The organism is Acidovorax sp. GW101-11A03 (genome assembly GCF_059424825.1).
This window is the reverse complement of sequence record NZ_JBWKZU010000041.1, coordinates 1-49,844: the sequence shown is the minus strand read 5'-3', so window position 1 is coordinate 49,844 and position 49,844 is coordinate 1. Positions and strand designations below refer to the sequence as shown.

Annotated in this window: 47 protein-coding genes and 1 riboswitch; of the genes, 23 read left to right on the top strand and 24 right to left on the bottom strand. The window is 66.8% G+C overall.

Annotated elements, in window-relative coordinates; translation table 11 throughout:
* Window positions 1-108: 108 nt before the first annotated feature.
* Both AC07Z7_RS17060 and pobA read right to left on the bottom strand, forming a co-directional pair.
* On the bottom strand, window positions 109-270 hold the full coding sequence (locus AC07Z7_RS17060; RefSeq protein ID WP_494766999.1) for a hypothetical protein: 162 nt from the start codon (window positions 268-270) through the stop codon (window positions 109-111).
* A gap of 413 nt (window positions 271-683) precedes the next feature.
* Complete coding sequence (gene pobA / locus AC07Z7_RS17055) at window positions 684-1,856, bottom strand: 4-hydroxybenzoate 3-monooxygenase (protein WP_494766998.1); 1,173 nt, start codon at window positions 1,854-1,856, stop codon at window positions 684-686.
* Window positions 1,857-1,959: 103 nt separating this feature from the next.
* On the opposite strand from pobA, the gene AC07Z7_RS17050 reads away from it, so the two are divergent.
* The 3 genes from AC07Z7_RS17050 (at window position 1,960) to AC07Z7_RS17040 (ending at window position 3,791) form a co-directional block, all read left to right on the top strand.
* The gene (locus AC07Z7_RS17050) at window positions 1,960-2,853 is read left to right on the top strand and encodes a helix-turn-helix domain-containing protein (RefSeq protein WP_494766997.1); all 894 of its coding nucleotides are present in this window, start codon (window positions 1,960-1,962) and stop codon (window positions 2,851-2,853) included.
* 93 nt (window positions 2,854-2,946) lie between these two features.
* Window positions 2,947-3,324 (top strand): VOC family protein, encoded by a 378-nt coding sequence (locus tag AC07Z7_RS17045; protein ID WP_494766996.1) that lies wholly within the window; start codon window positions 2,947-2,949, stop codon window positions 3,322-3,324.
* A 38-nt stretch (window positions 3,325-3,362) separates the two neighbouring features.
* Window positions 3,363-3,791 carry a VOC family protein gene (locus AC07Z7_RS17040; RefSeq protein ID WP_494766995.1) on the top strand — a complete coding sequence of 143 codons (429 nt, stop codon included), beginning with the start codon at window positions 3,363-3,365 and terminating at the stop codon, window positions 3,789-3,791.
* Between the two features lie 8 nt (window positions 3,792-3,799).
* Here AC07Z7_RS17040 and AC07Z7_RS17035 read toward each other — a convergent pair whose 3' ends face one another.
* Window positions 3,800-4,249, bottom strand: coding sequence for an Lrp/AsnC family transcriptional regulator (locus tag AC07Z7_RS17035; RefSeq protein WP_094290073.1), 450 nt, complete (start codon window positions 4,247-4,249; stop codon window positions 3,800-3,802).
* A 101-nt stretch (window positions 4,250-4,350) separates the two neighbouring features.
* Between AC07Z7_RS17035 and AC07Z7_RS17030 the strand changes: the two genes are divergently transcribed.
* Together AC07Z7_RS17030 and AC07Z7_RS17025 are read left to right on the top strand one after the other, a co-directional pair.
* Window positions 4,351-4,971: a LysE family translocator gene (locus tag AC07Z7_RS17030; protein WP_494766994.1), complete on the top strand. Its 621-nt coding sequence runs from the start codon at window positions 4,351-4,353 to the stop codon at window positions 4,969-4,971.
* Between the two features lie 102 nt (window positions 4,972-5,073).
* A complete protein-coding gene (locus tag AC07Z7_RS17025) occupies window positions 5,074-5,613 on the top strand; it encodes an EVE domain-containing protein (protein ID WP_494766993.1) in 540 nt (179 codons plus the stop codon).
* A gap of 414 nt (window positions 5,614-6,027) precedes the next feature.
* Here AC07Z7_RS17025 and AC07Z7_RS17020 read toward each other — a convergent pair whose 3' ends face one another.
* From AC07Z7_RS17020 to AC07Z7_RS16965, 12 genes are all read right to left on the bottom strand, one after another.
* Complete coding sequence (locus AC07Z7_RS17020) at window positions 6,028-6,738, bottom strand: hypothetical protein (protein ID WP_494766992.1); 711 nt, start codon at window positions 6,736-6,738, stop codon at window positions 6,028-6,030.
* Between the two features lie 167 nt (window positions 6,739-6,905).
* Window positions 6,906-10,649, bottom strand: a complete 3,744-nt coding sequence (locus AC07Z7_RS17015) for a molybdopterin cofactor-binding domain-containing protein (protein ID WP_494766991.1) — start codon at window positions 10,647-10,649, stop codon at window positions 6,906-6,908.
* Window positions 10,646-11,152, bottom strand: a complete 507-nt coding sequence (locus AC07Z7_RS17010; RefSeq protein WP_494766990.1) for a (2Fe-2S)-binding protein — start codon at window positions 11,150-11,152, stop codon at window positions 10,646-10,648. Before AC07Z7_RS17010 ends, AC07Z7_RS17015 begins: the two co-directional genes overlap by 4 nt.
* A 17-nt stretch (window positions 11,153-11,169) precedes the next feature.
* On the bottom strand, window positions 11,170-12,342 hold the full coding sequence (locus tag AC07Z7_RS17005; protein ID WP_494766989.1) for an ABC transporter substrate-binding protein: 1,173 nt from the start codon (window positions 12,340-12,342) through the stop codon (window positions 11,170-11,172).
* 131 nt (window positions 12,343-12,473) lie between these two features.
* Entirely contained in the window at window positions 12,474-13,217 is a 744-nt protein-coding gene (locus tag AC07Z7_RS17000) for an ABC transporter ATP-binding protein (RefSeq protein ID WP_494767000.1), read from the bottom strand.
* A gap of 2 nt (window positions 13,218-13,219) precedes the next feature.
* Window positions 13,220-14,005, bottom strand: coding sequence for an ABC transporter ATP-binding protein (locus AC07Z7_RS16995; RefSeq protein WP_055398725.1), 786 nt, complete (start codon window positions 14,003-14,005; stop codon window positions 13,220-13,222).
* Entirely contained in the window at window positions 14,002-15,909 is a 1,908-nt protein-coding gene (locus AC07Z7_RS16990; RefSeq protein ID WP_494766988.1) for an ABC transporter permease, read from the bottom strand. Before AC07Z7_RS16990 ends, AC07Z7_RS16995 begins: the two co-directional genes overlap by 4 nt.
* Before the next feature lie 115 nt (window positions 15,910-16,024).
* Window positions 16,025-17,233 carry an ABC transporter substrate-binding protein gene (locus AC07Z7_RS16985; protein ID WP_252661311.1) on the bottom strand — a complete coding sequence of 403 codons (1,209 nt, stop codon included), beginning with the start codon at window positions 17,231-17,233 and terminating at the stop codon, window positions 16,025-16,027.
* 78 nt (window positions 17,234-17,311) lie between these two features.
* Entirely contained in the window at window positions 17,312-17,896 is a 585-nt protein-coding gene (locus AC07Z7_RS16980; protein WP_494766987.1) for an amino acid synthesis family protein, read from the bottom strand.
* Window positions 17,897-17,930: 34 nt separating this feature from the next.
* Complete coding sequence (locus AC07Z7_RS16975; protein ID WP_494766986.1) at window positions 17,931-18,572, bottom strand: amino acid synthesis family protein; 642 nt, start codon at window positions 18,570-18,572, stop codon at window positions 17,931-17,933.
* 21 nt (window positions 18,573-18,593) lie between these two features.
* Window positions 18,594-19,514 (bottom strand): UPF0280 family protein, encoded by a 921-nt coding sequence (locus AC07Z7_RS16970; RefSeq protein WP_494766985.1) that lies wholly within the window; start codon window positions 19,512-19,514, stop codon window positions 18,594-18,596.
* Window positions 19,515-19,526: 12 nt separating this feature from the next.
* A complete protein-coding gene (locus AC07Z7_RS16965) occupies window positions 19,527-21,146 on the bottom strand; it encodes a 6-hydroxynicotinate reductase (protein ID WP_494766984.1) in 1,620 nt (539 codons plus the stop codon).
* Window positions 21,147-21,321: 175 nt separating this feature from the next.
* Here AC07Z7_RS16965 and fdxA point away from each other — a divergent pair, with 175 nt between their 5' ends.
* The 4 genes from fdxA to AC07Z7_RS16945 all read left to right on the top strand — a co-directional run bounded on the left by fdxA (window position 21,322) and on the right by AC07Z7_RS16945 (window position 24,529).
* On the top strand, window positions 21,322-21,651 hold the full coding sequence (fdxA, locus tag AC07Z7_RS16960) for a ferredoxin FdxA (protein ID WP_056057161.1): 330 nt from the start codon (window positions 21,322-21,324) through the stop codon (window positions 21,649-21,651).
* Window positions 21,652-21,727: 76 nt separating this feature from the next.
* The gene (locus tag AC07Z7_RS16955) at window positions 21,728-22,504 is read left to right on the top strand and encodes a ferredoxin--NADP reductase (RefSeq protein WP_094290062.1); all 777 of its coding nucleotides are present in this window, start codon (window positions 21,728-21,730) and stop codon (window positions 22,502-22,504) included.
* Window positions 22,505-22,554: 50 nt separating this feature from the next.
* Window positions 22,555-23,274, top strand: a complete 720-nt coding sequence (locus AC07Z7_RS16950; RefSeq protein WP_494766983.1) for a TetR/AcrR family transcriptional regulator — start codon at window positions 22,555-22,557, stop codon at window positions 23,272-23,274.
* Window positions 23,275-23,341: 67 nt separating this feature from the next.
* Window positions 23,342-24,529 carry an amidohydrolase family protein gene (locus AC07Z7_RS16945; protein WP_252661321.1) on the top strand — a complete coding sequence of 396 codons (1,188 nt, stop codon included), beginning with the start codon at window positions 23,342-23,344 and terminating at the stop codon, window positions 24,527-24,529.
* A 62-nt stretch (window positions 24,530-24,591) separates the two neighbouring features.
* Here the strand turns inward: AC07Z7_RS16945 and AC07Z7_RS16940 are convergent, their stop codons facing one another.
* Window positions 24,592-25,401, bottom strand: coding sequence for an outer membrane lipoprotein (locus AC07Z7_RS16940; RefSeq protein WP_494766982.1), 810 nt, complete (start codon window positions 25,399-25,401; stop codon window positions 24,592-24,594).
* 504 nt (window positions 25,402-25,905) lie between these two features.
* On the opposite strand from AC07Z7_RS16940, the gene AC07Z7_RS16935 reads away from it, so the two are divergent.
* From AC07Z7_RS16935 to AC07Z7_RS16920, 4 genes are all read left to right on the top strand, one after another.
* Window positions 25,906-26,679 carry an SDR family oxidoreductase gene (locus AC07Z7_RS16935; RefSeq protein WP_056057149.1) on the top strand — a complete coding sequence of 258 codons (774 nt, stop codon included), beginning with the start codon at window positions 25,906-25,908 and terminating at the stop codon, window positions 26,677-26,679.
* A gap of 146 nt (window positions 26,680-26,825) precedes the next feature.
* Window positions 26,826-28,526 (top strand): long-chain fatty acid--CoA ligase, encoded by a 1,701-nt coding sequence (locus AC07Z7_RS16930; protein ID WP_494766981.1) that lies wholly within the window; start codon window positions 26,826-26,828, stop codon window positions 28,524-28,526.
* A 107-nt stretch (window positions 28,527-28,633) separates the two neighbouring features.
* Window positions 28,634-29,803, top strand: a complete 1,170-nt coding sequence (locus AC07Z7_RS16925) for a serine hydrolase domain-containing protein (RefSeq protein WP_494766980.1) — start codon at window positions 28,634-28,636, stop codon at window positions 29,801-29,803.
* A gap of 249 nt (window positions 29,804-30,052) precedes the next feature.
* Entirely contained in the window at window positions 30,053-30,595 is a 543-nt protein-coding gene (locus AC07Z7_RS16920) for a shikimate kinase (protein ID WP_494766979.1), read from the top strand.
* 53 nt (window positions 30,596-30,648) lie between these two features.
* Here the strand turns inward: AC07Z7_RS16920 and AC07Z7_RS16915 are convergent, their stop codons facing one another.
* Entirely contained in the window at window positions 30,649-31,077 is a 429-nt protein-coding gene (locus tag AC07Z7_RS16915; protein ID WP_494766978.1) for a hypothetical protein, read from the bottom strand.
* Window positions 31,078-31,266: 189 nt separating this feature from the next.
* Here AC07Z7_RS16915 and AC07Z7_RS16910 point away from each other — a divergent pair, with 189 nt between their 5' ends.
* Window positions 31,267-31,746 carry a VOC family protein gene (locus tag AC07Z7_RS16910; RefSeq protein WP_494766977.1) on the top strand — a complete coding sequence of 160 codons (480 nt, stop codon included), beginning with the start codon at window positions 31,267-31,269 and terminating at the stop codon, window positions 31,744-31,746.
* A gap of 93 nt (window positions 31,747-31,839) precedes the next feature.
* Here the strand turns inward: AC07Z7_RS16910 and AC07Z7_RS16905 are convergent, their stop codons facing one another.
* Window positions 31,840-32,781: a LysR family transcriptional regulator gene (locus tag AC07Z7_RS16905; protein WP_494766976.1), complete on the bottom strand. Its 942-nt coding sequence runs from the start codon at window positions 32,779-32,781 to the stop codon at window positions 31,840-31,842.
* 158 nt (window positions 32,782-32,939) lie between these two features.
* Between AC07Z7_RS16905 and AC07Z7_RS16900 the strand changes: the two genes are divergently transcribed.
* Window positions 32,940-33,341 (top strand): RidA family protein, encoded by a 402-nt coding sequence (locus tag AC07Z7_RS16900; protein WP_494766975.1) that lies wholly within the window; start codon window positions 32,940-32,942, stop codon window positions 33,339-33,341.
* Between the two features lie 81 nt (window positions 33,342-33,422).
* Here the strand turns inward: AC07Z7_RS16900 and metH are convergent, their stop codons facing one another.
* The 3 genes from metH to AC07Z7_RS16885 all read right to left on the bottom strand — a co-directional run bounded on the left by metH (window position 33,423) and on the right by AC07Z7_RS16885 (window position 37,637).
* A complete protein-coding gene (gene metH / locus AC07Z7_RS16895) occupies window positions 33,423-36,173 on the bottom strand; it encodes a methionine synthase (RefSeq protein WP_494766974.1) in 2,751 nt (916 codons plus the stop codon).
* A gap of 20 nt (window positions 36,174-36,193) precedes the next feature.
* A riboswitch (S-adenosyl-L-homocysteine riboswitch) is annotated at window positions 36,194-36,293 on the bottom strand.
* Between the two features lie 41 nt (window positions 36,294-36,334).
* The gene (locus tag AC07Z7_RS16890) at window positions 36,335-37,093 is read right to left on the bottom strand and encodes a hypothetical protein (protein ID WP_494766973.1); all 759 of its coding nucleotides are present in this window, start codon (window positions 37,091-37,093) and stop codon (window positions 36,335-36,337) included.
* Window positions 37,094-37,181: 88 nt separating this feature from the next.
* Entirely contained in the window at window positions 37,182-37,637 is a 456-nt protein-coding gene (locus AC07Z7_RS16885) for a PACE efflux transporter (protein ID WP_494766972.1), read from the bottom strand.
* Between the two features lie 74 nt (window positions 37,638-37,711).
* Here AC07Z7_RS16885 and AC07Z7_RS16880 point away from each other — a divergent pair, with 74 nt between their 5' ends.
* Complete coding sequence (locus AC07Z7_RS16880) at window positions 37,712-38,653, top strand: LysR family transcriptional regulator (RefSeq protein ID WP_494766971.1); 942 nt, start codon at window positions 37,712-37,714, stop codon at window positions 38,651-38,653.
* Window positions 38,654-38,724: 71 nt separating this feature from the next.
* On the opposite strand, the gene AC07Z7_RS16875 is transcribed toward AC07Z7_RS16880, so the two are convergent.
* Window positions 38,725-39,540 carry an MBL fold metallo-hydrolase gene (locus AC07Z7_RS16875; protein WP_494766970.1) on the bottom strand — a complete coding sequence of 272 codons (816 nt, stop codon included), beginning with the start codon at window positions 39,538-39,540 and terminating at the stop codon, window positions 38,725-38,727.
* 118 nt (window positions 39,541-39,658) lie between these two features.
* Between AC07Z7_RS16875 and AC07Z7_RS16870 the strand changes: the two genes are divergently transcribed.
* The 7 genes from AC07Z7_RS16870 (at window position 39,659) to AC07Z7_RS16840 (ending at window position 48,091) form a co-directional block, all read left to right on the top strand.
* The gene (locus AC07Z7_RS16870; RefSeq protein WP_494766969.1) at window positions 39,659-40,639 is read left to right on the top strand and encodes a helix-turn-helix domain-containing protein; all 981 of its coding nucleotides are present in this window, start codon (window positions 39,659-39,661) and stop codon (window positions 40,637-40,639) included.
* A gap of 113 nt (window positions 40,640-40,752) precedes the next feature.
* Entirely contained in the window at window positions 40,753-41,154 is a 402-nt protein-coding gene (locus AC07Z7_RS16865) for a GFA family protein (RefSeq protein ID WP_494766968.1), read from the top strand.
* Window positions 41,155-41,193: 39 nt separating this feature from the next.
* Entirely contained in the window at window positions 41,194-42,039 is an 846-nt protein-coding gene (locus AC07Z7_RS16860) for a PPK2 family polyphosphate kinase (RefSeq protein WP_494766967.1), read from the top strand.
* A gap of 216 nt (window positions 42,040-42,255) precedes the next feature.
* Entirely contained in the window at window positions 42,256-43,560 is a 1,305-nt protein-coding gene (locus AC07Z7_RS16855; protein WP_494766966.1) for a Glu/Leu/Phe/Val family dehydrogenase, read from the top strand.
* Between the two features lie 313 nt (window positions 43,561-43,873).
* Entirely contained in the window at window positions 43,874-45,529 is a 1,656-nt protein-coding gene (locus tag AC07Z7_RS16850) for a class I adenylate-forming enzyme family protein (protein WP_494766965.1), read from the top strand.
* Window positions 45,526-46,890 carry an MFS transporter gene (locus AC07Z7_RS16845; protein ID WP_494766964.1) on the top strand — a complete coding sequence of 455 codons (1,365 nt, stop codon included), beginning with the start codon at window positions 45,526-45,528 and terminating at the stop codon, window positions 46,888-46,890. Before AC07Z7_RS16850 ends, AC07Z7_RS16845 begins: the two co-directional genes overlap by 4 nt.
* Before the next feature lie 112 nt (window positions 46,891-47,002).
* The gene (locus tag AC07Z7_RS16840; protein ID WP_494766963.1) at window positions 47,003-48,091 is read left to right on the top strand and encodes a sensor domain-containing diguanylate cyclase; all 1,089 of its coding nucleotides are present in this window, start codon (window positions 47,003-47,005) and stop codon (window positions 48,089-48,091) included.
* Between the two features lie 20 nt (window positions 48,092-48,111).
* On the opposite strand, the gene AC07Z7_RS16835 is transcribed toward AC07Z7_RS16840, so the two are convergent.
* Together AC07Z7_RS16835 and AC07Z7_RS16830 are read right to left on the bottom strand one after the other, a co-directional pair.
* Window positions 48,112-48,936 carry an EAL domain-containing protein gene (locus AC07Z7_RS16835; protein WP_494766962.1) on the bottom strand — a complete coding sequence of 275 codons (825 nt, stop codon included), beginning with the start codon at window positions 48,934-48,936 and terminating at the stop codon, window positions 48,112-48,114.
* Between the two features lie 137 nt (window positions 48,937-49,073).
* On the bottom strand, window positions 49,074-49,844 hold a 771-nt coding region (locus AC07Z7_RS16830; protein ID WP_494766961.1), incomplete at its 5' end, for a hypothetical protein.

Genomic DNA, 49,844 nt, shown 5'->3' with positions numbered 1-49,844 from the left:
ACGTAAGATACTCATTCACCTTCGCCAAATCGGTGAAGGCTCAGTGAGCCTCACACACGGAAACTCGGACAGGCCCTGCCCTGCAGATCATTGATGGGCATCAGTCGCCTACTCCGACGCCACCTGCGCCTGCTCGGTCAAGCCTTGCCGCTTGCTGGCCTCTTCTTTCGCCTTCTTCCCTTGGTCGTAATGCCACTTGATGGCGAAGAACATGCCGGTGCCGAACACGGCCACCTTGAACACAATGAAGACTATCGGGACCCAATCCATCTTGGAGATTTTCCTGGCTGTTGACTGGCACTGTCGGATGCGAAGTGCACTGCCTCAAAGCGCTGCGTCAGCAGCTTCATCGTGTTCAAGCCATCGTCGAACCTGACGCCGACACCACTGGGCAAATGATCTGAAAACTTGGTGCGATGCTATCGGGCCTGCTGTGCGGGCGTAAGCATCAGTTCTGCTTAAATTTTCCGTAGCAGATGGAGATCGCGGTGCAAGGCAACTGCCTGGAAAGCGGCTTTGCCATTGGGGCCGTATGTGGCCGCAGTGCGCAGGCCATAGGGCGTGCTGAGAGTACGCGGACAGGTCACCGGTTGCACCCAACACCGACGCGGGCACACAAAAAAGTCTTGCATGAGGAAACCCCATGCAAGCCTTTGATTTTGTGGCGTGCTACTGCCGGGTGCTCAGAACGGCAACCCCACATAGTTCTCCGCCAGCGACCCCAGCGCCTTCTCTGACGAGAACAGATACGCCAGGTCCGTGTCCTGCAGCTTCTGGTCGTACGCGATGGAATCCGGGAAGGTGTGCAGCATGGTCGTCATCCACCACGAGAAGCGCTGGGCCTTCCACACGCGGGCCAGGGCCTTTTCGGAGTATTTGTCGAGGCCAGTGCTGTCGCCGTTTTGGTAGTGCGCCACCATGGCGTGGTACAGGTAGTAGATGTCAGACGCGGCACTGTTCAGGCCCCGTGCACCCGTGGGCGGCACGATGTGGGCGGCGTCGCCGGCCAGGAACAGGTTGCCGTAGCGCATGGGCTCGGCCACGAAGGAGCGCAGGGGGGCGATGGACTTTTCGATGGATGCGCCGGTGACGAGCTTTGCGGCCACCTCGGCGGGCAGGCGGCGCTTGAGTTCGGCCCAGAAGGCTTCGTCGGACCAGTCTTCCACCGTGTCGGTCAGCGGCACCTGGATGTAGTAGCGGCTCAGCACCTGCGAGCGCAGTGAGCACAGCGCAAAGCCGCGTTCGTGCTTGGCGTAGATCAGCTCGGGCGAGACGGGCTTGGTGCGCGAGAGCACGCCCAGCCAGCCGAAGGGGTAGACCTTTTCGTATTCCTTGAGCACGTCGCGCGGGATGGACTTGCGGCTCACGCCGTGGAAGCCGTCGGCGCCGATGACGAAGTCGCAGTCGATGCGCACCACCTCATCGCCACTGCGGTAGGTGACATACGGGTTGGCGCTTTTCAGGTCGTGCGGCTGCACGTCTTCGGCGTTGTGGATGACGATGCCCTTCATGCGGTCGCGCGCTTCGTACAGGTCGCGTGTCAGCTCGGTCTGGCCGTAGACCACCACCGAGCTGCCGCCGCTGTACTTGTGCAAATCGACCCGGTCCATCTTGCCGTCGTGGGCAATGATGAAGCCGTCGTGGATCTCGCCTTCCTTGTCCATGCGCTCGCCGCACTGGGCCTCGCGCATGAGCGCGGCAAAGCCGTGCTCCAGCACGCCGGCGCGGATGCGGCCGAGCACGTATTCGCGGCTTTGGCGCTCCAGCACGATGGTGTCGATGCCCTTGAGGTGCAAGAGCTGCGAGAGCATGAGGCCCGAGGGGCCTCCGCCGATGATGCAAACCTGGGTTTTCATGGTGTCTCCTGGTGTGGTTGGTGCGTTCGTGACATGGGTCAAACGGACCACCCAAAGATACGTGGCACAGTCGCCGCGTTGAATGGACGGATGGAGCCAGAACATGCACTTTTCGAACATGGCCGAGAACCACAGCAGCATTCAGTCGTACAGCCTGTTTGGCGAGTCGCAGCACCTGCCCGACGTGCTGCACTGCGAAACGATTGCCGCGCGATCGGTGCTGCACGACTGGGAGCTGGCGCCGCACCGGCACACGCGGCTGCACCAGGTGTTGCTGATCGAATCGGGCGGCGGCGTGGCGCACCTGGATGGCGAGCAGCACGCACTGGCCGCCGGTGCGCTCATCAACGTGCCACCGGGCCATGTGCACGCGTTTCGGTTCACGCAGCACACGCAGGGCTGGGTGGCCACGCTGGCCGATGAATTGATGGACGAAATTTTTGTGCGCGTGGGCGATGTGCGGCGCGACCTGGCGCGGCCCGCCGTGGTCACCGCCAGCCCACCCATCAGCCAGGCCATGGGGCAGATCTGGCAGGAGTTCTCGGGCCGCGCCAAGGCGCGTGCGCTGGTGCTGCGGGGCCTGAGCGCCACGCTGCTGGGCTGGGTGGCACGGGCCATTGAAGACCACAGCCCGAGCGACACCGCTGCACCAGAGTCCAGCCTGGTGCAGCGGCTGGAGGCGCTGATTGAGGCGCATTTTCTGGAGCACTGGCAGGTGGCGGACTATGCGCGCGCGCTGGCCGTGTCGCCCACGCACCTGAGCCGCGTGGCACGGGCCAGCACGGGCGTATCGGCCCAGCGGCTGATTGAGGCGCGCCTGATGCGCGAGGCGCGGCGCAACCTGGCCTACACCCACCTGGGCGTGGCGACCATTGCCTACACGCTGGGTTATGCCGACCCGGCGTACTTCACACGCGCATTCACGCGCGATGCAGGCTTGTCGCCCCGCAGCTTTCGCGCGCAGGTTGCGGCATCGAGCCCGGGCCGTAGCATGTGAGCCCGGTGACACGCTGCTGACACTGCGCTGTCAGCAGGCCGCCGCGACCATCAAGGCTTCTTTTTTGAGTTTGCACACACAAGGAGCCTTTGCATGAAAAACGCCATCACCTGGTTTGAAATCCCCACCACCCAACTCGACCGCGCCCAGATTTTTTATGAAGCAGTGCTGGGCCAGCCCCTGCGCCGCGAGAACATGGGGTCCAGCGAAGGTGCTGTGTTTCCCTACGACGGCGCAGCAGACGGCGTGGGCGGCGCGCTGATGATGGGGCCAACGGCACCTCAGGTATCGGGCAGCGGCACACTGGTGTACCTGGATGCATCGCCATCGCTCGACGCCGCGCTGGACCGCGCGGTGGCCCAGGGCGGCCGCGTGGCCCTGCCGCGCCAGGCGCTGCCACCGGGCATGGGGTTCTTTGCACACATCCACGACCTGGATGGCAACCGCGTGGGTTTGCACGCACTGTCTTGAAGCCAGAACGCACTAACGGTCTACAAAAGGAGCACACCATGGAAGCGCAAGAAATCCACCGGGGCAGGCTGTTTGACCATGTGCAGCTCGTCGTGCGCGACCTGGCGGCCAGCCAGGCCTTCTACACGGCGGTGCTGCAGGCCCTGCAGGTGCCCATGGGCGGGGCGGACGAGGGTTACTTCTGGGCGGACGAGCTGTTTGTGTCGTCGGCCGACAGCCCTGCCGCGCAGGGCCACCTGACAGGCCGCACGCACCTGGCGTTTCAGGCCCGGGACCGGGCGATGGTGGATGCGTTCTACCGTGCCGCACTGGCCCACGGCGGCACCGACAACGGCGCGCCGGGCGAGCGCGCCTACCACCCCGGCTACTACGCGGCCTTTGTGCTGGACCCGGACGGCAACAACATCGAAGCGGTGTTCCATGGCGACGCGCAGCGCAGTGCGGCGTCGGTGAAGATCACGTTCTGAGGGGTGAGTCAGCCCGCCTCCGGCCGGGTCAGGCCGCGCAGCGGGATGGGCGTGGAGAACACGATGGACGTGCGCGTTTCTCCATAGCCGTTGATGTCGCCCAGAAAGCGCTCCAGATCGGGCAGGTCGCGCGCCACGACCTGCATCACGTACGAGTCGTTGCCGCTGACATGGTGGCATTCAAGCACCTGGGGCGACTGGCGCAGCTTGTCGATCAGCGCCTTCTTGCCGGGCTGCGGCACATTGATGCCCACCACGGCGCGCACGCCGTAGCCGACCTTGGCGGGGTCGATGTCGGCATGCACGCCGCGCACCACGCCCGCCTCTTGCAGGCGGCGCAGGCGCTCCAGCGTGGCGGGCACCGACAGGCCCACGGCCTCGGCCAGTTCCTTGAGCGAGGCGCGGCCATCGGCCTGCAACGCGCTGATCAGGCGCCAGGCTTTGTCATCGACTTCCATACAAGCCTTTATCGATTGGCACAGAAAAAAACGAAACCCAATGCGGGATTCGCCGAATTTTCTGCATTCTCCACCGCCAGCCATCGCCCTAGCATCGGTGCATGGACTTGACTTCAATCACCGTGTTTCTGCAAGCCGCCGTCATCGGCGTGCTCATTGCGGCCCCTGTGGGCCCCATTGGCCTGTTGACCATGCAACGCACCCTGGAGCGGGGCCTGGCGGCCGGGCTGGCCACCGGCCTGGGCGCGGCTGCAGCCGATGCGGTGTATGGCGCCGTGGGCGCCTTCAGCGTGCGCTGGCTCATCGATGGGCTGACGCAGGCCAGGACGCCACTGGCACTGGGCGGCGGCGCCCTGCTGCTGGTGATGGCGTGGCGCACCTGGCGCGCGCCGGTGGCCCACACCGCCGCACCAGCCCGCGACGCGCGGGGCCTTCTGGGCCTGGCGGCTGGCACGTTTGCGCTGACGCTGACCAACCCGGCCACCATCGTGTCATTCATTGCGGTGTTTGGCTCGCTGGGGGCAGGTCGGCCCAGCCTGCCGTCGCCGCTGTGGATGGTGGCGGGCGTGCTGGTGGGCTCTGCCGCCTGGTGGCTGCTGCTGACCGGCGCGATTGCCTACCAGCGGCAGCGCTTTACGTCGGCCTGGCGCCAGCGCATCAACCGGGCGTCGGCCCTGCTGCTGGGCGGGTTTGCGTTGTGGCAGTGGGGACAGTTGGTCTGAGAACCCGTGCGCTGCAGACAAGGATGCTGCAAAGGTACTGACACTGCGGTGTCAGCAGCACGCCCGCACCATCGGTGGCTTCTTTGACCCGGAGCTTTTCTCATGACCGACGCCGTGCTGCAACACCCTCTCTGGCCGGATGCCGAGCCTGCGCGCAGCGACATGCCTGTGTCGGCAGCTGCCTCTGCGGCCACCACGCGCCGCAACTGGATTGCCGTGGCCTGCGCCCAGCACGCCCGCCGGGGCTGTGCCACGCCAGGCGCGGGCTACATGCAGGTGTGCCATGGCAAGGTGGCGCCGCTGCAGCGCATACGCCCCGGCGACCGCGTGGCGTATTACGCGCCGACGGTGACCTTGGGGGGCAAGGACCGCCTGCAGGCGTTTGTCTCGATTGGCATCGTGCAGCCGGGCGCGCCGTATGCGTTTGATATGGGCGGTGGGTTTGTGCCGTCGCGGCGGGACGTGGCCTATGTTCCTGCACGCGAGGCGGCGATTGCGCCGCTGCTGGACGCGCTGGAGTTTGTGGACGACCGCCAGCGCTGGGGCAGCAAGTTCCGCTTTGGGTTGTTTGCCGTGAGCGACCGCGACATGCGCCTGATTGCGATGGCGATGCAGGCCGAACTGCAATTACTACATTTTTGATAGCACCTTAGGCAATAGGTATGGGCGCAGGCGGCCAAATTGGCTTCAAAACAGCCCCGTGATGCCCACGAACAACCCGCAGGCGTGCGTCAGCACACCGCCATCAGCGTGTCCACCACCCGGCGTTGGGCGGCGGTCAGGGCGGCATAGCCTTCGCGCAGCAGTCGCAGCACGATCTCGTGGACTTCCAGTTCACTAGCGGGCATGGTCTTCTCCTTGAACGGACAACAGTGGGCGGCCGCCGCAGGGGCAGACCGATGACGTGAGCGCCTGCCACAACAATGCGGACGCCCGGGCCTGCCCCACCATGGACCAAGCCCCGATGCCACTGTGCCGAGGTGGCAGCGCAGGCGGTGGCGCAATAAAAGGGGAAGTTCGCGGCTTTTTTCGCGCGCCGCTCCGCAATCAAAAAGCCTAGGGGGAGGTCGCCCCGGGCACGTAGGCGTCGATGACCGGCGGCTCGCTATCCCCCGCAGCGGTGCGGGCCAGCTTGAACCAGGTCCAGGTCTCCACATCAGGCGCGTCGTAGCTGCCGTAGGACTGCCCACCCCACGAGAAGTACGAGCCCTTGTTGCCCGTGCTGAGGGTGCGCTTGCCCACGGCCAGGCCGCCGTCTTTGAGCAACGCCAGCCTGAACCCCTGCAGCACGCCAGAGGTCCCCGGCTCGTTGCCGGACGGCGCGGTCTGCGGAGCCAGGTCGAGCATGCCGGAGCTGCAGCGGGTCTGCGCGCCGCTGTAGGTGACCAGGCTCCACTGCCGGGTGAGCGAGGTGCGCACGTTGCGCGCGCGGTTGACGGTGCGCGTGCGCAGCGTGGTTTCGCCGCGCTGCTCCTGCACCCAGACCTGCATCTCCGGCGAGCCGGTGAAAAACGGCAGGCTGCCCCGCACACCACCGGGCTCCACCGGCGGCCAGGCGTACACCCCTTGCAGGGACGGGCAGCCGAACCAGCTGCTCTGCACGGGGCCAAACGACTGGGGCGGCTTGGGCGACCCCTGCACATCCGGCCCGCAGGCCGTGAGGGCCAGGCAACACAGGGCCAGCGTTGCGGCGCCGCCGATACGCTGCTCGCGCCGGTGCGGGGTGCGCAGGGCGCTGTGCGATGGCAGGGCAGCGACAGGTGTCATGGTGTCTGGGCGGTGGTGCAGCCTGATTGTCGGGCTGAACACGGGGCCTGCAGTTGCTCCAATTTTGATAGCTGCTTGCGTATATTCCACTAGCGCATCAGCACCAAAAGGCTTCAAAACCGTGTTGACGATCCCCCAGACATGGCCTGGGGGATCGACAGAACCGTCTAAGGATGCGCAGGCCCCGCCCGCACTCGCGCCAACGCCTCGGGCACATCGCGCCACGCCGGGCGGCCGGGGGCGTAGCGCTGGCGCATGTAGCCCGCCAGCTCGGTGATCTGCGCGTCGCTGAGCGCGTGGCCGAAGCCGGGCATGAAGCCGATGTCCCGCGTGGCGGGCTCGCGGATGCCGTGCACGATGACCTGCAGCAGGTTGTCGGGCCGGTCGCTGTGCAGGTTGCTGTTGAGCGCCAGGGGCACGTTCACGCCCAGCAGCTTGGGCCCGTCGCCGTCGTGGTGGCAGGCGGCGCAGGCGCCGTCGAACAAACGCTGGGCCTGGCCGGGCTGCGGGGCCCGCGCGGCGGCCTGGGCCACGGCGGCTTGGGCGCGCTGCTGCGGGTCAGACACAGGCTGTGTGGCTGGCTGGGTAGCAGCGTCTGTCGCGGTGAACGAGGCCAGGTAGCTTGCCATGGCGCGGATGTCTTCGTCAGGCAAATGCGCCAGCTCGCGCACCACGGGCGCCATGGGGCCGGAGGCGCTGCCGTGCTGCGGGCTGTGGCCGTGGCGCAGGTAGCCATACACCGCATCGGCCGTCCAGGGCACGGGCGCCTTCGACAGGCCGGTGAGCGCAGGCGCCTCCCAGCCATCCACCATGGCGCCCGAGAGGAACGCCGCCCCGCCCAGCTCGGCCCCCAGCGCATTGCGCGGCGTGTGGCAGGCGCCGCAGTGGCCCACGCCCTGCACCAGGTAGGCGCCCCGGTTCCATTCGGGGGGGCGGGTCGGGTCGGGCTTGAACGGCTTGGCGTCGTGGAACAGCGCGTTCCAGCCCGCCATGAGGGGGCGCACGCTGAAGGGGAAGGTCAACTCGGTCTTCGGCACCTCGGCCCGGACGGCGGGCTGGGCCATGAGGTAGGCGTACAGCGCGGTCAGGTCGTCGTCGCTCATCTTGGCGAACGATGTGTAGGGGAACGCGGGGTACAGGTGCTTGCCGTCGCGCGAGATGCCTTCGCGCATGGCGCGCTGGAAGGCGCTGAAGGACCACTGGCCGATGCCGGTTTCGGCGTCGGGCGTGAGGTTGGTGGTGTAGACCTTGCCAAAGGGCGTTTCCATGGCGCGGCCGCCCGTGTTGGGCGTGCCGCCGGGGGCGGTGTGGCACACCGCGCAGTCACCCGCAGCGGCCAGCAGGCGGCCGCGCTCGATGGTGGCGGCGTTGTAGACCGACGCACCTGCCGTCTGCACCACGGGCGCGATGGAGGGGCGCCAGCCCAGCAGCGCTGCGCCCATGGCGATACCACCAGCGACAAGAGCGAGCGCGCGGGCCCAGGGGCTGCGTTTGGCGGGCCATGTGGCGCTGGCGGGCACGGTGGGCGCGGGCAGCTCCAGCGTGGGCAATACCTCGGCCTGCTCGGTGGGTGCGGTGCTGCCTGCAGCCGCCTCGCCTGCGCCGCCGGGCAAGGGGTTGAGCCCGGCGCGCACCACCTCGGGCGTGAACGGCGGCGCACGGAAGCGCACGCCGGTCGCATCAAAAATCGCGTTGGCAATGGCGGCTGTGCCCGGCACGGAAGACGACTCGCCCGAGCCCAGCGGCGCCTCGTCCTGCCGGGGCATGTGCATGACCTCGATGACGGGTACCTCGCGGAAGCTCAGGATGGGGTAGCTGCCCCATTCGCGGTTGTCCACGGCCTGCTTGACGGGCTCGAACGTCACCTGCTCCTTGAGCGCGCGGCTGGTGGTCTGCAGCACGTTGCCGTGCACCTGCTGCTCCACACCGGCGGGGTTCACCATCAGGCCCGCATCGTGCCCCACCACCACGCGGCGCACGTGCACCTCGCCGGTCTTTTTATTGACCTCCACATCGGCCACCCAGGCCGCCCAGGCGGCGCCAAAGCCGGGCCATTTGCTGTGGATGTAGCGGGCATAGGCAAAGCCCTGGCCCTGCACCCAGTCACCATCCAGCGGGCGCTGCTGCGGGCCGGTGCGGCGAATCCAGCCCGCCTTCTCGGCCGTGGCCTGCACCAGCTCGGCGGCGCGCGGGTCGTTGAGCAGTTGCAGGCGAAACTGCACCGGGTCCACGCCCGCCGCCGTGGCCAGTTCGTCCACATACGACTCGTGCGCAAACGAATTGGGCAGGGCCGACACGCCGCGCAGCCACGATGCACGCACGATGGGCGGCATGTCGTTGACGGCCACGCGCAGGTTGTCGTACTGGTAGGGCGGGCGCGCGGTGCGGTCGCCCATCTCGTAGGCCTGGGCCACGGGCTCGATGGTGCGGGTGAGCAGCAGGGCGAGCGTGGGCGCGCCGTTGGAGGGGTAGGACGTTTCAAAGTCATACGCCGCCACGGAGCCGTCGGCATTGAGCCCGCCGCGCACCTGCATCAGCTGGGCCGTGCCTTTGGGCTCCCACAAATGTTCTTGCTCGCGCGTGAGCTGCACGCGCACTGGGGCGCCCACGGCGCGCGAGAGCAGAGCGGCGTCTGCGGCCACGTCGTCGGCACCGTTGCGGCCGTAGCAGCCTGCAGCCTCCATGCGGATGAGGTCGATGTCCACATCGGGCAGGCTCATCAGGCGGGCCAGGTCGGCGCGCAGCACATGGGGGTTTTGCGTGCCCGCCCACACGGTCATGCGTGGGCGGCCCGTGCTGTCATCACTGCGCCATTCGGCCACCGCGCAGGACGGGCCGATGGAGCCGTGCATCTGGTAGGGCCACACGTAGGTGCGCGGCATGGGCTGGCCGTCGGCAGACAACGCGGCCAGGGCGCCCTCCACATCGCCCTCGTCCACCAGGCGGCGCTGCGTGGCGGGGTTGGCGCGGATGGCTTTTTCCAGCGCCTCGGTGCTGTCCTGGCGCGGAAAGCCGGGCCAGTCCTTCCAGCGCACCTTCAGATCGCGCAGCGCCTGCTCGGTCTGTTCTTCGCGCTCGGCGACGATGCCCACAAAGTCGCGGATCACCACCACGGCGCGGATGCCGGGGATGTGGGCGATGGACTGCTGGTCCACCGATTCCAGCGTGTTGCCGATGAAGTCGCCGTGGTCGGCCCCCGCATACGGCGGGCGCACCACACGGCCGTGCAGCATGCCGGGCACGCGCATGTCGTGGACAAACACCAGCTCGCCGCTGACCTTGGCGGGGATGTCCACGCGCGGCACGGACTGGCCGACCACGGTGTAATCGGCGGCGGCCTTGGTGGTCGTGGCGTCCACCAGCTCCAGCGTGGTGTGCGCGCCCGCCAGCAGCGCGCCGTAGGCCACTTGGCGCGACGGGTCTGCAGTGACCTGCACCACACCCGCACGCACCTGCAATTGATCCACTGGCACGCCCAGCCGCTCTGCGGCCTGCGCCACCAGCCAGTGGCGCGCCTGCGCGGCAGCGGTGCGCAAGGGCTTGGCGTGGATCTGGATGGATGCACTCGCAATGGTGGCGCCCTGGTTGGGCGCGCGTGTGGTGTCGCCCAGCACCATGTTCACCTGCGCCAGCGGCACATCGAGTTCTTCGGCCACGATCTGCGCGAGTGCGGTGCGGATGCCGGTGCCCAGGTCCACATGGCCGTTGAGTGCGGTCACGCTGCCGTCGTCCCACACGGCGATCAGTATCTCCACGCCCTCGGCCGGGTTGCCCGCCACCAGCGCGGGCTGGCCCTTGACGGGCGGCGGTGCGGGCGGTGGGTTGCGCACCACCAGCAGCACGCCCTGGGCGGCATGGAAGTCGGCGCGGGTGAGCGGGCTGTGGGCGCGCAGGGATGGAGGCGTGTTCATGCCTGCGCCTCGCGCATCAGCCCCGCCGCGCGCAGCACGGCGCGGATGATTTCGACATGTGTGCCGCAGCGGCAAAGGTTGCCCGACAGCTCGCGGCGCACGGCGGCTTCGTCGGGGTCAGGATTGCGCTCCAGCAAGGCCACAGCCATCATCACCATGCCGTTGAGACAGTAGCCGCACTGCGCGGCCTGCTCATCCACAAAGGCCTGCTGCACCGGGTGAAGTCTTTCTGCGCGGCTGCAGCGCCCGGGCAGCCCTTCCAGCGTGGTCACCTCGCGGCCCGCCACGCCCTGCGCCGGGATCACGCAGGCCCGCGCTGCAATGCCATCCACCAGCACCGTGCACGCCCCGCACTGCCCCAGGCCGCAGCCGTATTTGGGGCCGTTGAGCGACAGGTCGTTGCGCAGCACATGCAGCAGCGTGGCGCTGGCCAAGGTGCTCGGCGGCAGGGCAAACGGCTGGCCATTGACAACGACCGGGGAGAGTGAAGCGGGCGCGTGCATGTCTCGGTGGGGTGCTCTCAGCGTCGCAGCGACCCGCTGCGTGTGTACATCTCCAGGTCCACAAAGTTGGAGCCGTTGTGGTTGTTCGGGCCGTACTGCAACGGAAAGTCGCCGATCTTGGTGGTGCCCATGTCTTCCATGGCCTTGATGAAGCCTTCACGCGTGAGCGCCTTGCCTGCGCGTTTGACGCCTTCCACAAACACGCGGGCGGCGATGTAGCCCTCCAGCATGGTGTAGCTGTCGATCTTCTCGCCCGCGTCCGCACGGTCCTTGCGGTAGTCGGCCACGATACCCATGCGGCTGGCCTGCGGCGAGGGCACGATGCTGGCCGTGACCAGCCCTTCGATGCCGCCGTTCAGGCGCTGCGCCGAGCCCGGTGCGTCAGTGATGCCCACCGAGATGGTGTACAGCGGCGATGCCGCGCCCGCCGCCCGGTAGTCGCGCAGGAACACCTCCACCATCTTGCCCGCCATGATCATCACCACCGCGCCCGGCTGGGCTTTGGTGAGCTGCGCCACCTGGGGCTTGGCGTCGGTGGCGGCGATCTCCATGGGCACGGAATCGACCACCTTGACCTTCAGGCCCTGGGCGATCTGCAGGCAGGTGTCGAGGTTGGATTTGCCAAATGCGCTGTTCTGGTAGATGACGGCGATGTTGTTGATGCCCAGTGTGGCGAGGTGGCCCACGATCTTGCGCAGCTCGGCCTCATAGCTGGCGCGCACGTGGAACAGGTAGCGGTTGTGCGTAGTGCGGAATGACGTGGTGCCCACCAGCGGCGCGAACATGGGCACGCCGGCCTTCTCTGCCAGGGGCATGGCGGCGATGAGGTTGCCGGTGGCCACGTAGCCGATCAGGGCGAAGACCTTGTCTTCGTCAATGAGCTTGGCGGTGTTTTCGGCCGTCTTCTTGGGCTCGTAGGCGTCGTCGTGCGACACCAGCTCCAGCGTGCGCCCGTTCACGCCGCCGGTCTTGTTCACCTTGTCGAACGCCAGCGCAATGCCCGCCTTGTAGTCCACCCCGAAATCCTTGGCCGGGCCGGTGAACACGGCCGACTGGCCTACCTTGATGCGGGTGTCCGTCACCCCGGTCTCGGCAGCTGCCAGGCCTGCCCATGCCATCCCTGCCGCCGCCAGGCCCACCATGGCGCTGCGGCGGTCGATGCATCCATCCTCCACTCCTCGACACTTCATGTAGTGCTCCTTACATCAAAAGGCAAAGTTTCCGTGGGAGCACAAACTTCGTGCAAGTGCTTGCAGAGGTGTTTTTTGTAACCAACGGCACACGTGGGCCACACACCACAGGTGCGCGTTGGCAGCGGGGGTCAGACGCTGAGGTAGGCGCGCCGCACCTCGTCGTTGGCGGCCAGCTCGGCCATGCTGGCCTGGTAGCGGATCTGGCCCTTTTCGAGCACATAGGCGCGGTCGGAGACCAGTTCGGCAAAGTGCATGTTCTGCTCGGACAGCAGAATGCTCACGCCCTGCTCCTTCAGCTCCAGGATCATGTGCGCCATCTGCTCCACGATCACAGGGGCCACGCCTTCGGAGGGCTCATCCAGCAGCACCAGATAGGGGTTACCCATGAGCGTGCGCGCCACGGTGAGCATCTGCTGCTCGCCGCCACTCATGCGACCGCCGGGGCGCTGGGGCATCTCGCCCAGGTTGGGGAAGAGCTTGAACAGGCGCTCGGGCGTCCACACCGGGGCGGCCGTGCCGTCGGGCCAGGTGCGGGCGGGTTGGCGGCCTACCTCCAGGTTCTCCATCACCGTGAGGTCGGTGAACACGCGGCGGTCTTCGGGCACAAAGCCCAGGCCCAGGCGCGCGGCATCGTGCGGGTCGCTTTTGGAGATGTCCCGGCCCATGAACTGGATCTGGCCCTTGCGTTTGGCCAGCATACCCATCAGCGTCTTGAGCGTGGTGGATTTGCCTGCGCCGTTGCGGCCCATCAGGGCCACGACTTCGCCCCGATGCACATCCAGGTCCACGTCATACAGGATTTGCGCCGCGCCATACCAGGCCTGCAGCCCTTGGGCCTGCAGCAGCAGCTCTTTGGGTTCGTTGGTCGTCATGCTCATGCGGCCTCTGCAGCAGCGGCTGCCGTTTTTTTCTCGAAGGTCTTGCCGGTGCCGAAGTAGACCTCCTGCACCTTGGGGTGGTCGCGCAGCTCCAGTGGCTTGCCTTCGGCAATCAGGCGCCCGCGCGCCAGCACGATCATGCGGTCGGCATAAGCAAACACCACGTCCATGCTGTGTTCGGTGAACAGCACGGCCATGTTGCGGTCGATCACCAGCTGCTTGGTGAGCGCCATCAGCTCGTTGCGCTCCTTGGGCGCCATGCCAGCGGTGGGCTCGTCCATGAGCAGCAACTTCGGCGCGTTGGCCATGGCGATGGCCAGCTCCACGCGCTTCACATCGCCATAGGCCAGCACGCTGCAGGGGCGGTCGGCCTGCGACTTCATACCCACCTGGTCCAGCAGCGCCAGGGCCTCGTCGCGCTTGTGGTCTGCCGCCTTGCGCCACATCGCAAACAGGCGGTTGTCGTTGGAGATCAGTGCCATTTGCACGTTCTCCACCACCGTGAGCGATGCAAAGGTTTCAGCGATCTGAAAAGTGCGGCCCACGCCCATGCGCCAGATGTCGCGCGGCTTGCGGCCCACCAGCTCCTGGCCATTGAGCTGGATGGAGCCTGCATCGGCAGGCAGCTGACCGTTGACCATGTTGAAGGTGGTGGACTTGCCCGCGCCATTGGGGCCGATCAGCGCCAGCAGCTCGCCGGCAGCCAGCTCGAAGTGGATGCCATCCACCGCCTTCACGCCGCCAAAGGACTTGCCCAGGCCAGAGACTTTGAGCAGGCTCATGCCGTGCCCTCCTTCATGTTCTTGGCTTCGCGCTTGTTGTCGAAGATCTGCTTGATGGCACCCGCAATACCCTGCGGGAACAGCAGCACCAGGATCAGGATGATGGCGCCCAGCATGGCGCGCCAGTAGTCGGTGTTGCGCGCCACGGTGTCGTGCAGCCAGGTGAAAGTGACGGCGCCCACCACGGGGCCCGCCAGCGTCTGGATGCCGCCCAGCAGCACCATCACCAAGCCATCCACCGAACGCCCCACATGCAGCGTCTCGGGCGAGATGCTGCCCTTGGAGAACGCGAACAGTGCGCCGCCCAGACCCGCAAACAGCCCGGCGATCACGAAAGCCGTCCACTGCATGCGCTTGACATCAATGCCAATGGCATCGGCCCGGAGCACGGAATCCCGCCCTGCCCGCAGCGCATAACCAAACGGCGAGAACAAAACGCGGCGCAACAACAGCACACCGCCCACCACCAGGGCCAGCGTGAGGTAGTAGTAGTTGCGCTTGTCCGACAGCCACTCGGCCGGCCACACGCCCGTGAGGCCATTGCTGCCGCCCGTGAAGCCGTCCCACTGGTAGCAGATGGCCCAGGTGATCTGGGCAAACGCCAGCGTCAGCATGGCCAGGTAGACGCCCGACAGGCGCACGCAGAACCAGCCATAGAGCAGCGCGCCCGCCGCCGCCGCCAGCGGCGCCAGCACCAGCGCCAGCTCCATCGGGATGCCCGCCGAGCGCACCAACAGCGCTGCGGCATAGGCGCCCAGGCCAAAGTAGGCTGCGTGGCCGAACGAATGCATGCCTGCCGGGCCCATGATGAAGTGCAGGCTGGCCGCAAACAGCGCGGCAATCAGCAGGTCGATCATCAGCACCGTGAGGTATGGCGAGCCCGTGGTCAGCAGCGGCAGCACCACCAGCACGGCCACCAGGGCTGCGCCACCCAGCTTGAACCAGCGCTCGGGCTGGCGCAGCGGCGCCTCGGGCAGGCCGGTGTTGCGGCTCACGCCCTGCGGCTTGCCCATGAGGCCCCAGGGGCGCCAGACCAGCACCACCGCCATCACCAGAAACTCCACCACCAGCGTGAGCTTGGAGAACGACACGCTGACGCCAAAGATGTCCACCACACCCAGCCAGATGCAGATGGCCTTGATCTCGGCGATCAACAGGGCTGCGACATAGGCGCCCGGAATGGAGCCCATGCCCCCCACCACAACCACCACAAACGCGGCGCCGATGGTGTTGAGGTCCATCTCCAGCGTGGCGGGCTCGCGCGGCAGCTGCAACGCACCGCCCAGGCCCGCCAGCAGCGCGCCCAGGGCAAACACCGCCGTGAACAGCCAGGCCTGGTTCACGCCCAGGGCGCTGACCATTTCGCGGTCTTGCGTAGCAGCGCGCACCAGCGTGCCCCAGCGTGTGCGGGTGAGCAGCAGCCACAACAGGCCCAGCACCACCGGGCCCACGACGATCAGGAACAGGTCATACGAAGGGAACTGCCGCCCCAGGATGTTGACCGAGCCCGACAGCCCCGGCGCACGTGGGCCCAGCAATTCTTCTGGCCCCCAGAACCACAGCGCGGCATCCTTGATGACCAGCACCAGCGCAAACGTGGCCAGCAGCTGGAACAGCTCGGGCGCCTTGTAGATGCGGCGCAGTAGCACTACCTCCACCACCGCACCGAGCACCCCCACGGCCACGGCCGCGAGCAGTAGCGCGGGCCAGAAGCCCAGGCCGGTGCCCAGCTTGGCCACGAGCGAATAGGCCACATAGATGCCGACCATGAAGAACGAGCCATGCGCAAAGTTGACGATGCGCGTGACACCGAAGATCAGCGAGAGCCCGGCCCCCACCAGGAACAGCGAGGACGCACCAGCCAGTCCGTTGAGCAGCTGAACGATAAAACTCGAAAAACTCATTCCACATCCTTCGGGGTCACGGCAAGGTCCATCCCTGCAGGTCGGCGCCTGCGCAATGGTTCAGAGATCAGGGGCAGTGGGCGGGGAGGACACCCTCCCCGGCTTTGCGCGGCCGTCAGTCGGCGGGGCGCATTTTCTTGACTTCGTCGTTCGAGGGCTGGACCTTCGCGCCATCCACGTAGCGGTAGTTCACCATCACGCCCTTGCCACCTTCGTTCTTGGTGCGGCCCACATAACCGCCCATGGTGGACTGGTTGTCTTCAGGCCGGTACACGATGGGGCCAAACGGTGTGGGCACTTGCAGGCCCTTGAACGCGGCCACGAGCTTTTCGGTGTCGGTAGAGCCCGCCTTCTTCATGCCTTCGGCCAGCGACTTGATGGCGCTGTAGCCCACGATGGAGCCCAGGCGCGGGTAGTCATTGAACTTGGCTTGGTAGGCGGTCTGGAAGGCCTTGTGCTCAGGCGTCTGGATGCCGTACCAGGGGTAGCCGGTGACGATCCAGCCGTTGGGCGCTTCGTCCTTGAGCGGGTCCATGTATTCGGGCTCGCCGGTCAGCAGGCTGACCACCTCACGGCCCTGGAACAGGCCGCGCGTGTTTCCTTCGCGCACGAACTTGGACAGGTCCGCACCAAAGAGCACGTTGAAGATCGCGTCGGGCTTCGCGTCGGCCAAAGCCTGCACCACGCTGCCCGCATCGACCTTGCCCAGGGGCGGCGCCTGCTCGGCCACAAACTCCACATCGGGCTGTGCGGCCTTGAGCAGTTGCTTGAACGTGGCGACAGCCGACTGGCCGTATTCGTAGTTGGGGTACACCAGGGCCCAGCGCTTTTTCTTGAGCGCTGCAGCGTCGGGCACCATCATCGACACCTGCATGTAGGTGGAGGGGCGCAGGCGGTAGGTGTAGCGGTTGCCGTTCTGCCAGACGATCTTGTCCGTCAGCGGCTCGCCGGCCAGGAAGAAGAACTTCTTTTGCTTGGCAAAGTCAGTCAGCGCCAGCCCGATGTGCGAGAGGAACGAGCCGGTGAGTACATCGACCTTTTCGCGCGACACCAGTTCTTCGGCAGCGCGCACGGCATCGCCGGGGTTGGCGTTGTCATCGCGGATGACGAGCTGGACCTTCTTTCCCAGCACGCCGCCCGATGCGTTGATCTCGTCCACCGCCAGTTCCATGCCCTTCTTGTAGGGCTCCAGGAAGGCGGGCTGCGCCTTGTAGCTGTTGATCTCGCCAATCTTGATGACATCCTGGGCGTGCACCACAGGGGCCAGCGTGAATGCCAGCGCGGCTGCGGCCGTGGCACGCATGAGGTTTCGTCGCATCGTCATGGGGAAACTCCTGAAGGGTGGGTTGGTGAGGGGGTGGAAAAGACTGCTCGGGATGGTAGTGCGTGCTCTGTGTTCAGCTCAGCGCAGGCCATCCACACCTTTGATCTCGGAAACCTGGAGGCCGCCAATGCGGGCCAGCGGGCGACCGCTGTCGGTCACGACGATGGCCACCACGATTTCGTTGGCACGTGGTGCGTCGGCCACACGGGCCTCCATGGCGTCGAAGTGGCTGCGCACATAGGCGGCATCCTTGTGGCCCAGGGGCACGTCGATGGCCGTGCCCAGGCCGCCGATCTTCTTGCTGGACGGCACCAGGGCGGCGCCCTTCTCAACTGCCACGCGCAAGGGCGCGCCCAGCTTGGGGTGCAGGATGGCTGCGGCATGTTCCAGCTCGCCCGCCTCGCCCACGATGGCGGCCTTGCCGTAGCTATGGGCCTGGCCAGGTTCAATGCCCAGGGCGGCAACGCAGCGTGCGCCCAGCAGCGCGCCCAGATCTTCGCCGATGGCAACCAGTTCGTCGAGGTTCTCGACATAGCGGCCTGCGCAGGGGTTCTCGATGACGGCCATGGCCAGCGCCTTGCGCACGGGCGGCACCACCTCGCGGCCCATCTCCACGCGGATTTCGTCGGTTTGAACAATGATCTTGCGGATCTTGGCGGACATGTGGGGGTCTCCTTGAGTCTTAGGGGGCAGCCGGTCAGCGCAAGCCGTTCCACTGGCTGATGTCTGCAGCCTTGAGGCCGCCAACGCGGGCATGGATGCGGGCACCTGTGGACACGGCCAGGATGAAGACGATTTCGTCCGATGCGGGCGCACCGGGCACGCGCACCTCGATCGCATCGAAATGGCTGCGCACATAGCTGGCGTTGATGTGCGTGAGCGGCACATCCAGCGCTGCACCGGGGCCGCCCACTTTCTTGGTGGAGGGCACGATGGACAGCGCGTTGGCGGGCTGCCCTGTCTTCTCTTCGGCCTGGCCCTTAGCGTAGGCGTTGCGGTCGCCCTTCCAGCCCAGCAGTTCGCGCATGGCGTAGCCACCGGGCACATGCCACAACGCGCCATGCTCCAGCTCACCGGCCGCGCCCACGATGGCGCCCTTGCCGTAGGTCTCGATGCGCTCGGCGGGCACGGCCATGGCCTTCAGGAGGCGCTGGGCCATGTCCAGCCCCACATCCTGCAGCGCGTCCATCATGGGGAGGATGTCAGGCTCGTACCGCCCCGCAAACGGGTTGGTCAGCACCGCGCCGATGGCACCACGCAGCAGCGGCACATCGGCCACCGGCCCGAATTCGTGCCGGATTTCCTCAAGATGGGTGAAAACGCGTCGTATCTGGATCATTCTGGAGACCTGTGCAATTCGTTAAGCAAATACTGAACCAACTTCCGATTCCACCGCTGCCCGCTGGGGCCACACCGTATCCGCCAGCGTCTGGGGCGCGGAGGTCGCCATCCACTGCCCCTGGCATGCCAGCAGCGCGAACCACAACAGGCCGCTGGACTGCAATTCTTGCGCTTTTTGCAGCCCCTGGTGCAGGGCGCAGCGCACCAACTCTTCAGGCAAGGCAGGAACATCCACGGTGACAGGAATGGCCCCCAGGTCACTATCGTCCCGCACCTGCCACGCGGGCCTGCGCACAATCCGCGCATCGGCCACATCCACCGCGTTCGCCACGATGGTCGCCGCCGCATCGGCCTGCGCCGCCGTGCGCGCCAGCACCGTCACGCTGTCGGCAATGCCCAGCGACTGGCTGCGCCCCCGCCAGCCGCTGGTGGCCACACCGCGCACCGGCATGGCGCTGTCGATGCGGATCTGCCCGTCCAGCACCAAACCGTTGCGCAACTGTGCAGCGCTCAGTGCAGCGATATCCGCGTAAACCCCCACCGCGACCGACTGGCCGGGCGCCAGGTGCAGCGCAATGTCGCCCCCGTTATTGACCCAGGCGCGGTCTATGCCCTGCTGGTCGTAGCAGGCCAGAATCTCCTGCGCCACCGCACCCGCCACCGCCGCCATCGGCGTGATGAAGCCTGCGCGGTAGGGGCTGCAGGCGGCCCACATGCGGCGCGCCACCACGCCCTGCACCGCGCAGCGCGCACCCACCGGCGCCCGCAGGCCGGGGAGTTCATTCACCAGCTCCTGTAGCAGCCCTTCAAAGCGCTGCCACGCACGCTCGTGCGCCTGGGCCACGGCGTCGCGCGCCCCTTCGGCCTCCAGGATGAGGTCCATCGGCCCGTGCTGGAAATGCCAGCGGCCGTCGGACAGGAGATTGCGGCAAGCGTTCACAGCACGGCTCACTCAGCCCAGCAGGGGAGGACGACCCAGCGGCCACGGGTTGGCGGCGGGCAGGGCTTGCCACACACGCGCCTGCGGTGCACCGTCGTTGTGCCACGCGCCGCGCTCCAGCACGTCGCGCAGGCTGCGGATCTGTTCGGTGTGCCCGCCCAGCGCTTCGTAGTCCGCGCGGCGCATGCTGAACTCGATGGGCGCCACGATGGCGGGCGTGGGCACAGTGCCAAAGCTGTTGTCCGGCATGCGCAGCACGTCGGCCATCACGGTGATACCGCCGCCCGGCCACACATAGGCGGGGGCACCGCCGCAGGTCACATTGACCAGCGCATTCTTGATGGAGCGCGTGAGCAGCACCGGGTTCTCGGTGACCCCTGCGCGCAGGCTGCCGCCCGCACCGCCGAGGAACAGCACAGACGCCAGCGAAGGCTCGCAGTTTTCGCCGATGCGGTCCACGATGCGGCGCACCTCGACGGGCATCTCGGCTTCCACCGGATTCAGTTGCTCGTCCAGCACGTACCAGGAGGCGTGCTCCCCCGTGGTGGAGGTCATCAAGAGGCGCAACCCCGGCCAGGCGACGGATTCGTCCCAGCCCTCGATGATGGACAGGGGGTCGGCAATGTCGGTGCCCCCCCAGCCGGTGCCCGGGTTGGCCACCTGAAAGTAGCGGCCCGGCGTGGACTTGCGCCCGCGCATCTGGATGCCCGAGGGCTTCATGTCCAGGCAACGGCCCGCCTGGTGTTCGGTGAGCACACCGGTGATGTGGTCGTCCACCACCACCACCTCGTCGGCATGGCCGAAGAACTGGCGCGCAAAGATACCAATGGCCGCCGAGCCGCAGCCCACGCGCATGCGCTGCTCGGCCACACCGTTGACGATGGGCGCACGCCCGGCCTGGATCACGAGCTGCGAGCCGCCGTCGATGGTGAACTCCACCGCCTGCTTGTTGCCCAGGGCCTGCATCATCTCGGCGGTGATACGGCCTTCTTTTTTGGTGCCGCCCGTGAGGTGGTGCACACCGCCCAGCGACAGCATCTGCGAGCCGTATTCCGCCGTGGTCACATGGCCCACCACCTCGCCCTTGCAACGCACGTTGGCCTGCTCGGAGCCAAGGAAGCGGTCGGTATCGATCTTCACCTTGAAGCTGCAGTAGCTGAAGATGCCCTCAGTGACCACCGTCACCATGTCCACGCCATCGGTCTGGGAGCCCACGATGAAGGGCGCAGGCTTGTAGTCGGGGTAGGTGGTGGACGAGCCCACGCCCGTCACGAACACCTCTTCCGACAGCAGCAGGTCGCCGTTCCATGCGGATTCTGGAGCCGCCTCGGTTTCTGCACCCCCTGCTGCTGTGGCGCGGCCCGCAAATGGCACCAGCGTGGCCTCGCCCGCCTCCAGCGTCTTGCGCAGCAACACCACCGGGTCCAGCCGCACCAGAACGCCCGCCTGGTTGGCGTAGCGGTCGCAAGCGCCTGCGCGGCCTTCGGAGATCTGGCACAGCACCGGGCACGCATTGCACTCGACCTTGGCAGCGTTCATGCGCTCATTGCGCGGCCGGGCGCGCTCCAGCACCTGCGGCAGCTCCGGCGCATCCATGCCCGGCAGCCCATCGGTCTTGGTGTGTTCAGTCATCGTGGCAACCCATTCATTGCTTTGCTGCAAGTGCTTGTATGCGCTTTGCATTTTGTGTAGCATTCACTTAACTTAAATGTTGTGAACACTACATTTGATGTCAATGTAGCGGAATCAACCAGACTCTGCAATGGTGTTTTCGCACCCCCAAAAACGGTGCACGAGGAGCCCCAAAATGACGCACGTTGTGACGGACGCATGCATTCGGTGCAAGTACACCGACTGCGTCGATGTGTGCCCGGTCGATTGCTTCAAGGAAGGGCCGGAGTACCTGGTGATTGACCCCGACGAATGCATCGACTGCGCGGTGTGCATTCCGGAGTGCCCGGCCAACGCCATCTATGCCGAAGACGACCTGCCCGAGGGCATGGAAATCTTTCTGCAGTTCAACAAAAAACTGGCGCCCACGCTGCCCACAATCACCAAAAGAAAAGCGGCTTTGCCAGATGCGGAACAATGGAGGGTTGTGAGCCACAAGCTTTCAGGCCTGAACATTGCGCTTTAGAGCGTTTGAGGCCCTGAATCTGAGCCAGCTTCAGCCAGATTTCTTATTTGTTTCCAACTTTTCCATCTAACGCACCATGAGCGCCTTTCTTGAAGAACGCGTCCTGTCCGTCCACCACTGGACGGACCGCCTTTTCTCCTTCACCACCACGCGCGACACCGCGCTGCGCTTCTCCAACGGCCATTTCACGATGATTGGCCTGCGTGGCGAAAACGGCAAACCCCTGCTGCGCGCCTACAGCATCGCCAGCGCCAACTACGAAGAGCACCTCGAATTTCTGTCGATCAAGGTGCCCGACGGCCCGCTGACCTCGCGCCTGCAGCACATCAAGGTGGGCGACACGATCGTGGTGGGCAAGAAGCCCACGGGCACCCTGCTGATCGACTACCTGCTGCCCGCCAAGCGCCTGTACATGCTCTCCACCGGCACGGGCGTGGCCCCGTTCCTGAGCCTGATGCGCGACCCCGAGACCTACGAGAAGTTCGAGGAAGTCATCCTGGTGCACGGCGTGCGCGAGGTGAAGGAACTGGCCTACCACGACTACATCACCGAAGAGCTGCCCAAGCACGAGTTCCTGGGCGAGATGGTCAGCAAGCAGCTCAAGTACTACCCTACCGTGACACGCGAGCCCTTCAAGAACCAGGGCCGCGTGACCACCGTGATCGAAAACGGCCAGTTGGCGCGCGACCTGGGCCTGCCCGCGCTGAACCCGGCGGAAGACCGCGTGATGATCTGCGGCAGCCCCGAGATGCTGCGCGACCTCAAGCACATGATGGAAGAGCGTGGCTTCAAGGAAGGCAACACCACGAAGCCGGGTGACTTCGTGATCGAACGCGCGTTCGCAGAGCAGTGACCCCCGGCGGCCCCCGCCCTGGGGGCCCGCCCCATCCACCAGGACCCGCCATGTCTGCCACTCCACCCAAGACCCGGACCGCGTCCCCCCGCGCAGCCTCTGCCCGCAAGACGGGCGTGCGCGAGCAAGCCGCACAGACCACGCGCGACAACATCCTGAAGGCGGCGACCAAGGTGTTCGCCCGCTACGGCTACGAAGGCGGCAGCGTGGAGAAAATCTCCAAGGCGGCCAAGTCCTTCGACCGGATGATTTACTACTACTTCGGCAGCAAGGAAGGCCTGTTCATTGAGGTGCTGGAGGAAACCTACCGGCGTATGAACGACGCGGAATCCAAACTGGACCTGGACACCGCCAAACCGGTGGAAGCGCTGCAGGCCGTGATCCGCTTTGTGGTGGGCTACTACCGCAAGAACCCCGAGTTCATCACGCTGCTCAACACCGAGAACCTGCACAAGGGCAAGCACATCTCCAAGTCGATGCGCGCCCGTGAATACTCGTCACCCGCCATCGAGGTGATCCGCCGCGTGCTCGACAGCGGCCAGGCGCAGGGCCTGTTTCGCAAGGACGTGTCGGCGCGCGATGTGTACCTGCTGATCGCCGCCACGGGCTACTTCTACATGTCCAACCGGCACACGCTGTCGGCCTTTCTGGGCGAAGACCTGGAGACGCCCGACGCGCTGGCGCACTGGGAATCGTTTGTCATCGACAGCGTGCTGCGCACTGTGGCGCCCGGCCCCAGCCTGCCCAAGGGCAGGGTCGCAGCGGCCTGAATCAACTGAGATTTTTCCCTGCGGGGTGCCGCGTGGCGCCCCGCCCACCACCCCACGAGGAGAATCCATGGCAGAAGCAGCAGCAGGCGGCAAATCGGGCAAGGTCGTCATCCAGAACATCGGTCTTTTGTTGTCGGGCGACCTGGACCGCCCCATCCTCGACGCCGACACCATCGTGGTGAATGACGGCCTCATCGTGGCCGTGGGCCGCTACAAGGATTGCGACACCGACCACGCCAACACCGTGATCGACGCACGCCAGACCTGCGTGGCGCCGGGCCTGATCGACAGCCATGTACACCCTGTGTTCGGAGACTGGACACCACGCCAGAACCAGATCGGCTGGATCGACTCGACCATGAACGGCGGCGTGACCACCATGGTCTCGGCCGGCGAAGTGCACCTGCCTGGCCGGCCCAAGGACATCGTGGGCCTGAAGGCGCTGGCCATCACCGCGCAGCGCTCGTTCGACAACTTCCGCCCCGGCGGTGTGAAGGTGATTGCAGGCGCCCCGGTCATCGAGAAAGGCATGACCGAGCAGGACTTCAAGGACCTGGCCGATGCGGGCGTGACGCTGCTGGGCGAAGTGGGCCTGGGCTCCGTCAAGGCGGGCTACGAGGCCAAAGAGATGGTGGCCTGGGCGCGCAAGCACGGCATCCAGAGCACCATCCACACGGGGGGCCCGTCCATCCCGGGCTCGGGCCTGATCGACAAGGACGTGGTGCTGGAGGCCGATGCCGACGTGATCGGCCACATCAACGGCGGCCACACCTCGCTGCCCTGGAAGCATGTGTGCGAGCTGTGCGAGAAGTCGTCGCGTGCCATCGAGCTGGTGCACAACGGCAACGAGAAGATCGCCATCCAGGCCGCGCGCGCCGCCATCGAGCTCAAGTGCCCGCACCGCGTGATTCTGGGCACCGACGGCCCTGCAGGCTCGGGCGTGCAGCCACTGGGCATGCTGCGCATGATTGCGCTCATCTCCAGCTTTGCCGACATCCCCGCCGAACTGGTGTTCTGCTTTGCCACGGGCAACACGGCGCGCATCCGCAACCTGAACTGCGGCCTGATCGAGGTGGGCCGCGCGGCGGACTTTGTGTTCATGGACCGCGCCCAGCACACGGCTGGCGCCACGCTGCTGGAGAGCGTGCAGCTGGGCGACATCCCGGGCATCGGCATGGTGATGATCGACGGCCTGGTGCGCTGTGGACGCAGCCGCAATACACCACCCGCGACCGAGATCCCGGTGGTGCTGTAACCCACGCCGCACACAAAAAAACAAAGCCCGCGAAAGCGGGCTTTGTTTTTTCCGTACCTGGCTCAGTAGGTGTCTGACACCCGCACCGTGCCCGGCTGCGGCTGGGCATAGGGGTCTGCAGCACGGGCCGAGCCGCCCTGGTCCACGCGGAAGCCCTTGCCCTGCAGCACCACGGGCGTGCCCACGGCGGTAGGTTCTGCGCGCTGAAAGTGGCGCAGCGAGCCATCCTCCATGCGCACGGCGACCTGGTACACGGTGGTGGTGCGCGTGCGCTCTTCGACCTTGTGGCCCACATAACCACCGCCCACAGCGCCCAGCACGGTGGCGGCGGTGCGGCCGCTGCCCTTGCCGATCTGGTTGCCCACCACGGCGCCCAGCACGCCACCGGCCACTGCGCCGACGCCCGTGGCGGGGGCGGCTTGTTGCACGGCCTGCACCGATTCGACCCGGCCGCAGCTGCGGCACACCGGTGCGGCCGCCCGCACGGGCTGCGCGGGGCCTGCGCCCAGGGGGGCGCCCGGGCCGCCCGGCATCTCTGCTGGGCGCTGCGCAGCCTGGCCCTGGGGTGCCCGGCCGTTTGCTACTGTATTGATAGCTGACTGGGCATACTGGTCGCGCGCAGAAGGCCTTTTTTCTTCAATAATTTCTGCCTCGGGCGTACGGGGCGCGGCGGCCAGCTGCGCGGGGGCCATGGCCGGGTTGGTGGCTACAGCGGGTGCGCGCTGTTGTTGCCACACCAGGGTGGCGCCCAGCGCCAGCACGCTCACGCCCAGCACACCAATGGCGGCCCACATCCATTTCAGGGCGGGCCCGGCAGGGGCGGTGGCGGCACCGGGGGCCAGGGAGGTGGAGGGTCGTACGGTCAGGTTCATGGAGGTGTCCTTGCAGGTGGGTGGCGGGCGGTGGGCTCTGCAGCAATCCCCCACCAACGCCCCGAAGCGCCCGAAGGTACACAGGCCATGCCCCCGCCACGCTGCGGCTTTGTAAAGAGCCGTAAACGCCTGTTGCATTGTTTTGGAGCGCAGATGTCGCATTTCTGGGCTCAGCGCAAGCGCCGCCGCGCGGGCCCGGGCCACACCACTGCGCACAGACTTGCCAATGTTTACAACCGGGCGGCCTCACCGGTGCCCGCAACCGCCACCCGGCGCACGATCTCGCAGGTGACAGCACAGGTTTTACAGGGGCCCGGGCCGCGACTAGCATGAAGCACTGATGCCTGACCCACCGCCACCGAGCAGCGCCAGGCAGCCTGCCCCGCCACCGCACCACACACCTGCGCCCGCTCTTCTCCTCCCCAGCACCCGAGCAGCAGCTTCGGCGGCGCGTGGCAACTCCCCTTACTTTCTTCTTTTTCTCTCTTCACGAAAGCGATTCCCATGAGCGTCAAGCAACTCTTCGATCTCACCGGCCAGGTGGCCCTGGTCACCGGCGGCTCGCGCGGCCTGGGCCTGCAGATGGCCGAGGCCCTGGGCGAAATGGGCGCCAAGCTCGCCATCACCGCGCGCAAGGCCGATGAGCTGGCCGAGGCCAAGAAGCATCTGGAAGGCATGGGCTACGAGGTGCTGACCGTGGTGAACGACCTGCAAAAGACCGAGGACATCCCCGGCCTGGTAGACCAGGTGGTCGAGCGCTTCGGCACCATCGACATCCTGGTCAACAACGCAGGTGCCACCTGGGGCGCCAAGGCCGAGGACTACCCCGATGCCGCCTGGCACAAGGTGATGGACCTGAACGTGAGCGCGCCGTTCTTCCTGTCACGCGAAGTGGGCAAGCGCTGCATGATCCCGCGCGGCAAGGGCTCGATCATCGTCACGGCCTCGGTGGCCGCGCTCAAGGGCACGCCCCCGGGCATGAACACCATTGCCTACAACACCTCCAAGGCCGCAGCGCTGCACTTTGCGCGCACGCTGGCGTCCGAATGGGGGCACTACGGCGTTCGCGTCAATGCGATCTGCCCCGGTTTCTTCCCGAGCAAGATGGCCAGCGGCCTGATCGAAAAGCTGGGCCCTGCGATGATCGAGCGCACCCCCCTGCGCCGCATTGGCGGCGAAGAGGACCTCAAGGGCGCGGTGGTGTTCCTGGCGTCCAACGCCTCGCGGCACATCACGGGTGAGTCCATCGTGGTGGATGGTGGCGCCAGCTTGATTTGAGCCCCCTGAGGCGCTGCGCGCCTTCCCCCTCAGGGGGACGACGGCCTTTGCTGCGGGGCGGCCCTTGCTGGCCGTCCCTCGCCTGGGTTGCGCCCTGTTTTGCCCGGCCTGTACCCTGCACGAACCAACACAGAGTTCCGTAACCCATGTCCGACCGCCACCTCGCCCATTGGCCGCCCGGCCTGCCCTGCCACCTCACGCTGCCGCAGACCCATCTGTTCCACAACGCCGAGGTGTCGGCTGCGCGCTACCCGGACAAGCCTTTTCTGGTGTTCTACGACACGCTGGTGACCTTCCGCCAGTTCCAGCAGCAAGCCGAGCACATCGCGGGCTTCTTGCAGCAGGTGTGTGGCGTGAAGGCGGGCGACCGGGTGCTGCTGTACATGCAGAACAGCCCTCAGTGGATTCTGGCGTTCTACGGCATCCTGCGCGCCAACGCGGTGGTGGTGCCGGTGAACCCCATGAACCGCACGGACGAGTTGCGCCACTACGCGCACGACAGCGGTGCCACCGTGGCCTTTGTGCCGCAGGACCTGCATGCGCAGGCGCAGCCGCTGGTGGATGTGGCGGGCGAGGAGTCTGGTGAGGGCAAGCTCCAGCACCTCATCGTGGCCGCGTACAGCGACTACCTGCAGGTGCCCACCGACCTGCCCGTGCCCGCGTTCGTCAGCGCACCGCGCCAGGCCATTGATGCCCCCGGCGTCACGCTGTGGAGCGACATGCTGGCGCAGCAGCGCACCCCCGGCCCCATCACCACCGGGCCCGACGACCTGTGCGTGATGCCCTACACCTCGGGCACCACCGGCCACCCCAAGGGCTGCATGCACACGCACCGCAGCACCATGAGCACGCTGGTGGGCGGCGCGCAGTGGTTTTCGCGCACGCAGGATTCAACCTACCTCACGGTGCTGCCGCTGTTCCACGTCACCGGCATGTCGGGCAGCATGAACGGGCCGCTGTTTGTGGGTGCCACCGTGGTCGTGCTGCCGCGCTGGGACCGTGACGCGGCCGCCCAGCTCATCCAGCGCTACCGGGTCACCATCTGGCAGGCCATCTCGACCATGGTGGTGGACTTTCTGGCCAACCCGCGCATCGCCGACTACGACATCAGCAGCCTGCAGGCCATGCGCGGCGGCGGCGCCGCCATGCCCAAGGCCGTGGCGCAGCGCCTGAAGGACCTGACCGGGCTCGACTACGTGGAGGGCTACGGCATGTCTGAAACCATGGCTGCCACTCACATCAACCCGCCCCACCGACCCAAGCCGCAGTGCCTGGGCATCCCGGTGTTCGACGTAGATGCGCGCGTGGTGGACCCGGCCACGTTCGCCGAACTGCCCCCCGGCGAGATTGGCGAGATCGTGGTGCATGGCCCGCAGGTCATGCAGGGCTACTGGAACAACCCGCAGGCCACCGCCGATAGCTTTATCACGCTGGACGGCAAGCGCTTCTTGCGCACGGGCGACCTGGCGCAGGTGGATGAAGATGGCTACTTCTTCATGGTGGACCGGCTCAAACGCATGATCAACGCCTCGGGCTTCAAGGTCTGGCCCGCCGAAGTCGAGGCCATGATGTACGCCCACCCTGCGATCCAGGAGGTGTGCGTGATCGCCGCGCACGACGAGCGCCGGGGCGAGACGGTGAAGGCCCTGGTCGTGCTGCGCGACGCCTTCAAAGGCCAGGTGAGCGAGCAGTCCATCATCGACTGGAGCCACGAACACATGGCCGCCTACAAAAGCCCCCGCATCGTGCAGCTGGTGGACAGCCTGCCCAAGTCCGGCACGGGCAAGGTGCAGTGGCGCGAGCTGCAGGAGCAGGAGCGCAGCCGCGCGGCCGGTGCAACGCACTGAAACCCGCATTCACGGCCTGCCAGATTCGCTCTGTTTTTGATAGCTACCGGCGCAATATGCACTAGCGCTACCGGCCAAAATCGCCTCAAAACCCACTTCCCACTGCCATGAACCCCACCGCCCTCGCCCGCCTGCGCTCCGTGCTGCAAGCCCATGTGGACCAGGGCCTGCTGCCCGGTGCCGTGGCACTCATCCACCACCAGGGCCATACGGTGCTGCACACGGCGGTGGGCCACCAGCGCCCGCCCAGCGCCGCATCGGCGGTGCCCGCCATGGCGCCCGACACGGTGTTCCGCATCTACTCCATGACCAAGCCCATCGCCTCGCTGGTGGCGATGATGCTCATGGAAGAAGGCCGCCTGCTGCTGTCGCACCCCGTGGCGCGCTACCTGCCCGCGTTTGCCGGCCAGCGCGTGCACGACGAAGCCACCGGCACCACCGCCCCCGTGCAGCGCGAGGCCACGGTGCACGACCTGCTGCGCCACACCGCCGGCCTGAGCTACGCGTGGGAGGCGGGCACCGTGCCCGACGCCTACCGCGCCGCCCGCGTCGGCTCGCGCCGCCACAGCAATGCGGACCTGGTCGCGGCACTGGGCCCCCTGCCCCTGGTCCACCAGCCCGGCACCCGCTGGGAATACAGCCGCGCCACCGATGTGCTGGGCGCGGTGCTGGAGGTGATCGAGGGCGAAAGCCTGGGTGCCATCCTGCAGCGCCGCGTGTTCGGCCCGCTGGGCATGCACGACACGGGCTTCTCGGTGCCTGCCGCCCAGGAGCACCGTCTGGCCGAAGCCTTTGAGCGCGACCCGCAGACCGGCATCGGCATGCCGCTGATCGACGTGACCGCCCCGCCCGTGTTCGAGTCGGCCGGTGGCGGGCTGGTGTCTACCGCCAGCGACTACGCACGCTTCTTGCAGCTCATGCTGGGCCGGGGCACCGCCCCCGGGCCGGACGGCCCCAACGGCCTTGGCGCCCCCGTTCGCCTGCTGGGCCGCGCCACGGTGGACTTCATGACCGCCGACCACCTGGGCAGCCTGCCCGTGGCAGGCGACATCCTGCCCACCGGCTACGGTTTTGGCCTGGGCGTGGCCGTGCGCACCGCCACCGGCCAGGCCACACGCCCCGGATCGGCCGGGCACTACAGCTGGAGCGGCCTGGGCGGCACCTTCTTTTTTGTGGACCCGGCGGAAGACCTGTTCGCCATCCTGCTCACCCAGGCGCCCGGCCAGCTGCGGTATCTGTGCGAGCTGTATCCGGCGCTGGTGTACGCCGCACTGTGACTAGGACACCCCCCTGAGCGGCTTCGCCGCTTCCCCCCGCTCTCGCGCTGCGCGCGGGCAGGGGGACGACGCCCTCGCTGCGGGGCGGCCCTTGCTCGGCGTCCACTGGTCTGGGTCGCGCCAGTTGCTAAGGGCGTGCCTGACATGCGGTGCGCAGGGGCAGGCTTACACTCGGCGTCCAATCACGGCACGCGGCGCAGCGCCACCCGCAGCACGCAAACCCGTCCCCCAGATCTCTTTTTTGAACCTATGCAGATTCGCTGCGCACTGGTCGGCATGCCCGGCTCGGGCAAATCCACCGTCGGCCGGCAACTGGCCCACCGCGCGGGCGTGCCCTTCATCGACCTGGACCACCGGCTGGAACAGACCCTGGGCACCACCATCCGCAGCTTCTTCGAGGCCGAAGGCGAAGCCCGCTTTCGCGACATCGAATCCCAGGTACTGTCCGACGTGGCCCGCCAGCCCGGCGGCATGGTGCTCTCCACCGGCGGCGGCGCCGTGCTGCGCCCCGAGAACCGCGAGGTGCTGCGCCAGTTCGGCAACGTGCTGTACCTGCGCGCATCGCCCGAAGAAATCTTCAAGCGCGTCAAACACGACAAGACCCGCCCCCTACTGCAAGGCGGCAACCCCATGGACAAGCTGCGCGACCTCTACGCCCAGCGCGACCACCTGTACCGAGAAACCGCCCACTACGTGATCGAGACCGGGCGACCTTCGGTGCACACGCTGGTCAACATGGTGATGATGCAGTTGGAGATGGCGGAGAGTGCGGGCGGGGCGGGATCGCGCTGAAGGGCAATAAAAGGCGCGGGTCCGGGCGAGATTAAAGACTTATCTACGCTCCCTCATTTATGGGCGTTTTTCACCACCTCTCGACTCAGTAGGCGCGCCACATGCTCCGCTGGCATGCCAAAGATGAAGAAGCCTGCGTGCTCGTCTTCAGGTGTGGGATCGTGGTTAAAGAGTACACACGATCCGGTTTCTTCAGAGCTGTACCGCATCTCAGCGAAAGAACAGTCACGGACACCTCTGACACTTGCACTGCGGAGCCATACCTTGCCCCAGTGAGGACATTCAATTTCAATGAAATGCTCACTGCCGATAGCAGCCACTACTTTTACTGGGTCAATTTTCTGAATGTTTCGTTTGACGCGTCTTCCTTTGGCCGCGTCATACATCAGGACAAATGGCAGGTCGGCAGCTGAGAGCAAACTGCCAACAAGAAACACCTGATCTCCGTCGATTGGTTTCTTGGCACCGATGTTGATATTCATGGTTTTCTTGGGAAAATCGAACGGTGAGCATAGTCAGCTCGGGATGTATAGCTTGAGGGCAAGCGGATGCTGAAGTGCATGGAGCTGTTTCAACATCAAAGTATAAAAATCCCGGGAAATCAAGTAACCGAATTCTCGGCTCCACCCCGCTCAACCCGGGCATCCTCCGCCCCCCAACAGGATCACCTCATGCCCCCCAAAACCACCCTCTGCCTCTGGTTCAACGGCACAGCGCTGGAGGCGGCGACGTTCTACGCAGCCACCTTTCCCGACAGCGCCGTGGGGCGGGTGATGCATGCGCCAGGCGACTACCCCGCAGGGCACCAGGGCGATGTGCTGACGGTGGAGTTCACGGTGCTGGGCATCCCGTGCCTGGGGCTGAACGGCGGCCCCGCCTTCACACACAGCGAGGCGTTTTCGTTCCAGATCGCGACGGACGACCAGGCCGAGACCGACCGGCTGTGGAGCGCGATTGTGGGCAACGGCGGGCAGGAGAGCGCCTGCGGCTGGTGCAAGGACCGGTGGGGGCTGTCGTGGCAGATCACGCCACGGGTGCTGACGCAGGCCATCAATGACCCCGACCGCGCGGCGGCCAAGCGGGCCTTCGACGCAATGATGGGTATGCGCAAGATTGATGTGGCGGCGATTGAGGCGGCGTGGCGTGGGTGACGTGGGTGAGGGCGGTGCCGCAGATTTTTCACTTTGTGTGGTGAATTTTTGACTCAAAACCCTGCCTTGCGCCTGTCCAGCAATCTCTTTTAGCTATTTATTCAATAGCAATTTACCTGCTGCGCCCATCACCGGCGCATGCAGCGCCATCAACCCCGCCACCCATTCAATGAACACCCGCACCTTGGCGCTCACATGCCGTTGGGGTGGGTAGGCCACGTACAGCGGCATCGGCTCCAACGTCCAGTCCTGCAGCAGGGGCACCAGCTCGCAGGTGGCCACGTGGGGGCGGGCCATGTAGTCGGGCAGCCAGAGCACGCCCAGGCCCGCCAGGCCTGCGGCCAGGTAGGCGTTGCCGTCGTCCACAGCGCAGATGTCGTGGCCCTGGGCGCGCACGTGTTCGGTGCCACGGCGCATTTCGAACGGCAGGGGCTGGCCGGTGCGCGCCCACAGAAAACCCACGGTGCGGTGGTGCGGGCCTTCCAATGCCAACGGGTGCTCGGGCGTACCCGCACGCAGCAGGTAGCTGGGGGCGGCGTACACGCGCAATTGCAGGTCGCCCACATGGCGTGCGACCAGCGCGGGGTTGGTGAGGGCGCCGCCGCGCACCACGCAGTCCACGTTGTCGCCCACCATGTCCACGGGGCGGTCGCTCACGCCCATGTGCAGGAGGATGTCGGGGTACTGCGCGTGGAACGCAGGCAGCGCGGGGATAAGGACCAGGCGCGCCAGGGGGCTGGGCACGTCCACCCGCAGGCGGCCCCGGGGCGCGGCGGCGGCGGTGGAAACGCTGGCATCGGCATCGTCCAGGTCGGCCAGCAGGCGCACCACGCGCTCGTAGTAGGCGGCGCCGTCGGGCGTGACCTGCACGCGCCGGGTGGTGCGGTGCAGGAGCTTCACGCGCAAGCGGGCTTCGAGCTGCTGCACCAGCTGCGTGACGGTGGTGCGGCTCAGGTGCAGGGTGAGGGCGGCCTTGGTGAAGCTGCCCGATTCCACAACGCGGGCGAAGGCCTGCAGGGCGTCAAAACGGTCCATGACGTAGAGGTAGTTGATGCACGCCGAAAGGGCGACATGCCAGCCATTGTTTGGAAATTAGGAACAGTGGTGCGCAGATTAGCCTGTTTATCAGAACAACACGCGCTTCTACAGTGCCTTCATCGCAATCATCTGCCCTGCAGAACGAAAGGATTTCCATGCCCCACCGTGATGTTGTCTTCCCCGCAGGCCGCCAGGCACTGTACGAGCGCAATCGCTATTCACCCGCCGTGCGCGCCAACGGCTTCCTGTTTGTGTCCGGCCAAGTGGGCAGCCGTGAGGACGGCTCGCCCGAGCCCGACCTGGCCGCTCAGGTGCGCCTGGCGTTCAGCAACCTCAACGCCGTGCTGCAGGCGGCGGGCTGCACGTTTGATGACGTGGTGGACGTGACGATGTTCGTGGTGAACCCCGAGGCGAACTTCGAGACCGTCTGGGGCGTCGTGCCCGAGTTCTGGGGCGAGGCGCCCCACCCCACGCTCACCGGCATTGGCGTGACCTGGCTGTACGGCTTTCAGTTCGAGATCAAGGTGATTGCGAAGCTGCCGGGCAGCCGGGGCTGATTGGATTGCCTGGAGAAATTTGAATGGAATTGGGCGCTACCGCGCTCCCATCATGCCCCGACAGCTATCCAATCAATAGCATCACAGGTTCGGCGCCAGCAGCCGCTCCAGCACCTTCTCGTCCATGCCCCGGCGCTGGGCCATGTCGTGCAGTTGGTCTTCGCCGATTTTGCCGACGTTGAAGTACACCGCGTCAGGGTGGCCGATGTAGAAGCCGCTCACGCTGGCGGCGGGCATCATGGCCAGGCTTTCGGTGAGCGACATGCCGATTTCGTCGGCCTGCAGCACGCGGAACAGGTCGGTCTTGGCGCTGTGGTCCGGGCAGGCGGGGTAGCCGGGTGCGGGGCGGATGCCGCGGTACTTCTCGGCAATCATGTCGTCGTTGCTCAACTGCTCGCCCGCTGCGTAGCCCCACAGGTCGGTGCGCACGCGGTGGTGCAGGCATTCGGCAAAGGCTTCGGCCAGGCGGTCAGCCAGGCTCTTGAACATGATGGCGGAGTAGTCGTCCAGCGCGTCGATGAAGGCTTTTTCCTTCTTCTCCACACCCAGCCCGGCGGTGACGGCGAAGAGGCCCGCGTAGTCGGCAATGCCGCTGTCTTTGGGCGCCACAAAGTCGGCCAGGCAGCGGCTGGGGCGGGTCACGCCGTCGATGGTGTGCTTTTCGGCCTGCTGGCGCAGGCCGTACCAGGTCATGGCGACCTCGGTGCGGGTGTCGTCGGTGTAGAACTCGATGTCGTCGCCCACGCTGTTGGCGGGCAGCAGCGCCAGCACGCCGCTGGCCGTAAGCCAACGGCCTTCGATGATCTTTTTCAGCATGGCCTGGCCGTCGGCAAACACGCGCGTGGCTTCCACACCCACCACTTCGTCGGTGAGGATAGCGGGGTAGGGGCCGGCCAAGTCCCAGGTCTGGAAGAACGGGCCCCAGTCGATGTACTTGGCCAGTTCGGCCAGGTCGAAGTTCTTGAACACGCGGCGGCCCAGCGCGCGGGGCACGGTGGGCTGGTAGGCCGACCAGTCGATCGGCGTCTTGTTGGCGCGGATCTTGGCCAGGGGCCACAGGGGTGTGGCCTTTTTGTTGGCGTGCTGGGTGCGCACTTTTTCGTAGTCGGCGTTCAGCTCATCCACGTAGCTCTGCACGCCGTCGCCCAGCAGGCTTTGCGCCACGCTCACGCTGCGCGAGGCGTCGGGCACATAGACCACGGGGCCTTCGTAGTGCGGCGCGATCTTGACGGCGGTGTGCACGCGGCTGGTGGTGGCGCCGCCGATGAGCAGCGGGATCTTCTTGACGCGGAAATGCTCGTCCTTCTGCATCTCGCCGGCCACGTACTGCATCTCTTCGAGGCTGGGGGTGATGAGGCCCGACAGACCCACGATGTCCGCCCCCTCGACCTTGGCCTTGGCCAGGATCTCGTGGCAGGGCACCATCACGCCCATGTTCACCACCTCGAAGTTGTTGCACTGGAGCACGACGGTGACGATGTTCTTGCCGATGTCGTGCACGTCGCCCTTGACGGTGGCGATCACGATCTTGCCCTTGCTGCGCACGTCGCGCCCGGCCAGTTCGTCCTGGCGCTTTTCTTCCTCGATGTAGGGAATCAGGTGGGCCACGGCCTGTTTCATCACGCGCGCGCTTTTCACCACCTGGGGCAGGAACATCTTGCCCGCGCCGAACAGATCGCCCACCACGTTCATGCCATCCATGAGCGGGCCTTCGATGACGTGCAGCGGGCGACCGCCCTTGGCCAGGATCTCGCGGTAAGCCTCTTCGGTGTCTTCGGTGATGAAGTCGGTGATGCCATGCACCAGCGCATGGCTCAGGCGCTCGCCCACGGTCTTGGGGTGCTCGGGCGTGCCGCGCCATTCAAGCTTCTTGCTTTCGTCCTTGGCGCCGCTCTTGGCCGTTTCGGCAATCTCGACCAGGCGCTCGCCCGCGTCCGGGCGGCGGTTGAGCACCACGTCCTCCACGCGCTCGCGCAGCGTGGGCTCCAGGTCGTCGTACACGCCCACCATGCCCGCGTTGACGATGCCCATGTCCATGCCGGCCTTGATGGCGTGGTACAGGAACACGGTGTGGATGGCCTCGCGCACCGGGTCGTTGCCACGGAAGCTGAACGACACGTTGGACACGCCGCCGCTGACCTTCGCGCCCGGCAGGTTCTGCTTGATCCAGCGCGTTGCTTCGATGAAATCGACCGCGTAGTTGTTGTGCTCCTCAATGCCCGTGGCCACGGCAAAGATGTTGGGGTCGAAGATGATGTCTTCGGGCGGGAAGCCCACCTCATCCACCAGCACGCGGTAGGCGCGCTCGCAGATCTCGATCTTGCGGGCGTAGGTGTCGGCCTGGCCCACTTCGTCAAACGCCATCACCACGGCGGCGGCGCCGTAGCGCTTCACGAGGCGCGCCTCGTGCTTGAACTTCTCCACGCCCTCCTTCATGCTGATGGAGTTGACGATGCCCTTGCCCTGGATGCAGCGCAGCCCGGCCTCGATCACGTCCCACTTGGAGCTGTCCACCATGATGGGCACGCGGGCGATGTCGGGCTCGGACGCGATGAGTTGCAGAAACCGCACCATGGCGGCCTTGCTGTCGAGCATGGCCTCGTCCATGTTGATGTCGATGACCTGCGCGCCGTTTTCCACCTGCTGGCGCGCCACGGCCAGGGCCTCTTCGTACTGGCCGTTCAGGATCATGCGCGCGAACGCCTTGGAGCCGGTGACGTTGGTGCGCTCGCCGATGTTGACGAACAGCGTGCCCTCGCCAATGGAGACAGGCTCCAGGCCGGACAGCTTCATGGGGGGCAGGGACGGGGCAGACGCGGACATAGGACTCACCTGTGCAGGGGCAGCAGAAAAACAGGTGAGCGTCGTTGCGGTGGGGCTTGAATAGCTTTTGGGTACCCAAGCCTGACGGCCCCGTCGTGGTGAGAGGCCGCTGCAACGCTCCTTGGGCAGAAGCGGATTTTACCGGGTGATACTAGCTGGCGTTCGCCGCATCAACGCACAGGCAGGAATTGCAAAAAGGTGCCGCCCACAATGCCCTGCACGTAACTGATGGCGGCGCGGCGGTACTTTTCGGTGGTGAACGCGGCCAGCAGGTCCAGCCGCGCGATGATCTTGCCGAACTCGCGCTCGAAGCTCAGGTTGCGGCCCTGCTGGCCGATCTCGTCGGCCAGCAGCAGGGGCTGGCCCTGGGCGTTGCGGCGCTGCGCCAGCAGCCACACGGCGGTCTCGACGTTGCGCGCGGCGTTGTAGAGGTGCTGGGCATCCATGCCGTCGAGCAAGAAGAACTCGGTCTTGCCGCCGTGGGCGGTGATGATCATGTCGGCCGTGGCGTGGATGAAGGCCGCCACGCGGTCGCCAGCGAATTCCGGAGCCAGCGCGAGCGCCATGGCGGCGATGTCGCGGCGGCCCTGCAGTGGGGCCCAGGGCTGGCGCTGCAGCACGGCGGTGCGCAGCTGCTCCAGCGCCTGCTCGCGGCTGGTGGCGCTGCCCTTGCGCCATTCGGCGGGGTTGCGGCGGTAGAGCTTGTCGGCCAGGCGCAGCAGGCCGTCCAGGTTCTCCTGCATGGCCAGGGTGGCCATGCGGTTGGCGTCGGACTGGGCCAGTTCGGCGGCATGGGTGGGCGCACCCGTCACCTCGCCGCGCGGCGTGGGGGCGTTGCTGGCGCAGCCTGCCAGCACGCAGCAGGCCGCCAAGCCAGCCCACCGGCCCGGCAATCCCCGCAGCAGCAGCAACAAAAACGGCCCTCTCATGGGGCCGATTATGGGTGGCGGCTGAGCGCCCCTGACCGCCGCCGAACTGCGTTTGACATTGTTTGAAGAAGCGCGCTCTAGGCTGTTGTTACGACGCTGCCAGGGCCGAAGCGGGCAGGCCGAACAGGTGGTCAAACACCCAGTTGAAAACAAAGGTGTAGCAAAGGAAGAACACGATGAGCCCCAGGTCCATCACAAACGCGTGCCACAGGCTCACGCCGAACCACCAGGCAAACAGCGGCACCAGCGTGAAGACCAGGCCACCCTCGAACCCGATGGCGTGCGCCACGCGCCGCGCCACGCTGCGGCCGCGCACGGGCTGGCGCGCCTCCCAGCGCTCGAACGCCCAGTTGAAGACGATGTTCCAGACGATGGCGATCACCGACGCCGCCACCGCCACCACGCTCGAATGCCCCGCGCCCTGGCCCGTGAGCAGCGCCAGGCCCACCGTGGCGGCGCCGATGGCGATCAGTTCGTACAGGGTCACGTAGATCACGCGGCGCTTGACGCCTTGCAGGCCAAAAAGAGTGGGTGTCTTGTCCATGGCCGGTACTTTATATTCGCCGTACTGACACATAAAGTCAGCTTGTTTCAGTTTTACTGATAAATCAAACGACCATGGCCTTCAATTCCGACAGCGTGCAGGTGTTTCTAACCGTGCTCGACCAGGGCTCGTTCTCGGCCGCCGCGCGGGCGCTGTCGCGCGTGCCCTCGGCTGTGAGCATGACGATGGCGCACCTGGAGGCCGAGCTGGACATCCAGCTTTTTGACCGCAGCGGCCGCGAGCCCCGCCCCACAGCGGCGGCACGTGCGCTGGAGCCCCAGGCCCGGCTGCTGGCCCAGCAGCTGCAGCAGCTCAACGCCCAGGCACTGGCGCTGACCCAGGGGCTGGAAGAGCGCCTGACCCTGGCCATCGCCCCCGAGCTGCTGGCCGCGCGCTGGCGGGGGCCGCTGGCGGCGCTGGCGCACGAATACCCGCTGCTGCAGGTCGAGGTGCTGGCCGCGCCGCAGGTGGACGCGCTGGCGCTGCTGCACAGCGGGCGAGCCCAGTTGGCGCTGGTGTTTGAACGGCCCAGCATCGACGGGCGCGAGGGGTTTCAGGAGGTGGGCACCGAAACCCTGGTGGCCGTGATCGCTCCCGATCACCCCGTGCTGGCCGGGGCCCGTGCGGCCGCCCAGGCACGCGGCGAGCCGCCCGCGGGCGCCATGCTGCGCGAGGAGCACCTCACCACCACGCGCCAGATCGTGGTGGCCAGCCGCGACCTGGGGCAGACCGACCCGCGTTTTGTGTTTGCCCGCCACCACTGGCGCACCGACAACCACCTGGCCGCGCTGGGCCTGATCGAGGCTGGCCTGGGCTGGGGCTGGCAGCCGCGCGCGCTGGTGCAGCCGCGCATCGCGGCGGGCACGCTGGTGGAGATGCCGTTTGAAAACCTCAGCAACGGCACGGCGCTGTGGGTGGATGTGGTGTGGTCCAAGGAACGGCCGCTGGGCCTGGGCGCGGCGCGGTTTGTGGCGCTGATGCGCGACAGCGCCACGCCGCAGGGCGCGGCCCGGTGAGGCGTTCAGGGCAATAAACTGGTGTCAAAAACGGCCTTTCCGCCCGTCCATATTGCCTCATAAGCTATTACTTACATAGCAACCTGCGCCGTCACAGCCTGGTACTCCCGGCACTCGCCGTCCTCCGGCACCCACAGGCGGTGGGCCCAGCCGCCGTCCAGCGCCAGCTGGCGCACCGCTGCGCGCTTAGTGGGGCAATGGTCCAGCGCTTCCAGGTGGTTCACCACCAGCGCCCCGGGGGTCAATCGCGCGGCTTCGGCCATGTCGACGGCATCCATGAGGATTTCTGCGCCCAGGTCAAAACGCGCACCCCCAGCGGGCAGCACGGCTACATCGGGCTGCAGGCGCGCCAGGCAGTCGCGCACCGTGGGCGTGAGCATGGTGTCGCCCGCCAAGTAGACGCTGGGCTCGCCCGGCAGCTCCAGCAGGTAGCCGTGGCCATGCTCCATCAGGCGGCCGACCCAACCGGTGCCGTGCACACAGGGGATGGGCGTGATGTGGCCGCCCAGCACCAGCGGCTGGCGCCCTGGCCCCGCCAGCGGGTGCACCTGCAGGCCCCGCTGCGCGAGGTAGCCCGCGTCGTGCGGCATGCACAGCACGGGGATCTGCCGCTCGCGCAGAAAGCGCTTGCCCATGCGGTCCAGGTGATCGAAGTGGCCACGCTGGCAATGGGTGATGAGGGCGTGGGTCACGCGCTGCAACAGCGCGTCCGTGCCTGCGGGCAGTTCCACGATGGGGTTGCGCTGGCGCCCCGCGCCCAGGTAGCGCAGTGCGGGCAGGCTGCCCCGGGGCGCGAGCATGGGGTCCACCAGCAGGCCCACGGGGCGGCCCTCGGCGGGAGTGAATTCAAGCAACACGGTGGCGTTGCGCAACTGGGTGATCTGCATGGCGGGGCTCCAGGGGCGGTGGGAATGCCATGGATTGTTGGGATTCTGGGGTGCAGAGAAAATGGCTAGCCTTGACAACTTCTTTCCATTTCAGGCCACCTGCGCTGAAGCTACTGCCATGCCCTCATCCCCCCCACCACCCCTGCGCCTGGCGCTGCTGCTCTACCCCGGCTGCATGCCCGCCGGCCTGTTTGCCACGGCCGACCTCGCACGTGCCGCCAACCTGCGCGCGCAGCGCACCGTGGTCACCACCTGCTGGGCGGGGGTGGAGCTGGCGCCCGTGCCCACCTGGCAGGGCCCGGCCCTCACACCCGGCGTGACGCTGGCGCAGGCCGAGGTGGATGCGGTGCTGGTGCCCGGCCTGTGGCTGTCGTCACCCGACGGCTGGCAGGCGCCTGCGCTGCAGCAGCAGCTGGCACCCGCCGTGGCGGCGTTGCGCGCCCTGCCCCGTCGCACCCGGGTATGGAGCTACTGCGCCGGTGTGGCACTGGCCGCCGCCAGTGGCCGCTTGCGCGGGCGCGGCGCCACAGCCACCTGGTGGCTGCGCGCGGCGCTGGAGCATCAGTTTGGCGCCGTGCACTGGCGCTTTGACGAGCCGCTGGTGGAAGACGGCCCCGCCACCACCGCCGCAGGTGCCAACGGCCACCTGCCGCTGATGCTGCACGCGCTGGCCCAGCGGCTCGATGCCGCCGCACTGGGCGATCTGCAGTCGCTGCTGATGCTGCCGCGCCCCCGCACCACCCACCCCGCGTTCGCAGGCCATGACCTGATGGCTGTGACCGATCCCACCCTGCGCCGCGCGCTGCTGTGGGTGCAGCGTTGCCCCGCCACCGCGCTGCGCCTGCCCGCGCTGGCCGATGCACTGGCCCTGTCGCCCCGCACGCTGGCACGCCGGGTGCAGGCGCACACGGGGCTGTCGGCCGCGCTGTGGATGCGGCGCATCAAGCTGCGCCAGGTGGGCGAGGCGCTGTGCGACACGCCCCTGCCGCTCAAGCGCATTGCCGAAGATTTGGGCTTTGCGAGCGAGGCGGGCCTGCACCGCGCGTTCCAGCAGGCCACGGGGCAGACACCGCTGGCCTACCGCATGGCACATGGTTGAAGGCCACAGGGGTCGGTGAATACGAGGGCACCTTGCATCGTTCATCCCAACGATGACCGCCGGGCCATCCTTTGCGATCATGTCTACCGGCCACCACGGCCAGGAGTGAACCCATGCCCACCACCCACACCGCCACCTGCCACTGCGGCGCCGTTGCCGTCGAAGCCACGCTGGACCTGTCCCAGCCCACCTACCGCTGCAACTGCAGCATCTGCCGCCGCACCCGCTTCTGGCCTGCGGTGGCCTTGCCGGGTGGCTTTCGCATCGTGCGGGGGCAGGACGACCTCACGCGCTACACCTTCGGCACCCACAAAAACCACCACTACTTCTGCCGCCACTGCGGCGTGCGCGTGTTTGGCCACGGCACCGACACGCCCATGGGCGAGATGTATGGCGTGAACGTGGGCTGCATCGACGGCCTGGCGGACGAAGACCTCGCGCGCCTGGCGGTGGTACGGGTGGACGGCCTGCACGACCAGTGGCAGCAGGCCCCGGCGCACAGCGGGTATCTTTGACATTCCGGCGCATTGCGCCGCCCTGCCAGGAGCCCGCCCATGCCTTCACCTTTTGCCGCCGCCCCGTCCTCCCTCTTGCAGCGCCTGCAGCCCTGGCAACCGCCGGGCAAGCACATGTCGCTGGACGACATCGACCCCGGCGCCAAACCGTTCTCGCTGGGCGACAAGGCCCGCGACAAGGCCGCGGTGGAAGAACTGGCGGTGGAGCTGGATGCGCTGCAGAACCTGTTCTACGCCGACAAGCGCTACAAGCTGCTGGTGGTGCTGCAGGGCACCGACACGGCGGGCAAGGACGGCGCCATCCGGGGCGTGTTCGGCCGCATGAGCGCCCTGGGCGTGCACGCCGTGGGCTGGAAGGCCCCCACCGAGACCGAGCGCGCCCACGACTACCTCTGGCGCATCCACCAGCAGGTGCCGCAGGCGGGCGACATCACCGTGTTCAACCGCAGCCATTACGAAGATGTGCTGGTGCCTGTGGTCAATGGCTGGATCACGCCCGAACAGCACCAGCAGCGGCTGGCGCACATCAACGACTTCGAGCGCATGCTCAGCGAGACGGGCACCATCGTGCTGAAGTTCTTGCTGCACATCGGCAAGGACGAGCAGCGCGAGCGCCTGCAGGAGCGGCTGGACGACCCCGCCAAGCACTGGAAGTTCAGCATGGGCGACATCGACGCACGCAAGCAGTGGGCCGACTACCGCCGTGCCTACAACACGCTGCTGGCCGCCACCCACACGCCCTGGGCGCCCTGGACCATCGTGCCCGCCGACTCCAAGACGCACCGCAACCTGATGGTTGCCACGGTGCTGCGTGCGGTGCTGCAGAACCTGGACCTGCGCTACCCGACGGGCGACCCAGCGCTGGCGCATTTCACCGTCGAGTAGCCCTGCGCACCGGGCCCGGGCAGATCCGGACAGCAGGTCGCGAAACGCGCTTTTGAGCCTGCGCTGCAGCCCTCATTCTTGCTGCAGTGCCGCATAAACAGGCGCTCTCCGATGGTTATGCACAATTTGCATAGCACTGAAACACTCCGGCCTTAGACAGCGTGCGGACACAGGCATAAGCTTCGCGGCTTGAACTGATCCCACAAGGAATTCACCATGTCTTCATCCACTGGCGCTGCCAGCACCACCCACTCCCTGCCCTCGTACCTGCAGGCCGACCACCTCGGCCCCTGGGGCAACTACCTGCAGCAGGTGGACCGCGTCACCCCTTACCTGGGCAGCCTGGCGCGTTGGGTGGAAACGCTCAAGCGCCCCAAGCGCATCCTGATCGTGGATGTGCCGATCGAGCTGGACAACGGCACCATCGCCCACTACGAAGGCTACCGCGTGCAGCACAACCTGAGCCGGGGCCCCGGCAAGGGCGGCGTGCGCTTCCACCAGGACGTGACGCTGTCGGAAGTGATGGCCCTGTCGGCCTGGATGTCGGTGAAGAACGCGGCGGTGAACGTGCCTTACGGCGGTGCCAAGGGCGGCATCCGCGTGGACCCCAAGAAGCTGTCGATGGGTGAGCTGGAGCGCCTGACGCGCCGCTACACCAGCGAAATCGGCCTGCTCATCGGCCCCTCCAAGGACATCCCTGCCCCCGACGTGAACACCAACGGCCAGGTCATGGCCTGGATGATGGACACGTACTCGATGAACGTGGGCGCCACCGCCACCGGTGTGGTCACCGGCAAGCCCGTGGACCTGGGCGGCTCGCTGGGCCGCGTCGAAGCCACCGGCCGGGGTGTGTTCACCGTGGGCGTGGAGGCCGCCAAGCTGACCGGCCTGCATCTGGACGGCGCCCGCGTGGCCGTGCAGGGCTTTGGCAATGTGGGCGGCATTGCTGCCAAGCTGTTTGCCGAAGCAGGCGCCAAGGTGGTGGCTGTGCAAGACCACACCGGCACCATCTTCAACAGCAAGGGCGTGGATGTGCCCGCACTGCTGGCGCATGTGAAGGCACGCGGTGGCGTGGGCGGCTTTGCGGGTGCCGACGTGATGAAGGCCGAGGAGTTCTGGGGCGTGGATTGCGAGATCCTGATCCCTGCCGCCCTCGAAGGCCAGATCACCAAGGACAACGCGGGCCAGATCAAGGCCAAGCTCGTGATCGAAGGCGCCAACGGCCCCACGACCACCGAGGCCGACGACATCCTGCACGACAAGGGCGTGCTGGTGCTGCCCGACGTGATCGCCAACGCCGGCGGCGTGACGGTGAGCTACTTTGAGTGGGTGCAGGACTTCTCCAGCTTCTTCTGGAGCGAGGACGAGATCAACGCCCGCCTGGTGCGCATCATGCAAGAGGCCTTTGCGGGCATCTGGCAGGTGTCGCAAGAGCACAAGGTGAGCCTGCGCACCGCCACCTTCATCGTGGCCTGCCAGCGCATCCTGCACGCCCGCGAAATGCGTGGCCTGTACCCATAAGCCATCGCCCGCACCTTCGGCCCGCTCCTACCCGGGGCAGGCCGTCACACCCACCGCCAGCCGCTGCGATCCAGCCCTGGCGGTTTTTTTCTGGCCTGTACATCGCCAGGCATCCAGCGGCCGATCTGGAATTTGTTGTGCAGCGGCGACGCGAACCCCGATGCATGCCCGCCGTTTGGGGAGCCAGAACGACCGCGCAGGCGAATCCGAAACATAAAGATACGTACACATACAAATGGTCATCTCTTGACACGTCTCGGCGTGAAAAACTTCCTGGACACAGTTTCAACAAGCCCTCTCCAGGGAGACTCCGATGGCTTTCCCATCCTTGCGCAGCCTTGTTGCGCGTTTTCTGCTCAACCGCCTGCGCACCGCGCGCTCGGTGGCGCGCCTGGCCTACCGCCGCCATGCCCACAAGCCTGCGCTGATTGACCGGCGCGGCACCCTCACCTACGCCCAGCTGCAGGACCGCGTGTACCGCCTGCAGGCCTGGATGCAGGCGCAGGGGGTGAAGAAGGGCGATGTGGTCTTCACCTGGCTGCCCGAGACGGGCGAGCAGTACGAAACCCGGCTGGCCACCTTCGAGAACGGCACCATCTTTGCCAGCTTCCACAAACACCTGCCCGCTGACGCGGCGCTCACCACCATGGGCCGCGTCAAGCCCACGGTGTTCATCCACGACCCGCTGCTGAGCGCCCCCATCCTGCAGGCCGTGCGCGAACAGCTGCCCGGTCTGCGCACGCTGGCGCTGGGCGACGAATACGAACAGGCCCTGGCACAGCATGCGCCCGCAGCGGGCACGGCCGATGTGCACGAGGACGATGTGTTCGCGCTGCACATGACCTCTGGCACCACGGGCCTGCCCAAGTCCATCGGCTACAGCAACCGCAAGTACCTGGACAGCGTGCGCCTGATCTCGCGCGCCATCGACTTCAAGCCGCCCGCCAACGGGCCGGACGTGAACATGCTGGGCCTGCCGCTCACCGGCCCGGGCTCGGGCCTGGTGCTGCCCACGCTGCTGGCAGGTGCGGCACTCATGATGCCCGAAGACTTCCGCGCCACCACGCTGGCAGGGCTGATCCAGAAGCACCGCGTATCGCGCGCCTTCCTCTCGCCCTCGGCCATCATCGACCTGCTGGACGAGCCCACACTGGACCGCTACGACCTGTCGTCCCTGACCCATGTGCCCTATGGCTCCGAGATGATGCCCGCGCCCAAGATCGCCGAGGCCATCCGCCGCTTCGGGCCCATCTTTCAGCAGGGCTACGGTTGCCTGGAGGCCCTGCCCCCCATCACCTGGCTGCTGCCCCACGAGCATGTGGACGCGCAGGGCAACCCGCTGGGCAACGACATCCTCTCTACCGTGGGCCGTGTGATGCCGGGGGTGGAGGTGGTGATCCGCGACGATCAGTTTGCGCCGCTGCCCCCGGGCCAGATGGGCCTGATCACCGTGATGACACCCGTGCGGTTTGAGGGCTACTGGCTGGACCCCGAAAAGACCAGCGAAACCCTGCGCGATGGCTGGGTGGTGATGGGCGATGTGGGTTATTTCGACGCCGCAGGCTACCTGCATGTGCTGGGCCGCAGCGCCGACCGCGTGACGCGCAATGGCCACGCGCTCAACCCGCGCGAGATCGAGGAGGTGGCGCATTGCCACCCCGCGGTGAAGGAGGCCTGCCTGGTGCAGCACGGCAGTGCCGCCGTGCTGGTGGTGAGCCTGCGGCAAAGCTGGCGCAGCGACCGCAGCACGCAGCCGCTGGAGCATGACCTGGCGGAATTTCTCGTGCAGCACCTGCCGGTGCAGATGCAGCCCGACGATGTGCGGGTGGTGCCCGAGATCCCGCGCAGCTTCCTCAACAAGATGCTGCGCCGCGAAGTGCGCCTGATGCTGGAAGCCACACCGCCCCGCACACCTGCTCCTGCGGTCGCTGACCAGATCCCCGGCCAACCCGCTGTCGCGCACCCATGAGTCTCTCCGCGAACCGCCTGAGCCTGGGCACCAAACTCGGCTACGCCGTGGGCAATATCGGCCTGCAGATGCTGATTGCCGCCATGAGTTTTCTGCTCATGATTTTCTATACCGACGTGGCCCTGGTACCGCCTGCCGTGGCGGGCGCGGCGCTGCTGGTGGGCAAGGTCTGGGACACCATCAACGACCCGCTGTTTGGCTGGATGACCGACCGCACCCGATCGCGCCATGGCCGCCACCGCGTGTACCTGATCTACGGCGCCATCCCGCTGGGGCTGGCGGCTGCGGCTGTGTGGATGGTGCCGCCAGGCCTCTCGCCCGTGGCCGCCTTCCTGTGGATCGCCATCACCTACACCGTGTTCGACACGCTGATGACCCTGGTGCAGCTGCCCTACCAGGCCATGGCCGCCAACATGACGCAGGACTACGACGAGCGCACCAGCCTCACGGCCTTTGCGTCGATGGGTGCACTGCTGGGCTTTTTTGCGGGCAGCGTGCTCATGCCCGTGCTGGTGCGCGCCGCACCCGATGCGCGCACGGGCTACGCGCTGGCGGGCGCCGTGTTTGGCCTGGTGGCCGGCATGGCCGTGGCCGTGGTGGCCTGGCGCGTGCGCGAGCCTGCAACCAGTGCCCCCGCAGCTGCCGAGGCCCACGCAGCGCCCCTGTGGGCCAGCGTGCGCGCCACGCTGGGCACCACGCTGCACAACCGCCCTTTTCTGCTGCTGATGAGTGCCGCCACCCTGGTGCGCCTGGGCCTCACGCTGGTGCAGGCCTCGCTGGCCTACTTCGTGATCTACCAGCTGCAGGGCGACAAGGGCGACCTGCCCCGCTTCATGGGCATCCTGCTCGGGGTGGTGGGGCTGTCGCTGTTTGTGTGGAAGGTCGTGGTAGATCGCTGGGAGAAGAACCGGGCCTACATCCTCGGGCTGGTCTTGTGCGCAGCCGGGCTGCTCGCGCTGTACTGGGTCAAGCCCGGTGACCGGCACCTGATGACCGCGATCCTGGTGGTGGTGGGCATTGGCATGGGCGCGCACTGGATCGTGCCCTTTGCCATGGTGCCCGACACCATCGACCACGGCCACATGCAGGCGGGCGAGCGTCAGACCGGCATGTACTACGGGCTCTACGGCCTGATGGACAAACTCGCGCGCACACTCGCCACGGTGCTGGTGGCAGGCATGCTGGACGTGACGGGCTATGTGCCCAACGTGGCACAGTCGGCCGATGCGCTGCAGGGCATCACCCTGATGACCGGCGTGCTGCCCGGGCTGTGCCTGGTGCTGGCGATTCCGCTGCTGCTGGCATACCCCATCACGCGCTCGCGCCACGCCGAGATTCGGGGCCACACCGGCATGCGCTGATCCTGCGCAAAGCCTGGGTGGAGGGTCTTTGCGTGCAGGGGCACCGCCGCCTGCGGGGATCGTGTACCTTCCAGCGGACCTGCAACCCAAACCGGTTCCCCGCACCACACCCATGACGGAATGGCCGCCGCCCCCACCCGCTGACAACGCGCGCATCCAGGCGGCGCTCCTTGATCCCGAGCGGCTGGCAGCGGTGCAGGACACCGGCTTGCTGGACAGCATTGCGGAAGAGAGCTTTGACCGGCTGACCCGGCTGGCCGCCAAGATCACCGGGGCGCCCGTCGCCTTCGTCTCGTTGCTGGATGCACACCGCGACTTCTACAAAAGCACGTTCGGCATGGACGCGCCATTGAGCACCCTGCGGCAACTCACAGGGCGCACCTTCTGCCACTATTCCCTGGTGTCCGACGGGCCCCTGGTGCTGGAAGACGCCACGCAGCTGCCGGTGTTCCGCGACGTGCCCACCGTGGCGTCCCTGGGGGTGCGGGCCTATGCGGGCATTCCCCTGAAAACCGAGGCAGGCCAGGTGCTAGGCAGCTTTTGCGCGGTGGATTTCAAGGCCAAGCAGTGGACCGAGCAGGACATCGACATCTTGCAGGAGCTGGCGCACTCGGCCATGCGCGAGATCCGGCTGCGGCGCGCATTGCACGACGCCAAGGCGCTCAACCAGCAGCTGGTGCAGCAGCTGCGCAAGGTGGACGAGCTGAACCAGGCACTCCACGAGCTGGCCCGGACCGACCCGCTCACCGGCCTGCGCAACCGGCGTGCTTTTGACGACAGCCTGGGGCTGGAAATCGCCGCCGTCGAACGCACGCGGTCACCCCTGAGCCTGCTGGTGCTGGACGTGGACCATTTCAAGCAGATCAATGACAGCTTCGGCCACGACGCCGGGGACAAGGTGCTGCGCTCCATCGCCCAGGTGCTCAGCGGCTGCGTGCGGATCATCGACATCGTGGCGCGGGTGGGCGGCGAAGAATTTGCGGTGATCCTGCCCCACACCGACGCGCAAGGCGCCCACGAGGTGGCCCAGCGCATGCGCGCCGCAGTGGCCCAGGCCAGCTGGCTGAGCCAGCCCACCACCATCAGCATTGGCGCTGCCAGTCTGCGCACTGCCGAGACCGCCTGCAGCCTGTATGCGCGGGCAGACGCCGCGCTGTACGCCGCCAAAAAGTCCGGGCGCAACCGCGTGGTGGCAGGGTAGGCGCCGCGCCACACAGACGCTCAGCGGGGCGGGATGTCGAGCGCCAAGGCGTCCACCGTGGCCACCGAGCGAAAGGCCGGTTTGGCAAACAGGTAGCCCTGCATCAGGCGGATGCCCGCGTCGAACAGGAAATCACGCTCTGCGGGCGTCTCGATGCCCTCGGCCACGACCTGGATGCCCATGTCTTCGCACAGACGCACCAGATTGCGCACGATGGCTTGGCGGGCGCGGTTGGTATCGACGTTGCGGATCAGGTCCATGTCGATCTTGATGATGTCGGGCTGAAAATCCGACAGCAGCTTCAAGCCTGCAAAACCGGCGCCAAAGTCGTCAATGGCGGTCTGGAATCCGCAGCGCTTGTACTCGCGCAGGATCTGGGCAAACCAGGGGCCGTCCTCAATGCGCTCGCCCTCGGTCACTTCGAAGATGATCTGAGACAGTGGAAAACCATGGGCCCGGGCCGCCTCCAGCGTGGTGCGGATGCACACCTCGGGCTTGTAGATCGCATTGGGCAGGAAGTTGATCGACACCGGCTGCGTCAGTCCCAGCTCGGCCGCGCCCTTGATGGCCTTGACCCGGCAGGCCTGGTCGAAGCGGTAGCGGTTGTGGTCGTTGACCTGCGACAGCACGGTCGCAGCGCCCTCGCCGTTGGGGCCCCGCACCAGGGCTTCGTGCGCAAAGACCACGCGGCGCCCAACGTCCACGATGGGCTGGTAGGCATAGTCAAACTGAAAGCCCAGGCCCACGGCCTTGCCGCAGTCATCGCAGTCACGGGGCGTGCCACCCAGCGGCACAAAATCCGCAGGGAAGGCGGGGTTGGACGGGGAGAGGGGAAGCACGCGCATGGATCCGATTCTCCGTTCGATTCACAAGACAGACAGGGTTGCAGGATTTGACCTCGCGCAGGCCACCTGCTGCAAGTGGCCCTGCGCAAAGACCGGCGTGCGGCGCCCCCCCAACTTCAATTTCGCGGTTCCGTACATCAGGCACTGGGCACCGGCCCCACCGGCTCGGGCGGCAGCACACCCCGCATCGCCAGGCAAAACGGCTGCACACAGGCTGCCCGTGCCGCATAGGGGCAGCCCACCGTTTCGCACAGGCCCGATGCGCCGTTGCGCGCGCGGTCTTCCTCGCGGGGCACCTGGCCGCTGGCCTGCAGCACGGCCATCTGCGTCCACGGGTCGAGGCGGCCCGTGGCCTGCTGCAGCATGTCGCGGCCATAGACGGTGGCCGCCAGCTGGGGCTGAAAGTCCAGCACAAGCAGCGCACTGGTGCGCGGCGCAGCAGCGTCGGCCCCTTGCAGCACCAAGGCCAGCACGCCCGACTGCAGCGCCTGCGCGGGGCCTGCAAACGGCACCTGCAGCGGCATGGCCGCCGAGGGGCCCGCAGCCCCCTGCGCAGATGCAGGCGTGGGCGCTGGCGGCTGCGATGCGATCCAGGGGACCGGCACGCGCAAGGTCAGCGCAAAACTGCGCGGCCCTTCGGGGGTCAGCACCGCGCCCTGGCGCACCAGCCAGGTCTGCAGCGGCGGTGTGTCTGCGTCCAGCGCCCCACGCTCCAGGGCCTGCGCCAGCCCCACGGGCCAGGGCTGCGCGGCCACCACCCGCTGCGGGGCACCACTGCCTGCCGTGAGCTGCTCCACCAGCGCACGCACCATGCCCATCTGCGGTGCGCCGAGGCCGGTGGTGGGCCAGTCCGCGCCCCGCACGGGAGCCGCACCCGCTGCGGGGGCGGGTGCCCCCACGGGCAGCGG

Excerpts from the sequence above, each read along its gene's own strand:
- AC07Z7_RS17060 (WP_494766999.1), bottom strand. The coding sequence starts at position 270 with ATGGATTGGGTCCCGATAGTCTTCATTGTGTTCAAGGTGGCCGTGTTC.
- pobA (WP_494766998.1), bottom strand. The coding sequence starts at position 1,856 with ATGAAAACCCAGGTTTGCATCATCGGCGGAGGCCCCTCGGGCCTCATG.
- AC07Z7_RS17050 (WP_494766997.1), top strand. The coding sequence starts at position 1,960 with ATGCACTTTTCGAACATGGCCGAGAACCACAGCAGCATTCAGTCGTAC.
- AC07Z7_RS17045 (WP_494766996.1), top strand. The coding sequence starts at position 2,947 with ATGAAAAACGCCATCACCTGGTTTGAAATCCCCACCACCCAACTCGAC.
- AC07Z7_RS17040 (WP_494766995.1), top strand. The coding sequence starts at position 3,363 with ATGGAAGCGCAAGAAATCCACCGGGGCAGGCTGTTTGACCATGTGCAG.
- AC07Z7_RS17035 (WP_094290073.1), bottom strand. The coding sequence starts at position 4,249 with ATGGAAGTCGATGACAAAGCCTGGCGCCTGATCAGCGCGTTGCAGGCC.
- AC07Z7_RS17030 (WP_494766994.1), top strand. The coding sequence starts at position 4,351 with ATGGACTTGACTTCAATCACCGTGTTTCTGCAAGCCGCCGTCATCGGC.
- AC07Z7_RS17025 (WP_494766993.1), top strand. The coding sequence starts at position 5,074 with ATGACCGACGCCGTGCTGCAACACCCTCTCTGGCCGGATGCCGAGCCT.
- AC07Z7_RS17020 (WP_494766992.1), bottom strand. The coding sequence starts at position 6,738 with ATGACACCTGTCGCTGCCCTGCCATCGCACAGCGCCCTGCGCACCCCG.
- AC07Z7_RS17015 (WP_494766991.1), bottom strand. The coding sequence starts at position 10,649 with ATGAACACGCCTCCATCCCTGCGCGCCCACAGCCCGCTCACCCGCGCC.
- AC07Z7_RS17010 (WP_494766990.1), bottom strand. The coding sequence starts at position 11,152 with ATGCACGCGCCCGCTTCACTCTCCCCGGTCGTTGTCAATGGCCAGCCG.
- AC07Z7_RS17005 (WP_494766989.1), bottom strand. The coding sequence starts at position 12,342 with ATGAAGTGTCGAGGAGTGGAGGATGGATGCATCGACCGCCGCAGCGCC.
- AC07Z7_RS17000 (WP_494767000.1), bottom strand. The coding sequence starts at position 13,217 with ATGACGACCAACGAACCCAAAGAGCTGCTGCTGCAGGCCCAAGGGCTG.
- AC07Z7_RS16995 (WP_055398725.1), bottom strand. The coding sequence starts at position 14,005 with ATGAGCCTGCTCAAAGTCTCTGGCCTGGGCAAGTCCTTTGGCGGCGTG.
- AC07Z7_RS16990 (WP_494766988.1), bottom strand. The coding sequence starts at position 15,909 with ATGAGTTTTTCGAGTTTTATCGTTCAGCTGCTCAACGGACTGGCTGGT.
- AC07Z7_RS16985 (WP_252661311.1), bottom strand. The coding sequence starts at position 17,233 with ATGACGATGCGACGAAACCTCATGCGTGCCACGGCCGCAGCCGCGCTG.
- AC07Z7_RS16980 (WP_494766987.1), bottom strand. The coding sequence starts at position 17,896 with ATGTCCGCCAAGATCCGCAAGATCATTGTTCAAACCGACGAAATCCGC.
- AC07Z7_RS16975 (WP_494766986.1), bottom strand. The coding sequence starts at position 18,572 with ATGATCCAGATACGACGCGTTTTCACCCATCTTGAGGAAATCCGGCAC.
- AC07Z7_RS16965 (WP_494766984.1), bottom strand. The coding sequence starts at position 21,146 with ATGACTGAACACACCAAGACCGATGGGCTGCCGGGCATGGATGCGCCG.
- fdxA (WP_056057161.1), top strand. The coding sequence starts at position 21,322 with ATGACGCACGTTGTGACGGACGCATGCATTCGGTGCAAGTACACCGAC.
- AC07Z7_RS16955 (WP_094290062.1), top strand. The coding sequence starts at position 21,728 with ATGAGCGCCTTTCTTGAAGAACGCGTCCTGTCCGTCCACCACTGGACG.
- AC07Z7_RS16950 (WP_494766983.1), top strand. The coding sequence starts at position 22,555 with ATGTCTGCCACTCCACCCAAGACCCGGACCGCGTCCCCCCGCGCAGCC.
- AC07Z7_RS16945 (WP_252661321.1), top strand. The coding sequence starts at position 23,342 with ATGGCAGAAGCAGCAGCAGGCGGCAAATCGGGCAAGGTCGTCATCCAG.
- AC07Z7_RS16940 (WP_494766982.1), bottom strand. The coding sequence starts at position 25,401 with ATGAACCTGACCGTACGACCCTCCACCTCCCTGGCCCCCGGTGCCGCC.
- AC07Z7_RS16935 (WP_056057149.1), top strand. The coding sequence starts at position 25,906 with ATGAGCGTCAAGCAACTCTTCGATCTCACCGGCCAGGTGGCCCTGGTC.
- AC07Z7_RS16930 (WP_494766981.1), top strand. The coding sequence starts at position 26,826 with ATGTCCGACCGCCACCTCGCCCATTGGCCGCCCGGCCTGCCCTGCCAC.
- AC07Z7_RS16925 (WP_494766980.1), top strand. The coding sequence starts at position 28,634 with ATGAACCCCACCGCCCTCGCCCGCCTGCGCTCCGTGCTGCAAGCCCAT.
- AC07Z7_RS16920 (WP_494766979.1), top strand. The coding sequence starts at position 30,053 with ATGCAGATTCGCTGCGCACTGGTCGGCATGCCCGGCTCGGGCAAATCC.
- AC07Z7_RS16915 (WP_494766978.1), bottom strand. The coding sequence starts at position 31,077 with ATGAATATCAACATCGGTGCCAAGAAACCAATCGACGGAGATCAGGTG.
- AC07Z7_RS16910 (WP_494766977.1), top strand. The coding sequence starts at position 31,267 with ATGCCCCCCAAAACCACCCTCTGCCTCTGGTTCAACGGCACAGCGCTG.
- AC07Z7_RS16905 (WP_494766976.1), bottom strand. The coding sequence starts at position 32,781 with ATGGACCGTTTTGACGCCCTGCAGGCCTTCGCCCGCGTTGTGGAATCG.
- AC07Z7_RS16900 (WP_494766975.1), top strand. The coding sequence starts at position 32,940 with ATGCCCCACCGTGATGTTGTCTTCCCCGCAGGCCGCCAGGCACTGTAC.
- AC07Z7_RS16890 (WP_494766973.1), bottom strand. The coding sequence starts at position 37,093 with ATGAGAGGGCCGTTTTTGTTGCTGCTGCTGCGGGGATTGCCGGGCCGG.
- AC07Z7_RS16885 (WP_494766972.1), bottom strand. The coding sequence starts at position 37,637 with ATGGACAAGACACCCACTCTTTTTGGCCTGCAAGGCGTCAAGCGCCGC.
- AC07Z7_RS16880 (WP_494766971.1), top strand. The coding sequence starts at position 37,712 with ATGGCCTTCAATTCCGACAGCGTGCAGGTGTTTCTAACCGTGCTCGAC.
- AC07Z7_RS16875 (WP_494766970.1), bottom strand. The coding sequence starts at position 39,540 with ATGCAGATCACCCAGTTGCGCAACGCCACCGTGTTGCTTGAATTCACT.
- AC07Z7_RS16870 (WP_494766969.1), top strand. The coding sequence starts at position 39,659 with ATGCCCTCATCCCCCCCACCACCCCTGCGCCTGGCGCTGCTGCTCTAC.
- AC07Z7_RS16865 (WP_494766968.1), top strand. The coding sequence starts at position 40,753 with ATGCCCACCACCCACACCGCCACCTGCCACTGCGGCGCCGTTGCCGTC.
- AC07Z7_RS16860 (WP_494766967.1), top strand. The coding sequence starts at position 41,194 with ATGCCTTCACCTTTTGCCGCCGCCCCGTCCTCCCTCTTGCAGCGCCTG.
- AC07Z7_RS16855 (WP_494766966.1), top strand. The coding sequence starts at position 42,256 with ATGTCTTCATCCACTGGCGCTGCCAGCACCACCCACTCCCTGCCCTCG.
- AC07Z7_RS16850 (WP_494766965.1), top strand. The coding sequence starts at position 43,874 with ATGGCTTTCCCATCCTTGCGCAGCCTTGTTGCGCGTTTTCTGCTCAAC.
- AC07Z7_RS16845 (WP_494766964.1), top strand. The coding sequence starts at position 45,526 with ATGAGTCTCTCCGCGAACCGCCTGAGCCTGGGCACCAAACTCGGCTAC.
- AC07Z7_RS16840 (WP_494766963.1), top strand. The coding sequence starts at position 47,003 with ATGACGGAATGGCCGCCGCCCCCACCCGCTGACAACGCGCGCATCCAG.
- AC07Z7_RS16835 (WP_494766962.1), bottom strand. The coding sequence starts at position 48,936 with ATGCGCGTGCTTCCCCTCTCCCCGTCCAACCCCGCCTTCCCTGCGGAT.